Source organism: uncultured Paracoccus sp., assembly GCF_947496875.1.
GTDB lineage: Bacteria > Pseudomonadota > Alphaproteobacteria > Rhodobacterales > Rhodobacteraceae > Paracoccus.
Genome location: NZ_CANMEH010000008.1, coordinates 112,765 through 168,914, shown reverse-complemented (window position 1 = coordinate 168,914; position 56,150 = coordinate 112,765). Strand labels below are relative to the sequence as shown.

Sequence of the window (56,150 nt, the reverse complement as noted above, 5' to 3'; positions counted from 1 at the left end):
TGCACGGGAACGTCCCGCGTCTGCGGGGTGGCGTCGATGTCGAGCTGTTTCAGCAGGTCGGTGAAGTCCAGCCCGGTCAGCGGGCGGTTGACCACCAGCCCCATCGCGCCTTCGTCGCCATGCGCACAGACCAGCACGACAGAGCGCGAGAACCGGGGGTCATGCATGCCGGGCATCGCGATCAGGACCTTGCCGGTCAACCTGTCTGTGTTCTGCATCGCGCCACCTTTCGTCCCCAGCGGTGTGTCAGCAAAGATCGGCATTGAAGCCGCATCGTGCAAGCCCGTGGCAAAGATGTGACTTCACCCGCGGTCCCGACGTCCCTACATCTGGGGCATGACGATCAGGACATCCGCTGTCTCGCTTGCGGCCGCACTGGCCGCGATATTTGCCGCACCGCTGGTGCATGCGGCCGAACCGGGGGGCAAGCTGCCCTACGGCCTGCGCTCGGCCGAGTTGCTGCCGCTGCAGTCGGGGCCGGACCGCACGACGGTCACCGCGGTCCGGCTGGTGCTGGAACCGGGGTGGAAAACCTATTGGCGCAGCCCCGGCGACACAGGGGTGCCGGCCAGCTTCGACTGGTCGGCCTCGACCAATCTGGCCGAGGCGCAACCGCTGTGGCCCCGGCCCGAGGTGATCGACTCGGCGGGGGAACGGACGCTCGGCTATCACGACGAACTGGTGCTGCCGATCCGGATCGCGGCCGCTGACGCGGATCGCCCGGTCGGGCTGAAGCTGTCGATGGATTTCGGCCTGTGCGAGGAGATCTGCGTTCCGGCGCGGGTCGATCTTGCCGCATCCGCCACCCATCCGGACGATCTGCCGGCCGGACCTGACCCGCAGCTGGCCGCGGCCCTGGCGCGCGTCCCCGACCGTGGCGACGATTCGGTCACCTGCACCCTCACGCCCATCGACGACGGCGTGCAGGTCGCCGCCACTGTTACCGATGCGGGGCCCGACTCGACCGCGGCGCTGGAACTGATGCAGGACGGCGTCTGGGTGTCGCAGGCCGAGATCAGCCGCGCCGACGGGCGAATGACCGCGGTGGCGGATTTCGTGGCCCCCAGCGGCAAGCCCTTTCCGCTGGACACCAACAAGCTGCGCCTGACGCTGATCGCGCCGGATGACGCCGTTGAATATCAGGGCTGCGTCCGGTCCTGAGCGGTCCCGCCCTCGGGCGACGATGCCCCGCCCGCGGCTGACGATGCCAGCCGGGCGGTGACCTCCAGCAGGTCGGCCCAGGCCTCGCGCTTGGCGATCGGGGTCCGCAGCAGATAGGCGGGGTGGACCATCGGCATGGCAGGGCGGTAGAACGCCGTGGTCCAGGTGCCGCGCAGGCGCAGGATGCCCTCGCGTCCCAGCCCGGCCTGGCACGCGGCGTTTCCCATCAGGATCAGCACATCCGGCGCGACCAGTGCCACATGGCGGGCCACGAACGGCCGCATCGCGGCCACCTCCTCGGGCGTGGGACGGCGGTTTCCGGGGGGGCGCCAGGTCAGGACGTTGGTGATGTAGACCGCCCGATCCGGTGTCGCCGAATCCCGCGCCAGACCGATCGCGTCGAGCATCCGGTCCAGCAACTGTCCGGCCCGTCCGACGAACGGGCGGCCCAGCCGATCCTCGTCCTCTCCCGGCGCTTCGCCCAGGATCATGACCCGGGCGGCCGGATTGCCGTCGGAAAAGACGAAGCTGCGCGCGCCCTTGCGGATGTCCAGCCCGTCGAACCGTTCCATCACCTCGCGCAGTTCAGTCAGGCTGGTGGCCCGGGCAGCGAGCGCCGCGGCCTGGGCCGGCAGGTCGTCCATGCCGGGCAGGGTGGGTGAGGCGGTCGGTATGGCAGGCTGCGACGGCGGTATCGCCGGTGCGGGGGGCGCGGCGGCCCGGGCGATCTCGGCATAGCGGTCGACGGGGCTGTCGAGCATGGGCTCGTCCACGCCCATCTCGCGCTGCCACTCCAGCAGCGCCAGCGCGGTCTGCGCGTCGAGCGCGACCCCCTGCCATGTCGGGTCCGCGGTCATGGGCGCAGGCCGGACCAAGGCCGCGCGCGGGGAGCGGCGCGGTGCGGGATCGGGCGACGCGTGACCGGGCCCAGCATCATCGCGGGGCCGCCGCGCGGCGCAGCCGGTCATTGATGGCCAGGCCCAGGCCGGTGTCGGGAATCGGGGCCACGGCGATCGGACGATCCAGCCGGTCGGCCTGGCGCAGCACGTCGAAAAGCCGGGCCGCAGCCTCGGCAAGATCCGCGCCGGGCGACAGCGTCAGATCACCCGGGCCAAAGGCGATGAACGTCTCGCCCGGTCGCGGCGTCTCGGCGTTCAGCCGCAGGCTGGCGCGCGGGGCATAGTGGCTGGTCAGCTGCCCGGGCGCGTCCGGCGCGGCGAGATCCGTGCCCCGGTCCACCGGCCCGATCAGCGCCTCGATCCGGTCCACCGGCACTCCGCCCGGGCGCAGCAGCGTGGCCCGTCCGTTCCGCCAGCCGAGAATCGTGGATTCCAGACCGACCTCGCAGGGGCCGGCATCGACGACGGCGGCGATCCGTCCGTCCAGCCCGCCGTCGGGGTCGAGGACGTGTGCCGCCGTGGTGGGACTGATCCGGCCCGAGACATTGGCCGACGGCACCGCCAGCGGCCCACCGAACGCCCGCAGGATGGCCCGGGCGGCCGGATGGGCTGGCACGCGCACCGCCACGCTGTCCAGCCCTGCTGTGACCAGCGAGGCGATGCCGGCGCCTGGGCGCAGCGGCAGCACCAGCGTCAGCGGCCCGGGCCACAGCGCCTGGGCCACCTGGCGAGCGGCGTCGTCGAACACGGCGATCGCCTCGGCCGCGGAGGTGTCGCCCACATGGACGATCAGCGGGTTGAAGTCCGGGCGTCCCTTGGCCTCATAGATCCTTGCCACGGCCGCGGCATTGCGAGCATCCCCGGCCAGCCCGTAGACGGTCTCGGTCGGGATCGCCACGACCTCGCCTGCCGCGAGCAGCCGGGCCGCTTGTGCGACGCCGTCCGCGTCGGGGCGCAGGATCGCCGTGGTCATCCGGCCGTGACGTGATGTTGCGGCTTGCACGCCGGTGGGGTCCATCTAGGTTGGCGGGACACTCACTGATAGGCACGCCCGTGGCGGTTGCCAAGGCGCAAGGGGGGAACATGGCTTATCGCGCACCTGTCGAGGATATCGGCTTCATCCTGCGCAACATCGTACCGTTCGGAAAGGTGGCGGGCACCGACCGCTTCGCCGAGGCGACCGACGACACGGTCGAGGCGATCCTGACCGAGGCCGGGCGCATGGCCTCCGAGGTGCTGGCGCCGCTGAACCGCGGCAGCGACCTGCAGGGGGCGCGGCTGGAAAACGGCGCCGTCCGGTCCTCGCCGGGGTTCGAGGCGGGTTTCCGCGCAATTGCCGAGGGCGGCTGGATCGGACTGTCCGCCGACCCTGACTATGGCGGAGCGGGTCTGCCGCAGGCGCTCAACGTCGCGGTCAGCGAGATGATGGCGGGCGCCTGCCTGTCGCTGCAGCTGAACCCGCTGCTGACCCAGGGCCAGATCGAGGCGCTGGAACATCACGCCAGCGACGAGTTGAAGGCGGTGTACCTGCCCAAGCTGATCTCCGGCGAATGGTCCGGCACGATGAACCTGACCGAGCCGCAGGCCGGGTCGGATGTCGGCGCGCTGACCACCCGGGCCGAGCGTCAGGACGATGGCAGCTATCGGGTCACCGGGCAGAAGATCTACATCACCTGGGGCGACAGCGACGTGACCGAGAACGTCTGCCACGCGGTGCTGGCCCGGCTGCCGGATGGCGGGCCGGGAACCAGGGGGATCAGCCTGTTCATGGTTCCGAAATACCTGCCGGACGAGAACGGCAAGCCCGGCGTCGCCAACGATCTGCGCGTGGTCAGCCTTGAACACAAGCTGGGCATCCACGGCAGCCCCACTTGCGTGATGAGCTTTGAAGGCGCGAAGGGCTGGCTGATCGGGACCGAGCACAAGGGCATGGCGATGATGTTCACGATGATGAACAACGCCCGGCTGGGTGTCGGAACGCAGGGCGTCGCGGTGGCCGAGGCGGCGCTGCAGCATGCCGCGGCCTATGCCGCCGAGCGCGAGCAGATGGGTCCGATCATCCGCCATGCCGACGTGCGGCGGATGCTGGCCACGGCTCGCGCCGAGGTGTTCGCCGCCCGCGCCATCTGCCTGTCCTGCGCGGTCGCGCTGGACATGGCACGGGCCACCGGCGACGCCGACTGGGCCGCCCGCGCCGCGCTGCTGACGCCGATCGCCAAGACCCACGGCACCGACGTGGGGGTCCGGGTGGCGGATGTCGGCGTCCAGGTTCATGGCGGCATGGGCTTCATCGAGGAAACCGGCGCGGCGCAGTTCCTGCGCGATGTCCGCATCACCCCCATCTACGAAGGCACCAACGGGATCCAGGCCATGGATCTGGTCGGCCGCAAGATGATGGACGACGGCGAGGCGGCGTTCCGTCTGCTGGACGAGGTGGCGGACGCGGCGCAGGCGGCGCAGCCCACGCTGCCGGAACTGGCGACCCCGGTCTGGGAAGCGGCCGAGGCGCTGCGCGAGGCGACCACGCTGCTGGTCGGGCAGGGCATGCAGGACCGGTTCGCCGGCGCCATGCCCTATCTGAACGCATTCGCCCGGGTGCTGGGCGCCAGCTTCCATCTGGCCGCGGCGGTGGAAGGTGACGACGCGCGCAAGGCGCTGGCCCGGATCTACATCACCCGGGTGCTGCCGCGCCACGCCGCCGATCTGGCCGAGGCCAGGGCGGGGGTCGAGGCGCTGAACGACGTTCCCGATGCCGCGTTCGCCGGCGCGGCGTGACGATCCATCACCCCTGGGACGACGCGCCGGGCGAGGGCCGGGCCGTCGAGCTTGCCGCCGACGTGCTGTGGATGCGGCTGCCGCTGCCGATGCGGTTGAACCATGTCAACGTCTACGCCTTTCGCGATGAAGACGGCTGGACCATCGTCGACACCGGCTTCGACACCGGGCGCGGTCGGGCGATCTGGCAAATGCTGCTGGACGGACCGCTGGCCGGGGCGCCGGTGGCGCGGGTCATCGCCACCCACCAGCACCCGGATCACATCGGTCTGGCCGGCTGGTTCCAGGATCGCGGGGCGGCGCTGTGGACCAGCCGCACCAGCTGGCTGTTCGCCCGGATGCTGCAACTGGATGCGCAGGACCGGGTCAGCGACCGGCAGGTGGCGTTCTGGCGTGCGGCGGGCATGCCGGCCGACCGCCTGGCCGCGCGCCAGGCCGAACGGCCATGGAACAGCGCCGACGTGGTCCACCCGCTGCCGTTGGGCTTTACCCGTCTGGTCGAGGGCCAGGTGGTGCGGTTCGGCAGTCGCGCCTGGCGGGTCGCGATGGGCAACGGCCACGCCGCCGAGCATGTCACGCTGTGGTCGCAGGACGACGATCTGGTGATCGGCGGCGACCAGCTGCTGCCCGGCATCTCGCCCAATCTGGGCGTCTATCCGACCGAGCCGCTGGCGAACCCGGTCCAGGACTGGCTGGACAGCTGCGCCCGGCTGGCCGCGCTGGCCGAGGACCGGCATCTGGTGCTGCCCGGTCACAAGCTGCCGTTCCGGGGCCTGCCGGCGCGGCTGGACACGATGGCGGAAAACCACGAATCCGCGCTGACCCGGCTGGCCCAGTCGCTGGCCGAACGCCCGCGCACCGCCGTCGACTGTTTCGACGTGCTGTTCAAGCGGTCGATCGGAGATGCGGAATACGGGCTGGCGCTGGTCGAGGCCGTGGCCCATGTGAACTGCCTGCACCAGCGTGGCCTGATTGCGCAGGTGGGCGTGACACCGGATGGCGGGACGGTGTGGGGGCGTGACACCGCGCCGGACCTGCGCTAGCAGGATGGCGAGACCGACGGGAGAAATGACGAAGATGGCCAGCACCCACCCGACCACCCCCCAGCCCGACACGCATGTCGGCCACGGCGACGCGCGGACCCACACGGCTTCGGCAGGGACTGCCCGGCTGCATGACGCCCACCCGGCGTCGGCGCATGGCGACCATGTCGTGGGCACGATGGACGTCACCGCCCAGCAGCGGACATTCAACGGCTTTGTGCGCGCCATCGCCTGGAATGTCGTGGCGATGCTCGCCGTCCTGATCTTCCTGGCGCTGACCAACGCCTGACGGCGGATCCGCTATCCGGCGGCCGGTCCACAGAAGACCGGCACCGACACGAGGGGCAGACAGATGCACAGACGTTCCTTCCTGGCGCTGGCAGCGCCGGCGCTGCTGGCCGCGTGCGGCGCCGAGAACATCTGGGCCTCGGACGAGGCGGTGCGCGCCGCCCGGTTCACGTCGTCCGAGCCGCCCTCGATCACGCTGTTCACCATCATCGGCATCCCGCGGGGCGAGGGCGGGCATTCGGCGCTGATGATCAATGGCAGCCAGCGGGTCATCTTTGACCCGGCGGGCAGCTGGGAACACCCGCAGATCCCCGAGCGCGGGGACGTGCTGTACGGGATCACCGACAATTTCAAGCGGTTCTACATCGACTATCACGCGCGCAAGACCTACTGGGTGGCCGAGGACCGGGTGCCGGTCACGCGCGAGGTGGCCGACATCGCCATCCGTGCGGCCGAAGCGAACGGGCCGGTCAGCCAGACATTCTGCGCGGTCGGCACCGCTGGCGTCCTGAGCCGGGTGCCCGGCTTCGAGGGGGCGCCGCGCGGGCTGAGCCCGCTGCGCCTGCGCAACTGGTTCATGAAACGTCCGGGCGCCGTCTCGAACCGGTGGATGGACGGCGATCCCGCGAACAACCACGACGTGCTGCTGCGCCAGAAGAATGGCATGATTCAGGGCTATCGGGACGGACAGCTGCAGGCCGGGCCCGCCGTTCAGCCCCAGTAGCTGCCGGCCGCCAGCGCAGCCGCGCCCGCGACGATCGCGGCCAGCGTGTTGCGGGTCAGCAGCCCCGCCGCGAGCGTTGCCGCCGCGGCGGCCAGCCGGACCGGATCGGGGCGCCCGTCGGTCGCGGCGGGCCACAGGATCCCCGGCGCGACCAGCGCCGGCAGCACCGCGACCGCCGTGTAGCGCAGCAGCCGCTGCCCCCATTCCGGCAGCGGGCGGTTGCCGATGGCGCCCAGGAACGACCAGCGCAGCAGGAACGTCCCGACGCCGAGCGCCGCGATGATCAGCCAGATGGTAGGGGATGAGAACTGCATCGGCGATCAGCCGCGGCCCATGATCGCGCGGCGGATCATCCGGGTTTCCACCCAAGCCCCCGCCGCCATTCCCAGCGGCGCGGCGATCAGCAGCCCGCTGCCGTTGGGCAGCCCGGCAAGCGCCAGCGCCGCGACAACCCCCACCACCGCCGCGGCCACATGCGCGCGGGTGCGCAGCATCGGCGCGATCATCGAGAGAAAGGTGATCGGCACCACGAAATCCAGCGGCCAGTGGGCCGGGACGATGTTGCCGAGGGTGGCGCCGACATAGGTGAAGATGATCCAGGGGGGGCAGATGACCAGCGCGGCGCCGAGAAAATGCGCGAGGCGCTGGGGCACGGACAGGCCGGGATGCGCCTCGGCGTTGGCGATCGCCAGCGCATAGGACTGGTCCACCAGCAGATAGGCGACCAGCGCCCGGTGCCAGGACCGCGCCGATCCGAAGTACGGCACCAGCGACGCGGAATACATCGCCATGCGCAGGTTGACCGCCAGCGCCGAGGCGATGATTAGCAGCACCGGCGCGTTCTGGGCGATCAGCTCGACGGCGGTGAACTGCGACGCCCCGGCCAGCACCAGGACCGAGAAACCGATCGTTTGCAGCAGGTTGAGGCCGGCGGCCTGGGCCACGACGCCGAACAGCAGGCCGTAGGGGACCATCACCAGCAGGAACGGGACCGCCTGCGCCATGCCCCGGCGGAACGCCTGACGCGGGCGTTCGGCCGACGCGCGGGACGTGGACACGTGCAGTCCGGCGGACGTGCCGGCGGTGCTGCCGGAAGGGGCGGGTGAGGGCATGGGGATCGTCGCTCTGCGGATCGCGCGGACCATAGGGGATCGGGCGGCGGGTACAAGCCGGACCCGGCACGGCGGGGGTGCGGGACATGCGACGTTCACGCATGGTTCATGCAGCTTTCATGCATTGTTCCGGTCTCATCCGCAGCGCCCCGCCACGGCTGTGCGGCCGCCGGCGAGGAGGAGGCCCGGCCGCGGCGCGGCGGGTCAGGCGTCCGGCATGGCGCGGATCGGCAAGTCATGCGCCGGCCGATTCCACGATCAGGGCACAGAGCGGGGCGGCGAGGAAGCCGGTCCGATCATCGCCGGTCGCGGCGGCGAAATGCGATGCGAAATGCAGCTCCAGCGCGGCGGCGGCCGCCCGGCCCTCGAGGGCGCGATGAATGCGGTACTGCGGCAGCACCGCCGACCGAAACCCGTCGCCGCCGCAGCGTGCCATCGTGGCCGGCCGGCGAGGAGGAGGCCGGGCGGTGGCGTGGCCGGTCAGGCGTCCGGAATGGCCTGGATCGGCAAATCGTGCGCCGCGGCCAGTTCCATAATCCGGGCACAGGGCAGGGCGGCGAGGAAGCCGGTCGGATCGTCGCCGGTCACGGCGGCGAAACGCGATGCGAAATGCGGCTCGAGCGCGGCGACCGCCGCCCAGCCGTCGGCGGCGCGATAGATGCGGTATTGCGGCAGCGCCCCGGACAGGAACCCGTCGCCGACGGTGAGGCCGAAGCGCACCGGGGCGTCGAGGCTTTCGGCCGCCTGGCGCAGGCCCACGGCACGGTGGCGGTCGGGCCGGCCCAGCGCCCGGCCCAGCAGCAGCGCCAGCGCCGCGCGGGCGGCGTCGCCGGCGCCGGCAAGATCGGCCAGCAAGGTGCGCGGCATCGCCGGCGGCTCCAGCAGCCCGGCCTCGAACTGGTAGGTCAGGTCGTGGCCGGGGATGTCGGGGGCGTGGACGTCGCCGACGATCTCGACCCAGCACAGATCGGGGTTGATCACAGCAAGGCTGTCGGCGGTGAGCCCCAGCCGGGTCAGCGCGCCGCGGCGCTGGCTGGTGATCAGCAGGTCGGCGTCGGCCAGCAGGGCGCGCAGGGCGGCGAATCCCTCGGCGCCCCGCAGGTCCAGCGCGCGGACCTCGACGCCGTCGTTCAGCTCCGCGTACCAGCCCGGCGCGGCGCCGGTCAGCAGGTCGCCGGCCGGACCCTCGATCTTGACCACGGACATGCCGTCGGCGGCGAGCAGCGCCGCGGCGGCGGGCCCGGGCACGTTCGCGGCCAGCGAGACCGCGCGCATCCCGGCCAGCGGGCCCTGCGCGCGGGCGGGCGCGGCGGGGCCGCCGGGGCGCGGATCAGCCGCCATGCCGGACCATTCCGCGCAAGGCTGCGCCGGGGTCCATGTCAGCCGTCATCCCGCGCCTGTCCCTTGCCGCCAGTTCCGAATATCCCGGAAATCTGGGCCAGCAGGACAAAGGCACGGCCCGACCGTGTCTCGGCCAGCGCCGCCAGATAGTCGTCGTCCAGATCGGGGGCGAGCCGGGCCAGCATCCGGTCGAACTGGCGCAGAAAATGATGCGCGGCGTCGCGGAAGATCTCGTCCTGGCGGACCAGCGTCGAGGTCGCGTCCAGGGTCCCCTCATCCTCGACCCCGGCCAGCGCGGCCATCTGCGGACCCCGGGTGCCCTCGGCGAAGTCGCGCCACAACGGGGCGGGGACGGGGCGGGGATCGAGGTCGTCCATGTAGACCCCGGCCTGGGCCAGCAGCGTCACCACGTCCTGCGCGGCCCGGATCAGGCGCATCGTGTCGTGGTCGGCCAGCGCGGCCCGCAGCGCCTCGATCGCCTGAACGTCGTCCGGCCCGTCGGGAAAGTTCAGGGCGCGCAGCAGGTCGATCGGCGACACCGGCACCGATTCCGCCTCGCCCAGCGGCAGCGGCGGCTGGCGTGCGTCGGCGGCGCCGGCGGGGCGGGGCGGGGTCGCGCCCTGCGCGGCACGCGCCGGGGCTGCGGGACCGCGGCCGGTGGGCGGGCCCGCGGTGGCGCGGCCGGGGGTCCCGATCACGCCGGGGCGGGCGGCCGCGGCGCCGGCGCGGCCCGGCGGGGGGGATGACGCGGGTCGGACGCCGGGCCGCAGGGCCTGGTCGCCGCCCGGCATGGCCGCGGGCGAATCGGAGTGGGAGGCAGGCCGTGCCGCAGGGCCGCGATCCTGCGGATAGCGGCCGGCAAAGGCCGGGTCCGACCCCATGCCGGGATCGCCGGCCGCGCCCCGCATCCGCTCGAGATGGGCGCGCAGGTCGTCCGCCTCGGCCCGCAGGGCGGCGATCGCGCGGGCCAGCCCGACTGCCAGCCAGGTCAGGGCGACCGGCATCACGATCCCGGCGATCGTCACCAGCCGGGCGGTGCCGCTGGGAACGGTGCCGTCCGGGCCGAACAGCCAGAACATGGCGACCAGCGCCAGCCACAGCCCGGTCACCACCAGACCGATCACCACCAGCCGGTCGCGGTCGGCCTGTTCGCCCAGCAGCCGGCGCACCCGGTCGCGCATGTCATTCATAGCGGATGGACAGGATCTCGTAGGATTTCTGGCCCCCCGGTGTCACCACCTCGACGCTGTCGCCCTCGTCCTTGCCGATCAGCGCCCGGGCCAGCGGCGAGCGCACGTTCAGCAGGCCGCGTTCCAGATCGGCCTCGGGTTCGCCGACCAGCTGGAAGGTCTTTTCCTCGTCGGTGGTCTCGTCGACCAGGGTGACGGTCGCGCCGAACTTGATGCTGCCCGACAGCCGCGTCGGGTCGATCACCTCGGCCCGCGAGATGATCGATTCAAGTTCCTTGATGCGGCCCTCGATGAAGCTCTGCTTTTCGCGCGCCGCGTGGTATTCGGCGTTTTCCGACAGGTCGCCATGTTCGCGCGCCTCGGCGATGGCGCGGATCACCGCGGGACGGTCGCTGCCCTTGAGCCCACGCAGTTCCGCGTCCAGCTGGTCGAAGCCGGCGCGGGTCATCGGTATCTTTTCCATCGGTCCTCCGGGATCGGCCCGTTCAAGCAAATCGAACGCCCCCGTCATTCGGCGGGGGCGTTCGTCCGTGTCCCATCGTGGCGCGATCCCCGGGATCATGCAAGCTGCCGTCGCTGTCGGCAGGCGCCGTGCAACCATAAAGTGTGATGTGGGGCCGCAATGACACGGCATGGGCTGCCCTGTCGGCGGCTCAGGCTCCGCGGAGCCGGGGCGCGGCGGTGGCGGGTGCGATTGTGGCCCCGGAAAAGACTGACTAGGTTGGGGACAAGCAGCACTGGATGAAGGGACCGGCCATGGAGCACGTCGAACGCGAATCGATGGACTATGACGTCGTGATCGTCGGGGCGGGACCCGCCGGCCTGTCAGCCGCGATCCGCCTGAAGCAGCTGGACCCCGATCTGAGCGTCGTGGTGCTGGAAAAGGGCTCCGAGGTGGGGGCGCACATCCTGTCGGGCGCGGTGCTGGATCCCGGCGCGCTGACCCGGCTGATCCCCGACTGGAAGGAAAAGGGCGCGCCGATCCGCACCGAGGTGACCTCGGACAGCTTCGTGGTGCTGGGCGAGAAGGGATCGATGCGGGTGCCGAACTGGCCGATGCCGCGGCTGATGTCGAACCACGGCAACTACATCGTCAGCCTGGGCAATGTCTGCCGCTGGCTGGCCGAGCAGGCCGAGGAGCTGGGCGTCGAGGTCTTTCCGGGCATGGCGGCCAGCGCCCTGGTGATGGAGGGCGTGGCGCCCGACGGGTCGGACGGCGCGCAGGATGCAGACGGCGCGGACCCGGTCGACACCGCGGACCTGAAGGTGGGCGACAACAGCCGCCTGGCCGGGGGGCGGGTGGTGGGCGTCGTTGCCGGCGAGATGGGGCTGAACCCCGATGGCACCCCCGGCCCCAGCTACGAGCCGGGGATGGAGCTGCGCGGCAAGTACGTGTTCATCGCCGAGGGGGTGCGCGGCTCGCTGGCCAAGCAGCTGATCGAGGGGTTCGACCTGTCGGAGGGGCACGAGCCGCAGAAATTCGGGATCGGCCTGAAGGAGATCTGGGAGGTCGACCCGGACAAGCACCGCCCGGGCCAGGTGGTCCACACGATGGGCTGGCCGCTGGGCAAGAACGCCGGCGGCGGGTCGTTCATCTATCACGCCGAGGACAACCAGGTCTATGTCGGCTTCGTCGTGCACCTGAACTACGAGAACCCGTATCTGAACCCCTACATGGAGTTCCAGCGCTTTAAGCACCACCCGATGATCGCGCATCTGCTGGAGGGCGGCAAGCGCGTGGCCTATGGCGCCCGGGCGATTTCCGAGGGGGGCTGGCAGTCGATCCCCAAGCTGACGGTGCCGGGCGCGGTGCTGCTGGGCTGTTCGGCGGGGCTGGTCAACGTGCCGCGGATCAAGGGGACGCACAACGCCATCCAGTCGGGGATGCACGCCGCCGAGGCGGCGGTCGCGGCGATCGCGGCGGGCCGCAGCGGCGACGAGCTGGTGGAATACGAGGACGCGCTGCGCAGCGGCCCGGTGGCCGACGACCTGAAGCGGGTGCGCAACGTCAAGCCGGCCTGGTCGCGCACCGGGATGATCGGGTCGCTGGTGCTGGGCGGCACCGACATGTGGTTCGCCAGCCTGTTCAAGCGCAACATCCTGCGCACCTGGAAACACGGCAAGACCGACGCGGCGGCGACCGGCAAGGCCGAGAAGTTCAAGCCGATCGACTATCCCAGGCCGGACGGCAAGCTGAGCTTCGACCGGCTGACCAACGTGGCGTTCAGCTTTACCAACCACGAGGAAAGCCAGCCCAGCCACCTGAAGCTGAAGGACCCGACGGTGCCGATCCGGGTGAACCTGCCGGACTACGCCGAGCCGGCGCAGCGCTACTGCCCGGCCGCCGTCTACGAGGTGGTCGAGGATGCCAGCGCCCCCGAAGGCGCGCGCTTCGTCATCAACTTCCAGAACTGCGTCCACTGCAAGACCTGCGACATCAAGGACCCGTCGCAGAACATCGTCTGGACCACCCCGCAGGGCGGCGACGGCCCGAACTATCCCAACATGTAGGACCGCGACCGGGCGGGGCAGGACATATGCCCTGCTCGCCCGCTCCGCTCGCTTGGCCCGGCAGCGGCGGTTCGCCGCCGGCCGGGTGGCGCGGATCGGCTGATTTTCACCTATCGAGGGTGAAGAGCGGATTTGACTCGCGAGGAGCCTGTCAGCGTCCTTAACAAATCGTTACCTCCCTGTTTCCGGCATCCCGACCGAGACAGGAACCGATACCATGAGCCGCAGGGTCGATCTCTTCTACCACGGGTTCGAGGTTCAGGCGCTGGACCAGCCCCTTGGCCGGCTGCAGTCGCATGCGCGCCTGGCCCTGCGTACCGCGTACCGTACTCTGCGCGGGCGGCAGCCCTATACCGGCTTCTACACGGCGTTCCGCAGTCTCAAGGAAGGGCTGGAAAGCGTCGGGGTGGATGTTCACGTCAACGACTTTGCCTATGCCCGCCGCCATCCGGATCAGCCGATCGGGGTGATCGGCCATGACGGGGTGCTGGACCGCGTCGACCTGCGCAACCCGGCGGTGTTCGGCCCCGGGCATATCGGCCCGCCGCGCGAATTTGCGGCATCGCTGAAGGGCCGCAACGTGCGGGTGATCGTCGGCGCGTCGCAATGGCCCTGCGACATGCTGCGGCCCAGGCTGCAGCGCAATGTCCAGCCGCTCTTCGCGCCGATCTCTCTGGCGAAATGGCCCGACCTGTCCGGCCACGCCAAGACCTGCGACGTCGTCATCTATGACAAGATCCACTGGAACCGCGGCGAGATGGTGCCCCGGATCCGGGATCGGCTGCGCCGCCACCTGGACGACCGTGGTCTGAGCCATGTCGTGCTGCGCTATGGCGAGCACACCCTGTCGCAGTACCGCGCGGCCCTGGCCAGCGGGCGCACCCTGGCGTTCCTGTCCGCCCACGAGACGCAGGGCATCGCCTATCAGGAGGCGCTGGCGTCGGGCCTGCCGGTCTTTGCCTGGGACGAGGGCAAGCTGATCGACCCCGAGGATGTGCGGACCGCGCCGGCGAACCTGGTCGTGTCCTCGGTGCCGTATTTCGACGAGCGCTGCGGCGTGACCTTCACCGAGCCGCAACTCGAGGCGCGGTTCGATCGCTTCTGGGCAGCGCGGGACGGTTTCGCGCCGCGCGACTATGTTGCCGAGAATCTGAGCCCAGAGAAAAGCGCGCGCATGTACCTCGACCTGCTGGACCAGGCGGCGGCCAGCTGACGCCGGCGCGCCGGCCGGACCGCGCGGCTGGTGCGCGGGACCGGGCCGCGGGACGCATTGCCGCTGGACTCCCGGTCAACTAGGGTACGGGTCGATCTCGTTCATTTCTGCATCTGCCGGGACTGTGCCGCCTCATGACCCCCCTCAAGTTTCTGGCGACCGTCCAGGCCGTTCTCTTCCTGTCCACTGCTGCGGGTCTGGCGCATGACAGCTCGGCACGATCCACCGGGGACGCGGCCCGCCCCGCGGGGTCAGCAGCGTCCGGCTTGCGTCTGACCCAGGACGCGGCCGATCCGCCGCCGGCGCCGGGGACCGACGCCCCGTCAGAGGCCGGCGGGTCGCTCGATCCCGGGGTCGCGCTGTCGGGGCTGGCTGGACCCTATCTGGCGGCGCGGGCGGCGGCGATGCAGTCGGATTTCGTGGCCGCGGCGCAGTGGTACGGCCGCCTGCTGAAGCAGGACCCGAAGGACCCGGTCCTGCAGGACAGCACGCTGGTGGCGCTGATTTCCGCGGGGCAGGTGGACCAGGCGGTGGGGCTGGCGACCGCGATGGCGGGCGAGGGTCAGGCGACGCCGCTGTCGACCATTGTCGTGCGGGCCGAGCGGGCCCGGACCGGCAGCTGGGACGAGCTGCTCGCCGATCTCGAGACGCTGGACAGCCCCGCGGACCTGTCGGGCGGGGCGCTGCTGGACGAGATGATCCGCGCCTGGGCGCTGCTGGGGTCCGGCCGGGCCACCGACGCCATGGCCGCTTTCGCGGCGCTGGAGGAAAGCGAGGGTGCGGCCGCGATGGCGCGCTATCACCTGGGTCTGGCCCGGGCCACGGTCGGCGATTACGAGGGCGCGGATGCCGCGATGACGCAAACCGGCACCGGGGCGCATCTGCTGGGCGTGACCGCGCATGCGCAGGTGCTGTCGCAGCTGGACCGCAACGATGACGCCGTTGCGATGATCGACGAGTTGGGCGGCATCGAGGCCGAGCCGGCGCTGGTCGACCTGCGTGCGCGTCTGGCCGCGGGCGAAACCCTGCCGTTCACCGCGGTCCGGTCCCCGACCGACGGGATCGCGCAGGTGTTCCTGACCTTTGCCGGGGCGCTGTCGGGTGGCCCGGATCCCGATCCGCTGGCGCTGCTGCATGCGCGCCTGGCCGCGCATCTGGCGCCCGACCTGGGCGAGGCGCGGCTGATGGTGGCGCAGCTCCTGCAGGAGGTGGGGCAGTTCGACCTGGCCGAGCGCGAGTTCACCGCCATGCGGGAGCTGGGCGAGCTGCGGCCGGTCGCCGAGCTGGCCCAGATCGACGCGCTGGTCCGCGCCGAGCGGATGGAGGATGCCGAACGGGCCGCCCGGGCGCTGACCGAGGCGCAGCCGCGGCTGGCGCCCGCCTGGACCGCGCTGGGCGATCTGCTGCGCCAGCAGGAAAAATGGACCGAGGCGGTCGCCGCCTATGACCGGGCGATCGAGATTCTGGCCGACGATCCCGATCCGCAGGCCAGCTGGTTCGCGCTGTACGCGCGCGGCATCGCGCTGGAACGGTCGGGCGAGTTCGACCGGGCCGACGCGGACATGCGGGCGGCGCTGGAACTGCAGCCCGACCAGGCGCCGGTGCTAAACTATCTGGGCTATTCCTGGGTCGAACGGAACGTCAACCTGGACGAGGCGCTGAAGCTGATCGAACGCGCGGTCGAGTTGCGCCCCGATGACGGCTACATCCTGGATTCGCTCGCCTGGGCCTATTACCGGCAGGGCCGGTTCGAGGAAGCGGTCGCGCCGATGGAGCGGGCCGTCGCGGCGATGTCCGACGACAGCCTGGTCAACGACCACATGGGGGACATCTACTGGAAGGTCGGCCGCAGGCGCGAGGCCGAGATCCAGTGGCAGCGGGCGCTGAGCCTGTGGAAGGAAGCCGACACCGACACCGACCGCGACCGGATCCGCGCCAAGCTGGCGGTCGGGCTGGACGCGGTGCTGGAGGCCGAGGCGGCGAATGGCGGCAAGCTGCCCGAGGGCTTCGCGGAACCGCCGGCCGAGGCGGAGGAGGCGACGGCCGAGGCAGACGGCGCCGCGGGCACGGGCGCGGGCGAGGACGCCAGCGGCGCGCCGTCGGACACGCCGAGCGCCGCGGATGACGATGCGGACCCCGACCGCCCGTGATCGCAGCAGTTCGGGACGAGCCCGCGCCGGCCAAGATCAATCTGGCCCTGCATGTCACCGGCCGGCGGGCTGACGGCTATCACCTGCTGGATTCGCTGGTCGTCTTCACCGAGATGGGCGACCGCGTCCGCGTGGCGCCGGGACCGCTCTCGCTGGCGGTGACCGGCCCCTTTGCCGCCGACGTCCCGGCCGGCGACGACAATCTGTGCCTGCTTGCCGCCCGCGCGGTCGGCGCGTCTGTGGCGATCACGCTGGAGAAGGCGCTGCCGGTCGCATCCGGGATCGGCGGCGGGACGGCGGACGCCGCGGCGCTGCTGCGCGCGGTCGGCCGCCGTCCGACGAATCCCGAGGCGTTGGGTGCCGACCTGCCGGTCTGCGTCGGCTCGGTCCCGGCGCGGATGCGCGGGGTCGGTGACAGCGTCGAGCCGGTGGCGGGGCTGCCGGTGCTGCATCTGCTGCTGGTCAATCCCGGCGTCGCGCTGGCGACGCCTTTGGTCTTCGGGGCGCTGACCCGCCGCGACAACCCGCCCCTGCCCGATCTGCCGGGCGATCTGACCGACCGGTCGGGTGCGGCGGCGCTGATCGAGTGGCTGCGGGGCTGCCGCAACGACCTGCAGCCCGCCGCGCTGGGCCTGGCGCCGGTGATCGGGGACGTGCTGGCGGCGCTGGACGGGCAGGGGGCGGTGCTGTCGCGGATGTCGGGGTCGGGGGCGACGTGCTTCGGCATCTTTCCCGATGCGGGCGCCGCAGGGGCGGCGGCGGGCGCGATCGCCGCCGCGCATCCGGGCTGGTGGGTGGCGGCCACGCCGACCCTACCCTCGCCCGCCGGGGCACGCTAACCTGCCCGCGCAAGCTGGCGGGGAGGCGCGGGGATGCTGCGGCTGGGTGTGAACATCGACCATGTGGCCACCGTGCGCAACGCCCGGGGGACGCCGTGGCCGGACCCGCTGCGCGCCGCCCTGCTGGCCGAGGCGGCCGGCGCGGACGGCATCACCGCCCATCTGCGCGAGGACCGGCGCCATATCAGCGACACCGACATCGCGCGGCTGATGGACGGGCTGCGACTGCCGCTGAACCTGGAAATGGCGGCGACCGCCGAGATGCAGGCCATCGCCCTGCGCCACCGCCCCCATGCCGTCTGCATCGTTCCCGAAAAGCGCGAGGAGCGCACGACCGAGGGCGGGCTGGACGTGGCGGGGGAGGAGGCGCGGCTGGGCGACTTCATCGCGCCGCTGCGCGCGGCCGGCTGCCGGGTGTCGCTGTTCATCGGCCATGACCGCCGCCAGATAGAGGCCGCGGCCCGGATCGGCGCGGCGGTGGTGGAGCTGCACACCGGCGCCTATTGCGACCTGGACACCGAGGGTCGCACTGCCGACTGCGCGGCCGAGCTGGACGGGCTGTGCGCCGGCGCCGCACTGGCTGCGTCGCTGGGGCTGGAGGTGCATGCCGGGCACGGCCTGACCTTCGACACGGTCGGTCCGGTCGCGGCCATCCCCGAACTGGCCGAGCTGAACATCGGCCACTTCCTGATCGCCGAATCGATCTTTACCGGGCTGGGGCCGGCGATCGGCGAGATGCGCGCCCGCATGGACGCGGCGCGGCAGGGATGAGCTTTTTCCCCATCGACTATGGGGCGCTGAACGCCCGGCAGAAGGAAATCTACAACTTTCAGAAGATCGCCGCGCGGCTGGCCGACTATGGTTATCATTCCATGTGGCTCAGCGACGACTGGCAGGGAGCCGATTTCCTTGCCTGTCACATCGACGGCGCGACCGTGCTGCGGATACAGCTCAAAGCGCGGTTGACGCTCGACAAGAAATATCTAGGCAAGGGTCTGCACATCGCTTTCCGCGATGGTGGACGGGTTTTCGTCTATCCTCATGATGCGCTGCTTGCTTGGGTGTTGCAACGGGGCATTTTGAACGAGACGTCGGCAGCCTGGCAGGACGAGGGAATCCGGCACTGGGGGCGGCCGCCCACCTGGGCGGCTGAGTTCCTGGGGGGGTACGAAGTTAAGGCCATAGAACCATGATCCTCGGCATCGGCACCGATCTGGCCAATATCGACCGGATCGCCGGGGTGCTGGCGCGGTTCGGCGACCGGTTCCGGCACCGGGTCTTCACGCCGGTCGAACTGGCGCGGGCCCGGCGCCGGCCCGACGAGGCGGCGACCCTGGCCAAGCGATGGGCCGCCAAGGAGGCCTGCAGCAAGGCGCTGGGCACCGGGCTGGCGATGGGGATCGCGTGGAAGGACATGGCGGTGACGAACCTGCCCGGCGGCCAGCCGCAGATGACCCTGACCGGCTGGGCGGCCGACCGGATGCAGGCCCTGACCCCGGCGGGACACCGGCCGGTGGTGCATGTCACCCTGACCGATGACCACCCCTGGGCGCAGGCCTTCGTCGTGATCGAGGCGCTGCCGGACGACCGCGGCACCTGACGCCCGCGCGCCCGGACCGGCAGCTGCCCCGGTGACCGGCGGATCCGGCCTGCGGGCCGTGCTCGCATTGGACAGGCGGGACCGGACCTGTTAACCGGCGGGAACATCGCGCCACAGGAAAGCCGTGCCATGTCGCATCTTGATGCCGTCACCGATCACGCCACCCGCCGGGTCTGGACCGCGGAGGCGGCGCGGGCGGTGTTCGACATGCCGTTCATGGACCTGCTGTTCCAGGCGCAGACGGTGCACCGCGCCAATTTCGACCCGAACCGCATCCAGCTGAGCCGGCTGCTGTCGATCAAGACCGGCGGCTGCCCCGAGGATTGCGGCTATTGCAGCCAGTCGGCGCGCCACGGCAGCACCCTGTCCGCGTCCAAGCTGCTGGAGGTCGAGCGGGTGCTGACCGAGGCGCGCAAGGCCCGCGACGCCGGGGCCACCCGCTACTGCATGGGGGCGGCGTGGCGCAGCCCGAAGGCGCGCGACATGGACCAGGTCGTCGCGATGATCGAGGGGGTCAAGGCCCTGGGGATGGAAACCTGCATGACGCTGGGCATGCTGGACGGCGACCAGGCGCGGCGGCTGAAGCAGGCCGGGCTGGACTACTACAACCACAACATCGACACCTCGGAACGCCACTACGCGAACGTGATCACCACCCGGACCTTTGCCGACCGGCTGGACACGCTCGCCCATGTCCGCGACAGCGGCATCAAGGTCTGTTCCGGCGGCATCCTGGGCCTGGGCGAGGGGCAGCAGGACCGGGTCGACATGCTGGTGACGCTGGCCAACCTGCCCGAGCCGCCCGAAAGCGTGCCGATCAACATGCTGATCCCGATCCCCGGCACGCCGCTGGCCGATGCGCAGCCGGTCGATCCCATCGACTTCGTCCGCACCATTGCCACCGCCCGGATCATGATGCCCACCAGCCATGTGCGGCTGTCGGCAGGCCGGACCGACATGACGGACGAGATGCAGGCCCTGTGCTTCCTGGCCGGGGCGAACTCGATCTTTGTCGGCGACACGCTGCTGACCGCCGACAATCCGGCAGAGGATCGCGACATGGCGCTGCTCGCCAGGCTCGGGATGCAGCCGATGGTGGCGCATGAGCATCTGCCGGCGGACCGGGCAGACGATCGTGATCATGCGCCGGCGCCCCGAGCGGAGATGCCGGTCCCGATCCTGCGCTGAGCCGTGCCCCGGGGGTCCGATCCGGCCGATGCGCCAGCTGACCGTCTGGCCCCGTTCCGCCGCGACCTAGAGGCGCTGGCGGGCGAAGGACGCGCCCGGCGGCTGATCGGGCGGGCCGGCGTCGATTTCGCCTCGAACGACTATCTGGCACTGGCGGGCGCGCCGCGGCTGGCCGCGGCGATGCGCCGAGCGCTGGACGACGGCACCCCGGTCGGCGCGGCTGGGTCCCGGCTGCTGCGCGGCAATACCCGGTGGCACGAGGCGTTCGAGGCGCAGGCCGCGGCCTTTTTTGGCGCCGAACGGGCGCTGATGTTCGGCGGCGGCTATGTCGCCAATCTGGCGCTGTTCGGCACTTTGCCGCAGCGCGGCGACCTGGTGCTGATGGACGCGCTGTCGCATGCCAGCACCCAGGAAGGGGCGCGGCTGACCCGGGCCGAGACGGCGCTGTTTCGGCACAATGACGCGGACCACGCCGCGGATGTGATCACCGGCTGGCGGCGGGATGGCGGGCGCGGGTCGGTGTGGATCGCGGTCGAGAGCCTGTACAGCATGGACGGGGACCGGGCGCCGCTGGACGCGCTGGCGCAGCTGGCCGACGCGCACGGGTTCCTGGTGGTGGACGAGGCCCATGCCACCGGCGTCTGGGGGCCGCACGGCCGGGGCCTCTCGGCGCATCTGGAAGGGCGCGGCAACGTCATCACCCTGCACACGCTGGGCAAGGCGCTGGGCGGGTCCGGGGCGCTGCTGTGCCTGCCGGCGGTGCTGCGCGACTTCATCGTGAACCGGGGCCGGCCGTTCATCTTTGCCACGGCGCCGTCGCCGCTGATGGCGGTCGCGGGGGCCGAGGCGCTGGCAATCCTGCAGGACGAGCCCGACCGGCAGGCCGAGCTGCATCGCCGTATCGCATTGTTCGAAAAGGAACTGTCCGCACGGTTGCCGCAGCTGCCGGTCAGTGGCAGCCAGATCGTGCCGCTGATCCGTGGGCCGGCGGCCGAGACCATGGCGCTGGCCGGGCAGTTGCAGGCGCGCGGGTTCGACCTGCGCGGGATTCGCCCGCCCACCGTCCCCGAGGGCACCTCGCGGCTGCGGGTGGCGCTGACGCTGAATGCGGAGCCCGCCGACATCGTCCGGCTGGCCGAAACGCTGGAGGAATTGTGGGACGGTTCGTGATCACCGGCACCGGCACGGACATCGGCAAGACGGTGTTCGCGGCGGGGCTGACCGGGCTGATCGGGGCCGATTACTGGAAGCCGGTCCAGACCGGTATTTCGTGCGATGTTCATGCACGGTTCATGCAGCTTTCACGAAACGTTCCTGCGCCGGATGTGCCCTATCTGCCACAGCCCGGCAGCGACGCGGAGTTCGTCGCGCGGATGACCGGCGCCCGCATCCACCCCGAGGCGGTGATCCTGCCCGAACCGCTGTCGCCCCACCGCGCGGCCGAGCTGGCCGGGGTGACCATCGACCCCGACGAGCTGGTCCCGCCCGGTGCCGACCGGCTGGTGATCGAGGGCGCCGGCGGGGTGCTGGTGCCGGTCACCCGCGATCTGCTGTCGGCCGAGCTGTTCGCGCGCTGGGACCTGCCGGTGATCCTGTGTGCGACGACGGGGCTGGGCACGATCAGCCACACGCTGACCGCGCTGGAATCGCTGCGGGCGCGGGGTTGCCGGGTGCATGGGGTGGCGTTCATCGGCGACGACAATCCCGACAACATCGCCACGATCGCGGCGCTGGGCGCGATCCGGGTGCTGGGCCGGTTGCCGCGGCTGGCCCCGCTGGACGCGGACAGCCTGGCCGCGGCGATGCGCGCCCATTTCCGGGCGGGGGATTTCCAATGATCGACGGGCCGGTCTGGCACCCGTTCACCCAGCATGCGACCGAGCCCGCGCCGCCGGTGGTGCAGCAGACCGATGGCGCCTATCTTGACACCGACCGGGGCCGGCTGATCGACGCGATCTCCAGCTGGTGGGTGATCACCCACGGCCACCGACACCCGGCGATCATGCAGGCGATCACCGAAACCGCCGCGCGGCTGGACCAGGTGATCTTTGCCGGGCTGACCCATCAGCCGGCCGAGGATCTGGCCGCCGGGCTGGTGCGGCTGGCGCCTGCGGGGCTGACAAGGGTGTTCTATTCCGACAGCGGATCGACCGCGGTCGAGGTCGCGCTGAAGATGGCGCTGGGCTACTGGCAGGCGCGGCCGGGCGGGGCCGGGTCCCGGCACCGGATCGTGGTGATGGAGCATTCCTATCACGGCGACACGATCGGCACGATGAGCGTGGGCGAACGCGGGGTGTTCAACGCCGCCTACGAGCCGCTGATGTTCGGGGTGGACCGGATCCCGTTCCCGACCGGCGACGGGCGGAACACGGGCGAGGCGTTCCGGGCGCTGGCCGCGACCGGCGAGATCGCGGCGCTGATCGTCGAGCCGCTGGTGCTGGGCGCGGGCGGGATGCTGATGTACCCGCCCGACATCCTGCGCGACCTGCGGGCGATCTGCGACGCGCACGGGGTGCTGCTGATCGCCGACGAGGTGATGACCGGCTGGGGCCGGACCGGGCGGCTGTGGGCCTGCGATCATGCCGAGATCGCGCCGGACATCCTGTGCACGTCCAAGGGGCTGACCGGGGGCGCGGTGCCGCTGGCCGCGACGCTGGCCAGCGAGCCGGTCTATCAGGCGCATTTCTCGACCGACCGAGCGCGGACCTTCTTTCATTCGTCCAGCTATACCGCCAACCCGATCGCCTGCGCGGCCGGGCTGGCCAACCTGCGGCTGTGGGAAGCCGGCGGGATGCAGGCGACGCTGGACCGGGTGGCGGCGCTGCAGGCCGAGCGGCTGGCCGACTTGGCGGCGCGGCCCGGCTGGGTCAACCCGCGAAGGCAGGGGACCATCGCCGCCATCGACCTGAGCGTCGCGGCGGCGGGCTATCTGGCCGAGGACGGCCCGCGGATGCGGGCGCATTTCCTGGATCACGGGGTGCTGCTGCGGCCGCTGGGCAACAGCGTCTACGTGCTGCCGCCCTATTGCGTCACGGCGGCCGACCTGGACGCGGTGTGGGGCGCGATCGCCGCCTATCGGCGCGGCTGAGAACGGCCCCGGTCGGGGGCCGCCCGCGTTGTTCCGGCCGGCGGTGCGAGCGCGGCCGCGGCGGGCTACAGCCCCAGCGCGTAGTAGCTGTCGGCGATGCGGCGGATCGCCACCATGTAGCCGGCGGTCCGCAGGTCGGGCACCCGGCTGTCATTGTCCATCGCCGTGACCATGTTCTGGAACGCCGCGCGCATGGTATCGTCGAGGCCCGAGCGCACCAGCTCCAGCTCGTCGGCCCCGGTCAGGTAGCGCTGCTTGAACCCCGCCGACAGGGTCCAGCCCAGCCCGGTGTCGTCGGACAGCCGTTCCAGCTCCTCGACCAGCAGCCGGTGGCGGTCCTCCTCCTGCCGGCGTTCCAGCCGGCCGAAGCTGATATGGCCGATGTTCTTGACCCATTCGAAATAGCTGACCGTCACGCCGCCGGCATTGGCGTACATGTCGGGCACGATCACCACGCCGCGGTTGCGCAGGGCGGCGTCGGCGTCGGCGGTGATCGGGCCGTTCGCGGCCTCGACTATCATCCGGGCGCTGATCTCGGCGGCGTTGCCTTCGTGGATCACGCCCTCCATCGCGGCGGGGATCAGGATGTCGCAGTCGAGCGTCAGGGCGCGGGCCGATTCGGGGTCGAAGCTGCGCCCGCCCTCGAAATCGCGGACCCCGCCGGTGCGGCGCAGATGCGCGGCGAGTTCCTCGATGTCCAGCCCGTCGGGGTTGATGACGGCGCCGTCGCGTTCGGCCACCGCGATGATCCGGGCCCCGTCTTCCTGGGACAGGAACTTGGCGGCGTGATAGCCCACGTTGCCCAGCCCCTGGACCACGATGCGCTGGCCGTCGAGGGTGCCCGACAGCCCGGCCCGGGCCAGCAGCTCGGGGGTGCGGAACACCTCGCGCAGGGCGTACTGCACGCCGCGGCCGGTCGCCTCGGTGCGGCCGGCGATGCCGCCCATGCTGAGCGGCTTGCCGGTGACGCAGGCGCGGGCGTCGATATCCTCGGGGTGCAGGCGCTTGTAGGCGTCGGCCATCCACGCCATCTCGCGTTCGCCGGTGCCCATGTCGGGGGCCGGGACGTTCTGGCTGGGCGAGATCAGCCGGCGGCGGCTGAGCTCGTAGGTAAAGCGGCGGGTGATGCGCTCCAGCTCGTCCTCGTCCCAGTCGCGGGGGTTCAGGCACAGCCCGCCCTTGGAGCCGCCGAAAGGCAGTTCGACCAGCGCGCATTTGTAGGTCATCAGCGCGGCCAGCGCCTCGACCTCGTCCTGGTTGACGCTGGAGGCGTAGCGGATGCCGCCCTTGACCGGTTCGTTGTGTTCGGAATGGACCGAGCGATAGCCGGTGAAGGTGTGGATCTGGCCGCGCAGCCGGACCCCGAAGCGGACCGTGTAGGTCGAGTTGCAGACCCGGATCTTTTCGGCCAGTCCCGGCGGCAGGTCCAGCAGCCCCACCGCCTGGGTGAACATGCTGTCGACCGAGTCGCGGAACGATCCCTCGGGCGGCACCGGGTGCGCGGCGGGAAGGGTGGCGGGCGGGGTGATCGCGTCTGACATGGACGTCTCCTGCGCAATGAACCGGGTGAGGGCAGGCTGACACGGATCGGTGCGTGGCGAAAGCCGCAGGATGTCGGCGGGCGGCGGCGGCGGGCGGGGGCGACGGGGCAGGCCGGCGCAAGTGCCGGGCGGGACGCGGAAACTTGAACGCGGTACGGTGCGGGGCCGGTTCTCAAACCCCCGCGGCAAAGGCTATAACCCGGGAACCGACTTACAAGCGATGGATGAGATGATCGACAGACTGTTCGCCCCGGCCCTGCTGTCCGTGCTGCTGGCCGCCTGCGCCCCCGTCGCGGTTGCGCCGCCCCCGGTCGAGCCGGTGGCTGCGCTGCCGGTGGTTCCGGTGACCGGCATCGCCGGGCTGGAGGAACGTGAGCCCGACGCCTGCCATGCCGGGGACTATGTCGCCGCGCTGGGCCAGCCGGGCACCATCATCCCGTCGCTGGGCGTGTCCCGCGCCTATCGCGTGGTCGAGTATCGCGGCATCGAGCCGCAGGAATACGACCCGCTGCGGATCGTGTTCCGGCTGGACCAGGCCGGCAACATTTCCAACATCGACTGCGGTTGAGGAGCGTGATGATGACCCGACTGATGCTGACGGTTCCGCTGCTGGTGCTGGCCGGCTGCGTGGCGCCGATGCCGCCCGCCGACCCCCAGCCCGACCTGGATGCCTGCAAGGCGTCGGCCTATCAGGGGCTGGTCGGCCAGCCCCGGTCGGTGCTGCGCACCATGATGCTGCCGGCCGGCAGCCGGGTGATCGGACCCGGCGACGCCGTCACCATGGATTACAACGTCGAGCGGCTGAACGTCGAGATCGGCGTCGACGAGCGGATTTCCAAGGTCGCATGCTATTGATGCAGAAGGCCCGTCCGGTCCCGGTTGATTTGCGATTGATCGGGGCCGGGCGGGCTGTCACGCTGGCGTCATGCTGACCCCGCTTTCCCCGCCCGCCTCGCCGCCCGGTTCGTCCGGGTCGGGGCAGCCGCAGGGCGGGCCGTTCCCGGCCCCGGCACCGCCGCAGACGGCGTTCGACCGGGCCGAGCTGGCGCTGATCCTGTCGGTCTATGGCCGGATGGTGGCGGCCGGCGAATGGCGCGACTATGCGATGTCGTTCCTGCGCGAGGTGGCGGTGTTCAGCATCTTTCGCCGCGCCGCCGAGACCCCGATCTATCGCATCGAGAAACGGCCCAGGCTGCGTGGCGCGCAGGGGCAGTACGCGGTGATCGGGATGGACGGCCGCATCCTGAAGCGCGGCCACGATTTGCGTGCGGTGCTGCGGGTGTTCGACGGCAAGCTGATCCGCGCGGTCTGATCCTGTCGCTGCCGGTCGCGGGCTCCGGTGTGAACCCGCGGGCCGTTGCAGCGTCCGCAGCCGGGTCAGGCCCTCGGCGCCGACCCGCCGTCGCCGTCGCCGTCGCGGGCGGCCGGGTCCGCGTCCGGCCTGATCCGGGCGGCGGTGCCCCTGGCAAAGGCCTCCAGCCGGGCGCGCGCGGCCTCCTGCGTGTTGACGACGCCGGCGACCACCGACTCCGCATAGGCCGCGTCCAGCGCCGACATGTTCTGCATGTGGCTGATCGCCGAGCAGATCGCGAAGTTCGACAGCGGCGGGTTCTGGGCCGCGGCGCGGGCGATCTCGAACGCCTTGGCCTCGCTGTCGTCGACCCGGTACTGGGCCAGCCCGACATCCACCGCTTCCTGCCCGCGATAGAGCCGGCCGGACAGCATCATGTCGATCATCCGCGCCTTGCCGATCAGGTCGGCCACCCGGATCGTCGCGCCGCCGCCGGTGAACAACCCGCGCTGGCCCTCGGGCAGGCCGAAATAGGTGCCCTGGTCCATGACCCGGATATGCGCGGCCGAGGCGAGTTCCAGGCCGCCGCCCACCACCGCGCCCTTGAGCGCGGCGATGATCGGGACGCCGCCATACTCCATCTTGTTGAACGCCTCGTGCCAGCGCAGGCAGACATGCATGAAGTCGCCGGCCGAGCGGTCGGCCTGCCAGTGTTCGACCAGGTCCAGCCCGGCGCAGAAATGCGGGCCTTCGGCGCGCAGCACGCAGGCGCGGGCCCCGGCCCGGGGCAGGGTCGAGAACAGCTCGATCAGTTCGTCGATGGTGGCGGCGTCCAGGGCGTTGCGCTTGGCCGGGCGGTTCAGGGTCACCACGGCGATCCCGTCCTCGTCCATCGTGAACAGAAGGTTTTCGAGATGCAGTTCGGAAATCTTGCGCATGGATCAGCCCCTTGTGATGGCGTGGATGACGATCGGGACGGTCACGATGCTGACCGCCGTGGAAATCAGGATGGCGGCCGAGACGCGCTGTTCGGCCACCCGGAAGTGATGGGCGAGGATGTAGACATTGCCCGCCACCGGCAGCGCCGCGGCGGCGACCATCACGCCCGCCGGCCCCGCGGCCACCCCCATCAGCAGCGCGGTCGCCCCGACCGCGGCGGGGTGCAGCACCAGCTTGGCCCCGCTGAGCCAGATGGCCGGGCCGATCCGCCCCACCGGCCGGCGGGCCAGCGAGGCGCCGATGGCGAACAGCGCGCCGGGCGTCGCGGCGCTGCCGAGCAGGGTCAGGAAATCCATGAACGGGCGCGGCAGCGGCAGGGACAGCGCGGCCCAGGCCAGCCCCGCGACCATCGACACGATCATCGGGTTTGCGACCACCCCGCGCAGCGCCGCGGTCAGCGTGCCCAGCCCGATCCGCCCGTAGCGCGCGGCCGAGATGATCAGGGTGATCATCGTCGAGAACACGATCATGTCGAGGGTCAGCACCATCAGCACCGGGCCGATCGCCGCGTCGCCCAGCAGCACGACCAGCATCGGCACGCCCAGAAAACCGGTGTTGCCGATCATCCCGGTATGCGCCTCCATCGCGGCCTCGGCCAGGCGCGCGCCGCGCATCCGCGCCACGACGAAGCAGACCGCCCAGACCGCCAACGACCCGGACAGATAGGCCACCGCGAAGCGCAGGTCGAACAGCGCGGCGATGTCCAGCGTCGCGGCCAGGCGGAACAGCATCGCCGACAGCGCGAAATAGAACACGAAGCGGGTCAGCCAGGCCGTCGCATCGGGGGGAAAGACGCGCAACCAGCCGGCCGCAAAGCCCAACCCGATCAGCGCGAAGAAAGGCAGCGTTTCAAGGAAAATCGCCTGCACCGGCGCTCTCCTCATCCGTCATGCCGTCGCCGCGCGCACAGAACCATCTCTGCCCCGGGGGTGCAAGGCGGCGGGCAGTGCGGGGCGCGGCCGGGGGGGCCGGTCAGCCGCGGCGGACGGTGAAGACGCGGGCGCCGTCGGGGGCGCTGTCGGTGGCGATCAGGACATGCCCGGCCTGGTCGCAGAAATGCGGCACGTCGATGACCGCGGCCGGGTCGGTCGCGATCAGCCGGACGAGGCGGCCGGGCGGGGTTCCCGCCAGCACCTTGCGCAGCCGCAGCACCGGCAGCGGGCAGAGCATGTCGCGGGCGTCGATCTCGCGGGGGGCGAGGTCAGGCGGGGAGGTGCCGGACCCGTCTCGGCCGGGTCGGCCAGGCTTGTCGGCGTCAGGATGGTCGAGGCCGGGCACGGCGGGCGATCAGGCGGCCGCGCGCAGTGCCGCGGCTTGGCGGCACCAGTCCAGTGCCGCGTCGGGGGCGACCGGCCGGGCCAGATCGCCGGCGAAATTGGCAAAGGGTCCGGCAAACCGCGCCGCGACCGCGACCAGAACCGGGATCCCGTCGGCCAGCGCCCCGGCGATCAGGTCGCGAAAGCCGCCGCCCTCGGCCTCGATCTTGCCGAACTTGTTGACGATCACGAGGTCGGCGCCGCGATCCAGCACCACGGCCGCGCGCCCGGCGGCGACGGCCAGCGCCCCGCCATCGACGCGGCAGCCGGACGAGCCGTTGCCCAGCGACTGCGAGATCCGGATCGGCGGGCCGTCATCGCCCAGCACCGTCAGGTCCATGTCGCAGCTGCAGTCGGCGCCGCGGTCCAGGTTGGTCTGCACCGCCCCGGCGAGGCGCAGCCCGTCCGCGGCGAGGGTTTCGGCGATGTCGGCAAGCAGCCGGTCGGCGGCGCCGGGTGTATCGGGCAGGGTGACATACGCGAGCATGGCGCCAGCATAGGGCCGCGCACCGGCCCCGGCAACGGCCACGTGTGGTCGCAGCAGGCCGGGGGCGGTGGCGCTTGCATCGCCGCCGCGGCTGCGCAGGATGCGGGGCGATGGATCACGCCTGCATCATCCTGGCCGGGGGCGCGGCGCGGCGCATGGGTGGCGGCGACAAGCCGCTGCTGCCCCTGGCCGGGCGGCCGCTGATCGCGCATGTGATCGAGCGGCTGGGCGCGGCACACGCGATCAGCGCCAATGGCGATCCGGCCCGCTATGCAAGCTTCGGCCTGCCGGTGCTGCCGGACCGTCTGCTCCCCGGCACCCCCGACCGGCCCGGTCCGCTGGCCGGCGTGCTGGCGGGGATGGACTGGGCTGCCGGGCGCGGCATCGCCCGGATCGTGACGGCGCCGGGCGACACCCCGTTCCTGCCCCGCGACCTGGTCGCGCGGCTGCTGGCGGCGGGCGGGACGGTGGCGATGGCCACCCATGAGGGGCGCGACCATCCGGTCGCCGCCGCCTGGGACGTGGCGCTGCGCGACGAGCTGCGCGCGGCGCTGGCCGCGGGGTTGCGCCGCCCGGTGCTGTGGGCCGACGGGCTGGGGGCGCGGCGCGTGGCATTCGCGGGGGACGACCCGTTCTTCAACATCAACACGCCCGCCGATCTGGCGGAGGCCGGGCGCCGCACCGCCTGACCGCGGACGGGCGGGGGCGAGGCTGGACAATCCGCCGCGCCCCGCCTCTAGTGGCGCGACTTCTGGCGTGCAGCATGGCGGGAAAGCGGATGGACCTGCGGGCGATCCTGATGGGGCTGGCCTTTGCGCTGTTCTGGGCGTCGGCCTTTACCACCACCCGGGTGATCGTCACCGCCGCGCCGCCGCTGACCGCGCTGGTGATCCGCTTTGCGCTGTCGGCGGTGCTGGCGATCGGGCTGGCCCGGCTGCTGGGGCAGCGGATGCAGTTCTCGGCCCGCGAATGGCGGGCGCTGGTGATCTTTGGCCTGTGCCAGAACGCGCTGTATCTGGGGCTGAACTGGGTCGGCATGCAGACCGTCGAGGCGTCGGTTGCGGCGATCATCGCGTCGATGATGCCGCTGCTGGTGGCGCTGTTCGGACGGGTGTTCCTGGGCGAACGGCTGCGGCCCATCGCCGTGGCCGGGCTGGTCACCGGACTGCTGGGCGTGGCGCTGATCATGGGGGTGCGGCTGTCGCGGGGGCTGGACCCCTGGGGGACGGTGCTGTGCCTGATCGCGGTGGTCGCGCTGACCGTCGCAACGCTGACGGTGCGGGGCACCGGCGGCGGCCAGAACGTGCTGATGGCGGTCGGCGCGCAGATGGCGGTCGGCGCCGTCGCGCTGGCGCTGCCGGCGCTGGTCTGGGAATACGGTCAGCCGATCCGGTGGAGCTGGACGGTGGTGCTGGCGTTCCTCTACACCGTGGTCGCACCGGGGATCGGCGCGACCTTCATCTGGTTCCTGCTGGTCAAGCGGATCGGCGCGGTGCGCGCCGCGACATTCCATTTCCTGTCGCCGCCATTCGGGGTGGCGATCGCCGCGGCGCTGCTGGGCGAACGGTTTGGCGCGTCGGACGTGATCGGGTCGATCATCGTGGCGGCCGGCATCCTGATGGTGCAGCTGGCCCGGCTGCCAGCGGTGCCGCAGGCGGTCGGGCAGCTGCGCCGCTGACCCGGCGTCACGCAGGCGTCGCCCGGGAACGCGCGGGCGGGCAGGGGGTTGAACGGGATGCGTGCCGACGACGTGCTGTACCCCACCGAGGCCGGGCTTTACTGTGCGCCCGGCGATTTCCACATCGACCCGGTGCGGCCGGTTCCGCGGGCGCTGATCACCCACGGCCACGGCGACCACGCCCGTGCCGGGCATGGCAGCGTGCTGGCCACCCGCCAGACGCTGGAGATCATGGCGATCCGCTATGGCGAGGATTTCTGCGACCGGCGGCAGGTGGCTGACGGCCCGGTCGAGGTGAACGGGGTCCGGGTCAGCTTTCACCCGGCCGGGCATGTGCTCGGGTCGGCGCAGATCCGGGTGGCCGCGCCCGGTGCGCCGGTGATCGTGGTGTCGGGCGACTATTGCCGGACCCCGAACCCGGTCTGCGCGCCCTGGGAACCGGTCGCCTGCGACGTCTTCGTCACCGAAGCCACCTTTGGCCTGCCGGTGTTCAAGCACCCCGATCCGGCGGCGGAAACCCGGCGGCTGCTGGCCAGCATGGCCGAGTTCCCCGACCGCGCGCATCTGGTCGGCGCCTATGCGCTGGGCAAGGCGCAGCGGGTGATCGCGCTGCTGCGGCAGGCCGGCCATGACCGGCCCATCCATCTGCACGGCGCGGTGCAGCGGCTGACCGACTATCACGTCGCGCAGGGGGTGGAGCTGGGCGACCTGCGCCCCGCGACCACCGCCGGCGAGATCGAGGGGCAGGTGGTGATCGCGCCGCCCTCGGCCTTTGCCAGCCCCTGGGTGCAGCGGTTTCGCGACCCGGTGATCTGTTTCGCCAGCGGCTGGATGGCGGTGCGGGCGCGCGCCCGCCAGCGCGGGGTGGAACTGCCGCTGATCGTCAGCGATCACGTCGACTGGCCGCAACTGACCGGGACCCTGCAGGAGCTGCGCCCCGACGAGGTCTGGGTGACCCACGGCCGCGAGGAGGCGCTGGTCCGCTGGTGCGAACTGAACCAGCTGCGGGCCCGTCCGCTGCGGCTGGTCGGCTATGAGGACGAGGCCGAATGAAACGCTTTGCCGCGCTGCTGGAACGGCTGGCCTTCACCCCGTCGCGCAATGCCAAGCTGCAGATCCTGCGCCACTATCTGGAACGCACGCCCGATCCCGACCGGGGCTATGCGCTGGCGGCGCTGACCGGTGACCTGAAGCTGCGCGCCGTCACCCCCAGCCTGCTGCGCAGACTGGTCGCCGAACGCTTCGACGCCGAGCTGTTCGCGCTGTCCTATGATTTCGTCGGCGATCTGGCCGAAACCATCGCGCTGATCTGGGACGGCACCCCGCAGGGCGACCTGTCGCTGGCCGAGGCGGTGCAGATCCTGGAAACCACCGGCAAGGCCGGCCTGCCCGCCGCGATCGCCCGGGTGCTGGACCGGCTGGGCCCGTCCGAACGGCTGGCCTTCCTGAAGCTGGCGACCGGCAATCTGCGGATCGGGCTGTCGGCGCGGCTGGCCCGCACTGCACTGGCGGGGATGGGCGCGCCAGACATCGCCGATATCGAGGAGATCTGGCACGGGCTGACGCCGCCCTATGCCGAGGTGTTCGACTGGATCGCGGGCGGGCCGCGCCCGGCCCATGCGGCGCGGGCGCCGTTCCGGCCGGTGATGCTGTCCACGCCGGTCGACCTGGACGATCTGCGGGGGCTGGACCCCGCCGACCACGTCGCCGAGTGGAAATGGGACGGCATCCGGGTGCAGGCGGTCAGCGACGGCGGGGTGCGGCGCCTGTATTCCCGGACCGGAGAGGACGTGTCGGGCGCCTTTCCCGACGTCATCGCCGAGATGAATTTCGAGGGCGCGGTCGATGGCGAGCTGCTGGTGCGGCGCGCGGGCGAGGTCGCCAGCTTCAACGAGCTGCAGCAGCGGCTGAACCGCAAGACCGTCAGCCGGGCCATGCTGGGCAGCCATCCGGCCGGGCTGCGGGTCTATGATCTGCTGATCTGGGGGGGCGAGGACCTGCGCAGCCGCCCCCTGATGGACCGCCGCGCAGTGCTGGAAGCCGCGGATTTCGGCAGCGACCGGATCGACGTCTCGGCGCTGCTGGCGTTCGACGGCTGGGACGATCTGGCCGCGCTGCGCGCCGACCCGCCCGCCGCGGTGATCGAGGGGGTGATGATCAAGCGGCGCGATTCCCCGTATGTCGGCGGTCGCCCCCGCGGGCCCTGGTTCAAGTGGAAGCGCGATCCCCGGGTGGTGGACGCGGTGCTGATGTACGCCCAGCGCGGCCACGGCAAGCGGTCCGGGTTCTATTCGGATTTTACCTTCGGCCTGTGGGCGGACGATCAGCTGGTGCCGGTCGGCAAGGCCTATTTCGGGTTCACCGACGAGGAGCTGCGCCAGCTGGACCGGTTCGTGCGGTCGAACACGACCGAGCGGTTCGGCCCGGTCCGCGCCGTGGCACCCAAACTGGTGCTGGAGGTCGCGTTCGAGGGGGTGAACCGCTCGACCCGGCACAAGTCGGGGGTGGCGCTGCGCTTTCCCCGGATCAGCCTGATCCGCTGGGACAAGCCGGTGGAGGAGGCCGATCGGCTGGTGACGCTGGAGGCGATGATCGAGGGCGAGGACGCGGCGCGCCCCGGCACCCGGCACGGCCGGGCCAGGCGGCGCGGGACGGAGGCCCCGGTCGCGGACCCCGACGAGGGCGGCGCATGACCCTGCCGCCGGCGTTCCGGGACTGGTTCGCCCGGCAGGGCTGGACCCCGCATCCGCACCAGCTGGAGCTGCTGGCGACGCAGGACGACACGCTGCTGATCGCGCCGACCGGCGGGGGCAAGACGCTGGCCGGGTTCCTGCCGTCGCTGATCGACCTGAAGGACGGCTGGACCGGGCTGCACACGCTGTATGTGTCGCCGCTGAAGGCGCTGACCGCCGATATCGGCCGCAACCTTGCCCGGCCGGTGGCCGATCTGGACCTGCCGATCCGGGTCGAGGACCGCACCGGCGACACCAAGTCCGCGGCCCGCCAGCGCCAGCGCACCGATCCGCCCCAGATCCTGCTGACCACGCCCGAAAGCCTGGCCCTGATGCTGTCCTATCCGGAGGCGCCGCGGATCTTCGGCAGCCTGCGCCGGGTGGTGCTGGACGAACTGCACGCGCTGGCCGAATCCAAGCGCGGCGACCAGCTGATGCTGGGTCTGGCCCGGCTGCGCGGGCTGGCCCCCGGGCTGCGCGTCACCGGCCTGTCGGCGACCGTCGAGGACCCGGACGCGCTGGCCCGGTTCATGGGCGGCGCGCAGGTGCTGCTGGCCGATCCGGGCCCGGACCCGGACATCGCCATGCTGCCCACCGCCGCTGCCGCCCCCTGGGCCGGCGGCAACGGCCATTACGCGGTCCCCGAGGTTCTGGCGGCGATCCGCGGCGCCACCACGACGATCGTGTTCATCAACACCCGCGCCCAGGCCGAGCTGTTCTTTCAGGCGCTGTGGGCCGCCAATGACGACAACCTGCCGATCGGCCTGCACCACGGCAGCCTGTCGCGCGAGGCAAGGCAGAAGGTCGAGGCGGCAATGGCCGCCGGCGCGCTGCGGGCCGTCGTGGCGACCGGCTCGCTGGACCTGGGGATCGACTGGGGCGGGGTCGATCTGGTGATCCAGGTCGGCGCGCCCAAGAACGTCAAGCGGCTGGTCCAGCGGATCGGCCGCGCCAACCACCGCTACAACGCGCCGTCCCGGGCCCGGATCGTGCCCGCCAACCGGTTCGAGGTGATCGAGTGCGTGGCCGCGCTGGAGGCGGTGCGCGAGCGCGACCTGGACGGAGAGCCGCGCGGTCCCGGCCCGCTGGACGTGCTGTGCCAGCATATCCTGCTGACCGCCTGCGCGGGGCCGTTTGACGCGGATGCCCTGTTTGCCGAGGTGGCGGCCGCCGGCCCCTATCTGGACCTGGCGCGGGACGATTTCGACGCCTGTCTCGATTTCTGCGCGACCGGCGGCTACGCGCTGAAGGCCTATGACCGCTGGCGGCGGCTGATGCAGGTTGACGGGCTGTGGCGGCTGCGCGACCCGCGCGCCGCCCGCGACCTGCGGATGAACATCGGCACGATCATCGACCCCGAGGTGATGAAGGTCCGGTTCCGGCGCGGCGGCCAGCCGCTGGGCGAGGTCGAGGAGGGGTTCGCGGCGACCCTGGTGCCGGGCGACACGTTCCTGATCGGCGGCATGACGGTCCGTTACGAAGGGCTGCGCGAACTGACGCTGGAGGTGACGCCGAACCCGCACAAGGAGCCGCGCATCGCCACGTTCAACGGACTGAAGCTGGCCACCTCGACCGAGCTGTCGCACCGGGTGCTGGCGCTGATCGGCGACCCAGACCGCTGGGACGCGCTGCCGGCCAACACCCGCGACTGGCTGGCCCACCAGGCCGCGGCCTCGGCCCTGCCGCAGCCCGGGACGCTGCTGTCCGAAAGCTTCCGGTTCGACGGGCGCTGGCATTTCGCGCTGTACGGGTTTGCCGGGCGCAACGCGCTGCAGACTCTGGGGCTGCTGATGACCCGCACGATGGAGGTGGCGGGGCTGGGGCCGCTGGGGTTCCTGGCCACCGATTATGCGCTGCTGGTCTGGTCGGTCGATCCGGTGACCGACACCGCGCCGCTGCTGGACCGGGCCGCGCTGCGGGCCGGGCTGGGCGACTGGCTGGCCGGCAATGCGGTGATGAAGCGGACCTTTCGCAACGTCGCGATCATCGCCGGGCTGATCCAGCGCAACATGCCGGGCGGGCGGCGCAGCGGCAAGCAGGCGACGTTTTCCAGCGACATCCTCTACGACACGCTGCGCCGCTATGACCCCGACCACCTGCTGTTGCGGATCACAGCGATCGAGGCCGGTCGCGGGCTGGTGGATTTCGGCCGGATCGAGGAGATGCTGGAGCGGTCGCCCCGGCTTGACCACCGGATGCTCGACCGCGTATCTCCGCTGGCCGCGCCGCTGATGCTGGAAATGGGGCGGGTGCGGATCGACGGGCAGGGCCGGATGCGGCTGGCCGAGGCAGAGGCAGAGGCGATGATGCGGGACGCAGGGCTGACCCTGACCCATGATCCTGCGCAGGCGGCGGTGCAGGCCGGGATCGGCGACGGGGTGAACCGGCCGGCGACCGGGGTCGGGCGGCGGGCGCGCGGCACCACCACGCCGCGGCCCCGCCGCGCGCCCCGTCCGGCCACGGTGCCGCTGCCGCGATGACGGGTTTGCGATGACGGGGTTCCGGTTCGTCTGGCAGGGGCTGACGCTGGAGGCGCGCTGTTCGGGCGCGTTGTGGATGCCGGACGACCGCTGCCTGGTCGTGGCGGACTTGCATCTGGGCAAGTCCGAACGCATCGCCCGGCGCGGCGGCGCGCTGCTGCCGCCCTATGACGCGGCCGAGACGCTGCGCCGGCTGGACGAGGAGATCGCGGCGCTGGCGCCGGCGCGGGTCATCAGCCTGGGCGACGGGTTCGACGATGACGCCGCAGCCGAGGCGCTGGACACCGACGTGACGGCCGGACTGGCCCGGCTGGCCGCGGGGCGCGACTGGGCGTGGGTGGCCGGAAATCACGACCCTGCGATGCGGGGGACCCGTCTGCCGGGCCGCGCGGCGGCCGAAATCCGGCTGGCCGGTGTGACGCTGCGTCACGTGGCGGTGCCGGGGGACGGGCCGGACATCAGCGGGCATTATCATCCCGTGGTGCGGCTGGCCGGCGCACGGCGTCGGGCGCTGCTGGTGGGGCAGGACCACCTGATCCTGCCGGCATTCGGAAGCTATACCGGGGGGTTGGATGCCGGAGAACCCGCGCTGGCGGGGCTGGTTCATGGCGGCTTTGCCGTGGCCTGCCTGCACCGGGCCTTGCCGGTGCCGCTGGCGGCGCCGACCGGACCGATGATGCGACGGGCCCGACAGAACGTCACATCATAGCTGCGTGCCGCTGCGTCCGCGGAACGGAATGGCTGCGATGCACGTTTCTGCACTGCAGCATAGCGAAAGGACTTTCTTGTGGAACTTCCCCTGTTCACGTTTGGAGACTGGGTCAAGGCCGCCTTCGACCTCGGGTCGGGAGGGGGCATCGATCATCCGGCGGCGGCGGGCGGCATGTCCGGCAGGGCGTCCGTGGATCCGGGCACCGGCAGCCTGATCGAGGCGCTCGGCGTCACCCCGCATGGGCAGCGCGACTATCTGCTGTTCATTCCGGCCCGTCCTGCCCCTCGCCCGATGGTCATCCTGATGCTGCACGGCTGCGGGCAGAGCGCCGCCGACTTCATGGCGGCATCACGGATGAACGACCTGGCCGCCGCGCACGGTGCGCATGTGATCTGGCCGCAGCAGGATCGCCGCGACAACGGCATGCGCTGCTGGAACTGGCATGACCCGCAGCATCAGGGCAGCGATGGCGGCGAACCGGCACTGCTGGTCGAATTGCTGGACCAGGTGCTGCAGGATCATGGCCTCGCAGATGCCGACGTGTATGCCGCGGGCCTGTCCGCGGGGGGATCGATGGCGGCGGTGCTGGCCGGCGCCTTCCCGTCCCGGTTCAGGGCGATCGGGGTCCATTCCGGGCTGCCGCCGGGTGCCGCCGCGAGCCTGTCCGAAGCGATGCGTGCCATGCGCGACGGCGCCGCACCGGGGGCCGACAGTGGCGTCCCGATGATCCTGTTCCATGGCGACCTGGACGATGTGGTCAGCCCGGTCAACGGCGACGCGCTGGCCCATCACATCGACGGGTCGCCCGAATCCGGTGCGCATGAGGGCCGGCACGAATGGACACGGCGGCAGGGCCAGGGGGGCGAGTACTGGCTGATCCACGGCTTGGGCCACGCCTGGTCCGGTGGCGCGGCGGGGCTGGACCATTCCGACCCGGCCGGGCCCGACGCCAGCAGCGAGATGATGCGGTTCTTCCTGCAGCATCGCAGCTGAACCGTGTCGACGGCCACGCCTGCTGCCGCTGACGACTGACCGACACCAGCGATGGCCACTGACACGGAAAAGCCGCAGCCAAGGGGCTGCGGCCTTGTTCAGATCCGGTCGCAGGCGATCAGAACTGGAAGTTCACGCCGACCTTGACGTTGTGGAACGACGGGGTTGCCACGGTCGTCCCGCCCACCACGTCGATGTCGGTCGTGCCGAAATCCCGGTACTCCCATTCGCCGGTGATCGAGGTGCGGTCGTTGATCTTGCGTTCCGCACCCAGTCCCACGACGTAGCCGGTGGCGTCGTAATCGTACTCGTTGCCGGCAACGGTGTAGGTGAAGTCGCCGTGGCTCGCGCCGATGGTCCCGAAGATCAGCGTGTTCGGCTGCACCTCGTAGCCGGTCTTCAGCTTCAGGTCGGCCACGTAGTTCACTTCCGAGGTGACCTCGCCCACGCCGGGGATGTCGATGTCGTCCTCGATGTTGCCGCCCAGGATCGACAGTTCCGGGCCGATCACCCACTGCGACCGCTGCCAGCGATAGCCGGCGCGCAGTTCGGCATTGGCGCCGTTGAGTTCCAGCGTGTCGAAGCTGACCGGTTCCGACGCACCCGGCGCCTGCAGGCCGACCTCGTCATCGCCTTGGAAGGCATAGCCGAGGCTGCCGCCGACATAGCCGCCTTCCCAGCTGCCCACGCTCGGGGCCACGATGACCGGCTCGGGCGGGGCGGCGATCACCGGCGCAGTGAACCCGCCGGCGGTGGCGGAACCTGCGATCCCCAGCGCGGCAGCGCCAGAAAGCATGAGGGTAAGCGTACGCATCGACAATCTCCTGAACACCCGTGGGTTCACGGCACGTGACCGTCTTCACATGGAAATAGGACGGCTAATGGCCTCTGACAAGCTCGGGCGCGACAGTTTCGGGCGCAGTGTCGCATTTGCGGGCTAGGCCGGCGGCCGGGCCGCAACAGACGCCCGATCCGCAGCGCCGGTTCAGGTGTCCAGGTTTTCCACACTCAACGCATTCTGCTGGATGAAGTCGCGGCGCGGCTCGACCACGTCGCCCATCAGTTTGGTGAAGATGTCCTCGGCCTCGGTCACGTCCTCGATGCGGACCTGCAGCAGGGTGCGGGCCACCGGGTCCAGCGTGGTTTCCCACAGCTGTTCGGGGTTCATCTCGCCCAGACCCTTGTAGCGCTGCAGGCTGAGCCCCTTTTCGCCTTCAAGGAAGATCGCCTGCAGCAGCGACAGCGGGCCGGTGATGGTCGTGTCCCGGTCCTTGCGGACCAGCCGGGCGGGGCGGGCATAGACTTCCTGCAGGGCACCGGTCATGGCGCCAAGCCGGCGGCTTTCACCGGAGCGCAGCATCGGTCCTTCCAAAGTGCGTCCCTCTTCCACGCCGCGCACCAGGCGGGACAGGCGGATGCCGCCGTCCTGGGTGGGGCGCCCGGACCAGCCGCGCTCGTATTCCAGGGCGATCATGTCCAGCCGTTCGGCCACCGCCGTTGCGGCGGCCTGCGGATCCTCGTCCACCCGGCCGGGCAGCAGCGCCCCGGCGATGGCGGCCTGTTCGGTGATGTGGGGCGGGTAATGGGTGGGATAGGTGCGCAGCACCCGGCGCGCGGCCCGCGCCTCCTCGACCACGCGGGCCAGGTCGGCGCCGACGATCTCCTCGCCGCCGCCCAGCTTCAGCGTCGCGCCCTCGATGCCCTGCTGGATCAGGTAGTCCTCGAGCGCGGCCTCGTCCTTCAGATACACCTCGGACCGGCCGCGGCTGACCTTGTAGAGCGGGGGCTGAGCGATATACAGGTGCCCCGCCTCGATCAGCTGCGGCATCTGCCGGAAGAAGAAGGTCAGCAGCAGCGTGCGGATATGGGCGCCGTCCACGTCGGCATCGGTCATGATGACGATCTTGTGGTAGCGCAGCTTGCCCAGGTTGAACTCGTCCCGCCCGATGCCGGTGCCGAGCGCGGTGATCAGCGTCCCGATCATGTCGGACGACAGCATCCGGTCGAAGCGCGCGCGCTCGACGTTCAGGATCTTGCCGCGCAACGGCAGCACCGCCTGGTTCTGGCGCGACCGGCCCTGTTTGGCGGATCCACCGGCGCTGTCACCCTCGACGATGAACAGCTCGCTCAGCGCGGGGTCCTTTTCCTGACAGTCGGCCAGCTTGCCGGGCAGGCTGGCCACGTCCATCGCGGTCTTGCGGCGGGTCAGTTCGCGGGCCTTGCGCGCGGCCTCGCGCGCCAGCGCGGCCTCGACGATCTTGCCCAGGATCGACTTGGCCTCGGCCGGATGCTCCTCGAACCACTCGGAGAGTTTTTCGGTCAGCAGGTTCTCGACCGCCGGGCGGACCTCGGACGAGACCAGCTTGTCCTTGGTCTGGCTTGAAAACTTGGGGTCGGGAACCTTGACCGACAGCACGCAGGTCAGCCCCTCGCGGGCGTCGTCGCCGGTAAAGTCGACCTTTTCCCGCCGCGCGATCCCGCTGGACTGCGCATAGCTGTTGATCACGCGTGTCAGCCCGCCCCGGAACCCGGCCATGTGGGTGCCGCCATCGCGCTGCGGGATGTTGTTGGTGAAGGGCAGCACCGTCTCGTGATAGCTGTCGTTCCACCACATCGCGACCTCGACCCCGATGCCGCCGCGTTCGCCGGTGATGAAGATCGGCTCGGGCATCACCGTGGTCTTGCTGCGATCGAGGTACTTGACGAATTCCCGGACGCCGCCCTCGTAGAACAGCTCGGTGCGCAGCGGTTCGGCCGGGCGGTCGTCCTCGAGGATGATGCGCACGCCGCTGTTGAGGAAGGCCAGCTCGCGCAGGCGGTTTTCCAGGGTCTTGAACTGGTAGTCGAGGTTCAGGAAGGTGCCGGTGCCGCCATCGACTCGCGACGAGGCCAGAAACCGGACCTCGGTCCCGCTTTCGCCTGGGGCATCGCCCACGACGCGCAGATGCTCGACCGTATGGCCGCCCTCGAAACGGGCGAAATGTTCCTTGCCGTTGCGCCAGACGCGCAGTTCCAGCCAGTCGCTGAGCGCGTTCACCACGGACACGCCGACGCCGTGCAACCCGCCCGACACCTTGTAGCTGTTCTGGTCGAACTTTCCGCCGGCATGAAGCTGGGTCATGATGACCTCGGCGGCGCTGACGCCCTCGCCTTGGTGCACGTCCACGGGAATGCCGCGGCCGTTGTCGCGAACGCTGACGCTGCTGTCGGCATGGATCTTGACATGCACATAGTCCGCGTGCCCGGCCAGCGCCTCGTCGATGCCGTTGTCCACGACCTCGTAGACCATGTGGTGCAGGCCCGAGCCGTCATCGGTGTCGCCGATATACATGCCCGGCCGCTTGCGCACGGCCTCGAGTCCCTTGAGTACCTTGATGGAATCGGCGCCGTAATGGTTCGGCTGCACCGTGGCTGCGCTCATGCGTCTGTTATCCTGCGGTTGACCCGCATCATATAGCGGTGCGGCCGCCGCTTGTCACGGCAGAGCCACAATATTTTGCGGGATTTCCGCCGCGTAGTGGCACGTATCAGGCTGCTGCCCGGTCCGTCGGCGGTCAGTCGCGCATCAGGCGGCGCAGCACCCTTTCCAGCAGCGCCGCGCCGACCGGGGCCATTGCCTTGGTATGCGCATGGCCGATCGGCTCGGACGACAGCCCCGCGCCCATGTTGGTGATCACCGACACGGCCGCGCAGCGCAGCCCCAGGAACCGGCCCAGGATGATCTCGGGTACCGTGGACATGCCCACGGCGTCGGCGCCCAGCACCCGGGCGGCGCGGATCTCGGCCGGGGTTTCGAAGCTGGGCCCGGAAAACCAGCAATAGACGCCGCCGGGCAGGTCGATGCCCTCGGCTGCGGCGGCTGATCGGAGAGCGGCGCGGATCTGCGGATCGTGGGCATCGGTCATCGGCACGAACCGATCCTCGGACGGCTCGCCGATCAGGGGGTTGGTGCCGGCAAAGGCGATGTGGTCGTCCAGCAACATCAGGCCGCCCGGCGGCATGTCGTCGCGGAGCGATCCGGCCGCGTTGGTCACGATCAGCCGGTCGCAGCCCAGATCGCGCAGCACCTCGAGCGGCAGGCGCATCGCGTCGGCGCGGCCATGTTCATAGTAATGGGCGCGTCCGCCGAACACCGCGACGCGGCGGTCCTCGAACCATCCCACAGACAGCCGTGGCACATGGCCCGACACGCCGGCCGCCGGAAAGCCGTCCAGATCGGCATAGGGGATGGTGGCGCCGTCGACCATGTCGGCGAGGTGGCCGAGTCCGGAGCCGAGGATCAGCCCGTAATCCGGCGGCCGGTCGCCGGCGCGCTCGCGGATGATGCGGGCAAGCTCACCGCTCCTTGACATGGGGTCCTCCTCTGGCGCGGGCGGGGTGGCCTGCCGACGAACCCCGCCAGCATGATCACCGTCAGGACATAGACAGGGCGTTCATCACCGTCGAGGGGATGACGACCGGAGCCAGCTCGATCGCGGGAAAGCGGTTGGCCACGGCCCCCATCAGCCGGAACGGGAACGTCGCGCCCAGGCCCGCCACCGCGCCAGTTGGCAAAGATCAGCGCGCCAGCTAGACATGACCACGCAGGGCGGGCCCCAACGGCAGTCGACGGCGCTACCGGTCCGGGCCGGATCGCCGCCTTGTCACAGGGACGTGGTCAGAATCAGTGCGTCGATGCCCGGGCCGTAATAGCTGCGCCGCAACCCGGATTGCCGCCAGCCCGCCGCAGCATAGAGCGCCTGGGCGGCCCTGTTGTCCGACGCGACCTCCAGATAGCCGCTGCGCGCCCCGCTGCTGCGGGCCTGCCCGGCAAAGTGGTCGAGCAGCGCACGACCGATGCCCTGGCGTCGGTGGTCCGGATCGACAGCCAGGGTCAGCAGCTCGGCCTCGTCCAGCACGGTCCGTCCGATCAGGAAGCCGTGCGGGCGCAGCATCAGAAAGCTGCCGGGCAGGCCGGAAATTTCGGCGATCTCGGCGGCAGACCAGGGGCGTGGGAGGGTGAAGCAGCGGGCGTGCAGCGCCGCCATGTCATCCGTCGTCACGGCAGGATGACCGGCCCGGGATCGCGCGGCGGAGCCGCGTCGGGAGGGCGCAGGTAAACAGGCGCGGGGCGGGGCCAGATCGTCGGGCTATGCCCCACGGTGACGACGTGGCGCCGGGCTGCAAGGCGGGCAATCGCGACGGCGAGCGGCTGGGTGGGTTCGGCACGCGGCGGCCCCGGGGGCAAGGCGTGTTCCGTGCCTTCGGCGGGGTCGGTCAGCGGGCCGTCGGGTCCGAAATCCTGCCAGAACACCTGCCCGGCCCGTCCGGGTACCAGGGCGCGGCAGGGGCGGGCCGCATCCAGCGTGGCAGCCTCGGTCACCGTCACGCCGATCGCGGGGATGGAAAGCGACAGCGCCAGTCCGCGCGCGGCCGCCACGCTGATCCGGATGCCGGTGAAGTTGCCCGGACCGATGCCGACTCCGATGCAGGTCAGATCGGCCCATCCCGCCCCGGCCTCGGCCAGCAGCTCGTCGAGCAGCGGAAACAGCCGCTCCGCCTGGCCCCGGGGCATCGGCTCGATCCGATGCGCCAGCACCCGGTCACCCGAAACGACAGCGGCCGCGCAATGCGCGGCCGACGTGTCGAAGCCGAGCGTCAGCGCGTCAGGCAACCGGCCGCACTTCGGTGACCTCGGGGATGTAATGGCGCAGCAGGTTCTCGATCCCCATCTTCAGCGTCAGGGTGGACGACGGGCAGCCGGCGCAGGCGCCCTTCATGTGCAGATAGACGACGCCGCGGTCGAACCCGTGGAAGGTGATGTCGCCGCCGTCCTGCGCCACGGCCGGGCGGACCCGCGTGTCCAGCAGTTCCTTGATCTGGTCCACGATTTCGGAGTCCGGGCCCGAATGGGGCGTGTGCCCGTCGTCGGCGGCGGTCGTCTCGACGATGGCGGGCTGGCCGGACTGGTAATGTTCCATGATCGCGCCCAGCACCGACGGCTTGATCTGATCCCAGACCGCCGCGTCGGTCTTGGTCACCGTCACGAAGTCATGGCCCAGAAACACGCCCGTGACCCCGGGAACCGCGAACAGCCGCTGGGCCAGCGGGCTGTTGCCCGCCCCTTCGGCGGCGGGGAAATCGGCGGTGCCGGCCGACATGACGGTCTCGCCCGGCAGGAACTTCAGCGTGGCGGGGTTCGGCGTCGTTTCGGTCTGGATGAACATGGCAGGCTCCTTTGACCTTGGGATATGGTCCCCCATGCCCCCGCGGTCAAGCGCGGCCGCGGCTGGGACCAGTGGCCAAAGTCCGAAGCGTGTCCATCGCTCAGGTGATTTCCTTCAGCCGGTCCAGCGAGATGTCGCCGGGCACGATGGTCAGCGGGCAGGGCAGCTGCGCGACGTCGCGCAACAGACGGGTGACCAGCGGCCCGGGCCCCGACCCGTCGCTGGCGGCACCCAGCACGCAGATCCCGATTTCCGGGTCGGCGCTGATCTGGGCGAGCAACTCGGTCGAGGGCTCACCTTCGCGGATGACCAGTTCGGGTTCGACCCCCGGGCGTTCGCGCATCCATTTGGCAAACACCTGAAAATGCGCCTCGATCCGCTCGGTCGCCTCCTGCCGCATGACGTCGGCCACGCCGAACCCGTGCTGGATCTCGTCTGCGGGAATCACCGCCAGCACCTGCACCGTGCCGCCGGTCGCCGCGGCGCGCAGGGCCGCGAACCTGATCGCGTTCAACGATTCGCGCGTGTCGTCCAGGACGACCAGGAACTTGCGCAAAGACTTTCCTTCCGGGCAGGATTCAGGGTCGGGGCACCGTGGCAAAAACGCTGCCCTTCTGCAAGATTCGGTGAGTTCTCCGGCCGATGCATTCCCTTTAAGGAGACGTGATGCTAGGGCTGCCGTGAAGGTCGAGACCAGGATGGAAGGGGCGTGGTGACTGCGCGGCGACATGAGCTTCGTGGGACCGCGGCCGCCGCTGCGCGAATATGTCGAGCGCTTTCCCGTCGAATACAGCCAGGTTCTGCGTACGAGGCCGGGGGTGACCGGGCTTGCCACGCTGATCTATCACGCGCATGAGGACAAGATCATGGCAGCCTGCCCGTCCGCCGAGGCGACGGAGCGGGCCTATTATCGCCGCTGCCTGCCGACCAAGCTGCAGCTGGACATGATCTACCAGCGCCGCCGGACCTTGGCGCTGGACCTGTGGATCGTCTGGAATACCGTGATGACGGTGATCATCCCGAACTGGAAGCGGGTCCGCTGAACGGGTCCTGGGGGTAGCCCACCCCGGCAAGGTACAGCCCCTGCGGCGGGCAGACCGGGCCGCACTGGCTGCGGTCGCGGGCCATCAGCGCCTGTGCCACGCGCTCGGGCGGCCAGGCCCCGGCACCGACACGCTCCAGCGTGCCGACGATGGACCGCACCTGGTTGTGCAGGAACGACCGCGCCCGCAGGTGAAACCGGTATTCGGTTCCGTGGCCGGCCGGGTGCAGGGCGATGGTGATCTCGTCCAGCGTCTTCACCGGACTGGCTGACTGGCACATGGTGGACCGGAACGTGGTGAAATCATGGCGGCCGATCAGATGGGAGGCCGCCTGCCGCATGGCGCCGACATCGAGCGGCTGGCGCACCTGCCACACCTGCCCGCGGCCGTGCACGGCCGGCGCGCGCCGCGCCAGCAGGCGAAAGCAGTAGCGCCGTTCCGTTGCCGTGAACCGGGCGTGGAAGTCGTCGGGCACCCGGGCTGCGGCGAGCACCGCGACCGGATCGGGCTTCAGATGCCAGTTCAGCGCCTCGGCCAGCCGGAACGGGTCCCAAGCCCGTACCAGATCGGCATGTGCCACCTGGCCGGTCGCATGAACACCCGCATCGGTCCGGCCCGCGGCCACGATCCGGGCGCCCGCGGCAAAGCCGGGGTCGAGCGCCGCCAGCGCCCGTTCCACGGCGGCTTGGACGGAGGGCTGGCCGGCCTGCGCCTGCCACCCCGCGAAGGGCCGGCCGTCATATTCCAGCTTCAGCGCATAGCGCGGCATCGACAGGTCAGCGCCCGGCCTTCTGGTCGGCCGGCATGCGGAACAGATCCTCGGCCTTTGCGGCCGACGGCTGGCTGCCGATCAGAGGCGTTTCCGACGGCATCCGCACCCCTTCGCGCGCCAGCCGGTCCCGCAGGACGCTGATCTCGATCTCCATGTCGGTCCGGCCGCCTTCGTGCAGGCGCTGGGAGAGGGCCGAGAAGTTGCGTTCCAGATCGGTCAGCAGCGCCTCGTAGTCGGCGCGGGCCCGCGGATCATGGGTCTGGGCGTAGAGGTCGGCGAACTTCACCGTCGCGTCGCGGGCCCCCATCAGGTAGACGCTCAGATACCGCCGGGCGGCGGACAGATCGTCCGGGTCCTGTTCGACCCGGTCGAACAGGTTGCGCGCGGTCGCCGCAAAGATGTTGACCCGCGCCTCGAGCTGGCGGTCCCGGGTGCGCAGGATCGCGTCCGACATGCCCTTCAGGTAGTTCTCGGCTTCTTCCAGCATCCGGGCGACCCGGTCCTGCTGGAACTGGTCGACGCCCTCCATCCCCTTGTCCTTGGTCGGATCGGGGCCGAAGGCAAACCAGTGCAGGATAGCCGCGGTGAAGCCCAGCACGCCGGCGCCCGCCACCGCGTCGGGTTCGACGGCGCCCACGGCAATGCCGAGCCCCGTGACGATGCCGCCGAACAGCTTGCGCGGAATTGCGGGGCGCCGGGCCAGGCGACGCGCGTCATAGGCCGCTTCGGCCTGCAGCCCTTCGCGGGTCAGCCACATGCCGCCGGCGATCAGCCCGAACCCTGCAAGACTGGTCGCCAACTCGAAGGGGGTGCCCTGAACGAATGCGCCCAGCAGGAACGGCGTGGCCATCACCGTGACCCAGGTGGTCCGGGTTTCGAACTTGTGCCGCGCCTCGCCAGGTCGCGGCGCCGAGGGCAGCGGTGCTGCAGCGTTGCCGGACTGCCGACCGGGACCAGGTGAATACTTGCCGCCGAAACGCCGTGCCATGGCCCGCCTCAGCCCGCGCCGACGAGCGAGGCGTAGAGCGTCACACCCATCAGAAGGTAGAACGACAGGCGATGCATCGCAGCGCGGGACATGGCGATCCTTTCCGGGCTTTACTCATGTCCCATATCGGGCGGACGGCCCGCGTGATCAACCCGCGAGCGGCGGGCTTGTTCCGCACCGGCGACGTGTCGGATTCTACAGGCTTCGCGGCAGCCTCGAAGCTGCGGTATCGCCCGTCCCGGAATGGGCCTTGTCCCCGACGAGAGGCAATTTATGCTGGCGGCCGAAGCGCGCGGCGGCTGTCGGCGCATCGCCCCCGCCGGTCCGCCGGCCGTCATGCAGAGCACGCCGATGACCCGCTGGACCCCCACCGACTACGACCCGGACGACTTTGCCAACCGTCGTCATATCGGCCCCAGCCCGGCCGAGATGGCCGAGATGCTCAAGGCCGTCGGGGTCGCCAGCCTGGACGAGCTGATCGACCAGACGGTGCCGGAATCGATCCGGCAGGCCGACCGGCTGGACTGGCCGGCCCTGTCGGAACGCGAGTTGCTGGCGCTGATGCGCGAGGTGGCGGGGCAGAACCGGGTGATGACCAGCCTGATCGGGCAGGGGTATTACGGCACGGTCACGCCGCCGGCGATCCAGCGCAACATCCTTGAAAATCCCGCCTGGTACACGGCCTACACGCCCTATCAGCCGGAAATCGCGCAGGGGCGGCTGGAAGCCTTGCTGAACTACCAGACGATGGTCGCCGATCTGACCGGCCTGCCCATCGCCAATGCCAGCCTGCTGGACGAGGCGACGGCGGCGGCCGAGGCGATGGCGATGGCGCATCGGGTGGCGAAATCCAAGGCCAAGGCGTTCTTCGTCAGCGACAACCTGCACCCGCAGACGATCAGCGTGATCGCGACCCGCGCCGAACCGCTGGGGATCGAGATCATCCGCGGCGCCCCCGCCGACTGCGACCCGGCGGCGGTGTTCGGCGCGATCTTCCAGTATCCGGGCACGTTCGGCCATATCCGTGACATCACGGCCGAATGCCAGGCGCTGCACGAGGCCGGCGCCGTGGCCATCGTCGCGACCGACCTGCTGGCGCTCTGCCTGCTGCGGGAGCCCGGCGCGATGGGCGCCGACATCTGCGTGGGGTCATCCCAGCGGTTCGGCGTGCCGATGGGCTATGGCGGCCCGCACGCGGCATTCATGTCCTGCCGGGACGACTTCAAGCGGGCGATGCCGGGGCGGATCGTGGGGGTGTCGATCGATGCCGCCGGGCGGCAGGCCTATCGCCTGGCGCTGCAGACCCGCGAACAGCATATCCGGCGGGAAAAGGCGACCTCAAACGTTTGCACGGCGCAGGCGCTGCTGGCGGTGATGGCCTCGTTCTATGGCGTGTTCCACGGCCCCGTGGGCCTGCGCGCGATCGCGCAGCGCGTGCATCTGCACGCGGCCACGCTGGCCAACGCGCTGCGTGCCGCCGGGGCAGAGGTCGACCCCGATGCGTTCTTCGACACGATCACGGTGCGCGTCGGTGTCGGGCAGGCCGGGATCCTGGCGGCAGCACGACACCGCGGCATCAACCTGCGCGCGGTCGGGCGCGACCGGGTCGGGATCTCGGTGGACGAGACGACCGACGCCGGCGTGATCGCGCGGGTGCTGGACGCGTTCGGCATCGTTGATCCGGCGGAACCGGCCACGGCACCGGCGATCCCCGACGATCTAATGCGGACCAGCGACTTCATGACCCATCCGGTGTTCCACATGAACCGGGCGGAATCCGAGATGATGCGGTACATGCGGCGGCTGTCGGACCGGGATCTGGCGCTGGACCGGGCGATGATCCCGCTGGGGTCCTGCACGATGAAGCTGAACGCCGCGGCCGAGATGATGCCGATCACCTGGCCCGAGTTTTCCGCGCTGCACCCCTTTGCCCCGGCCGATCAGGCGGCGGGCTATCACCGCGTCTTTGCCGACCTGACCGACAAGCTGTGCGCAATCACCGGCTATGACGGGTTTTCACTGCAGCCGAACAGCGGCGCCCAGGGCGAATACGCGGGGTTGCTGACGATCGCCGCCTATCACCAGGCGCAGGGCGAGCATCGCGACATCTGCCTGATCCCGGTCAGCGCGCATGGCACCAACCCCGCCAGCGCCCAGATGGCCGGGATGCGGGTCGTCGTGGTGAAATCCGCGCCGAACGGCGACATCGATCTGGAAGACTTCGCCGACAAGGCGGCGGCCGCGGGCGACCGGCTGGCGGCGGTGATGATCACCTATCCGTCGACCCATGGCGTGTTCGAGGACACGGTGCGCGAGGTCTGCCGGATCACCCATGACCATGGCGGGCAGGTCTATATCGACGGCGCGAACATGAATGCGCTGGTCGGGCTGGTGAAGCCCGGCGAGATCGGCGGCGATGTCAGCCACCTGAACCTGCACAAGACCTTTGCCATCCCGCATGGCGGCGGCGGCCCGGGCATGGGCCCGATCGGGGTCAAGGCGCATCTGGCCCCCCATCTGCCCGCCGATCCGCGCGACGGCATCGGTGCGGTCAGCGCGGCGCCCTGGGGGTCAGCCTCGATCCTGCTGATCTCGTGGGCCTACATCCTGATGATGGGCGGCGCGGGGCTGACCCAGGCGACCCGGGTGGCGATCCTGAACGCGAACTACATCGCCGCGCGGCTGGCGGGGCGCTATCCGATCCTGTTCATGGGCAACCGGGGCCGGGTCGCGCATGAATGCATCGTCGACACGCGGCCCTTCGCGGCCGAGGGCGTGACGGTCGACGACATCGCCAAGCGGCTGATCGACACCGGGTTCCATGCGCCCACGATGAGCTGGCCGGTGCCGGGCACCCTGATGGTCGAGCCGACCGAGTCCGAGACCAAGGCCGAGCTGGACCGCTTCATCACGGCCATGCTGGCGATCCGCGACGAGATCGCCGATGTCGCGGAAGGTCGCGTCGACGCCGACGCCTCGCCCCTGCGTCACGCCCCGCACACGGTCGAGGATCTGCTGGGCGCGTGGGAGCGGCCCTATACCCGCGAACAGGGCTGCTTCCCCCCGGGCGCGTTCCGGGTGGACAAGTACTGGCCGCCCGTGGGCCGGGTCGACAACGTGCATGGGGACCGCCACCTGATCTGTACCTGCCCGCCCGTCGAAGCCTATGCCGAGGCGGCCGAGTGACTTGATCGGCGGCTTGCCGGTGATCATATCCGGGTTGTCGCATATGAGAGAGGCGCCATGCCGAGCACCCACACGCTGACCTGCCTGGAATGCGGTCAGGGCAATCGTCTGCCCGCGGACCGGCTGAAGGCAGCCCCCCGATGCGGCACCTGCGGCGCAGCCTTGGTGCCGGGCAAGCCGGTGGCCGTCGATCTGGCCACCCTTGAAAAGGCCGCGCGGCGCGACACGCTGCCGCTGCTGGTCGATTTCTGGGCGCCCTGGTGTGGTCCCTGCCGGGCGATGGCACCGGAATTCGAAAAGGCGGCAGGGCTTCTGTCCGGACGTGCGCGGCTTGCCAAGATCGACACCCAGAGCCATCCGGACGCGTCCATCCGCTTTGACATCCGCGGCATCCCGGCCTTCATCCTGTTCCGCGACGGGCGCGAAGCGGCGCGGCTGGCCGGGGCCCGCCCGGCGCCGCAACTGGTCGAGTGGGTGACCCAGCAGGGCTGACCACCTTCGGCACCCGGCCGGTGGTTCCGCATCTGCAAGGCCCGGCTTGACATCACGCCGCACCGGCGTCAGATACCGCCACCGTGGGGCCGTAGCTCAGTTGGTAGAGCGCATCGTTCGCAATGATGAGGTCAGGGGTTCGATTCCCCTCGGCTCCACCAGGTATCCATAAGCTTGTTTGCGGGTGAAACGGCGCAGCTGGATACCAAGCCTGCACGCTGTCAAAGGGGGAGGGTAGGCGGCGAAGCCGATAGCCGATCCGCCAAGTCCCTTGACCTCCAGCTGCCGCAACCTGCCTCAGTAATCCCGTTCGTAGAACAGGCCCAGCGTGCTTTCGCCGTCGCTGGCCACCGACCCGCGTGCGGTCAGCTCGTCCGAGACATCCAGGTTGAGGTTGATCTGCGACGTGCCCTCGGCGTCGACCTCGACATCGGTGTAAAGGTTGCGGGACAGGTACTTGCCGGCGCGCACCGACACCTCGCCGTTGTCGTCGGTCGTCAGGTCGAGATCGTCCAGCCCGACCGAGCCGCGCAGCTGCGACACGATCCCCTCGCTGCCGGTACCGGCCAGCACGGCGATCGCATTCGCGAGCTGCGCGGCCTGCAGGGCGCTGATGTTGTCCAGGCCGCGGCCGAACAGCAGTTGCGACAGCACCTCTTCCTCGGGCAGGTCGGGGTCCGATTCGAACCGGATGTCGGGGCTGCGCAGGTCGCCGTCGATGATGATCCGCGTGGTGATGCCGTCCTGCTGCGTCTCGGCCACCAGGCGCAGCACCGGCACCAGGTCGCCTTGCAGCTCGATCAGGCCCTCGGTCATCGTGAACCGCTTGCCCAGCAGGTCCACCCGACCGCGGATCAGCTCCAGCTGTCCGACCGGCACGACGGTGCGGGCGGTGCCGGTCAGCCGGATCTGGCCGCCCAGTTCGGCGTCGACCCCGCGGCCGCGGACGAACACCTGGTTGGGGGCGTCGATCGTCAGATCCAGCCGGGCCGCCACCTGGGGCGGCGAGGCGGGCGGACCGGCCAGCCCGGCGATGCGGCTGTCGGCGCTGGGAAATGGCAGCAGCCCGGCCTTGGCGCGGGTCCCGCGCACCGGCGGCCGGTCGCCCAAATGGGTGATGTCGGGGATCGCCCTGGCACCACCCAGCCCCGTCGACGGGATCCGGAACTCGGTTTCCCGCAGGACGATGCGTCCGGCGATCAGCGGCCCGTCGGCGGTGGCGCCGGTGATGGTGACCGCGCCGTCGGCGACGGTCTCGTAGAGGTTCGGGTCGCGCAGGACCACGCCGTCCAGCGTCGTCCGCAGGTCCAGCAGCGGGGTGCCTCCGCGCAGATCGACCGTCCCCGCCAGCGTCAGCCGCCCGCCGGCCTGGAAATTGCCGGCGGCGGCCACGTCGATGACGCCGTTGCGCAGGTCGGCGGTCGCGGCCAGGTCATCGATGCGCAGGCCAAGCCGCGGGTCGGACAGGCGCGCGCCCGGCAGGCGGATCGTCCCGCTGAGCGCGTCTGTCGAGGGCGGCCCCTGCATTTGCAGGTCGAAGTTGACCGGCCCCTCGATCGAGCGCACCCGCAGGAACGGGTTCGCGATGGCCGCGTCGGTCACCCCCGCGATGCGCAGGTCGGTGCTGGACCCGTCGCGCGCGGCGGTGCCGCTGATCTGCGCGCGGGTGCCGCCCGGGGCAGTCGCCGCGATGTCCACGACAAGGCTGTCGCCCTGCTGACGGATCGTTCCGGTCGCCGTCGCCGGGCCGGGCAGGCCGGGCACGACCTGGCCGAGGTCCGACAGGGCGGCGTCGACGGTCAGCCCGGCACCGGGATCGCCCTGCGCGCTCAGCCGCAGCTGCCCGTTGCGGACGTCCAGCCGCTCTACCGCGACGCCGCCGGCGTCCTGGGTGGCGGCCAGGTCGAAGGTCGTCTGCCCGGACAGCAGCGGGTCGATCCTGTCCTGTCCGATCGACAGCCCGGTTGCCGTGCCCTCGGCGGTGATGCGCCGCACCCCGTCGCCGGCATCGACCAGCCGGCCGCTGGCGGCCAGCGCGCCGTCGATGCCCCGCCCCAGGAACTCCAGAGTCTCGGCCTGAACGGTGGCGGTCAGGTCGGTGCCCCCCCGGCCGACCGTACCCTGCGCATCGGCGGTCAGCCGCGCGTTGCGGACCGTCGCATCCTCGATCGTCAGGATGCCGTCGCGGTCGACGCCGCGCAGGGTGACCTGGGTGGGTCCGGCCAGCGCCGCGTCCAGGTTGGCCTGGCCCAGCGACAGGTCATTCGCGGTGCCGTCCAGGATCAGCCTTCGTGCCCCGTCCCCGTCATCGGCTAAGCTGGCATCGGCCACGAAGGATCCCTGCCAGCCAAGCCCCAGCGCGGCCAGGTCGCGCAGATCGACCCGGCCCTGCAGGTCGGTCCGGGCGCCAACGGTGCCGGTCGCGGTCACCTGCGCCTTGGGGTTGTCGATCACCGCCTGGTCGATGCTGAACACGCCGTCGCGCTCGGTCGCACGGACCGCCAGACGGGTTTCGCCGTCCAGCACGCCGTCGACATTCGCCTGTCCCAGCCGCAGATCGCGGCCCACGCCGTCGACGGTCAGCTGACGCGCCCCGGACCCGTCATCGGCGAAACTGCCGCTGGCCTGCAGCGAGCCGCCCCAGCCCAGCCCCAGATCGCCCAGATCGGCGATTTCCAGGCGGCCGGTCAGATCGGTATCGCCCTTGCCCAGCCGGCCCTCGGCCCGGATCTCGGCCCGCTCGTTCGCGATCTCGCCCTGTTCGAGGACAAATCCGTCGGCCTGCTGAACCCCGCGGATCGCGATGCGGGTGGTGCCGGCCAAAACCCCGTCGGCCTGTTCCTGTCCCAGCGACAGGTCCTCGCCTGTCCCGGTCACGTCCAGCCGGCGGCCCCCCTCACCGTCATCGGCCAGCGAACCGGTCAGGGCCAGCGATCCGCGCCATCCGCGGCCGAACGCGGCCAGCGACCGGATGTCGACGCTTCCCTGCAGGTCGGTGACGTTCTCGCCGATCTGTCCCTGGGCACGCGCGCTCATCTGCTGATTGTCCAGTTCCAGCGTCTCGACCGTGATGATCCCGTCCCGCTGGGCGGCCTGCAGGCGCAGCTGCGTCACGCCGGTCAGGGCGCCGTCCACGTCGGCCTGCCCCAGACGCAGATCGTTGCCTGTGCCGGTCAGGTCCAGATGCCGGGTGCCGTCGCGTTCGGTGACGGTCGCCTGCGCCCGCAGGCCGCCGGACCAGCCCCGACCCAGCACCGAGATGTCTGGCATGGCAAGGTCGAACCGCGCGTCTACCGCGCCCCGGGCCAGGCTGCCTTCGCCGTCGACCGTGATCTGCGGATTGGCCAGCCGCAGTTCCTGCAGCTGAAAGGCGCCGTCCTGCTGCTGGGCGAGGACGGTCAGGTTGGTGACGCCCTGTAAGGCGCCGTCCAGCTCGCTGATCCCGAGGACGAGGTCGGTGGCTTCGCCGTTGATGGCGACCCGCCGGGCGCCGCTCGCGCCGGACAGCACCGCCTCGGCGGTCAGGCTGCCGGCCATCTCGGGATCCGCGTCAGTCAGGCTGGCCAACTGCAGCGTCGCCCTGATATCCGCCATCTCGCTGGTCAGCAGCCCCTGCGCCTGAGCGATCAGCCGCTGGGCGTTGATGGTGAGGTCCCGCAGGTCGATGCCGTCCTCGTCCCGGCGCACGCTCAGCGTGATGGTGGAATCCTCGGCCAGCAGCCGGTCGAGCTGTTCCTGGTCAACGGTGATGTCGGTGCCGTGCACCTCGGCCTCGATGTCGAAGCCGCGGGACAGCACGGTGTAGAGGCCGGTCAGCCGGGCTGCCGCCTGCCCGGTCAGCGGCCGCCCCGCCAACGTGGACAGGCGCGACAGGTCCTCGTAGCCGGCGTCCATCTCGCCCGAGATGGTGATGCCGCTGCGCAGCCCGTCGGCAAGAAGGGTGCCGAACAGGCCGAAACCCTCGCCGGTCACGGACAGGTCGGTCAGCTCCATCGCGTTGCCGGGGGTCAGGTCGAAGCGGGTCTCCCCGTTTATCGTGCGGCCCAAGGCCTGCTGCAGCCCCGCATCCGCCAGCGCCAGATCATCGGCGCCGAACACGATCTGGCCCACGACCTGTTCCAGATCGCCGTCCGCCAGCACCACGCTGCCGCTGCCGTCCAGGGTCAGGGCCCCGATCCGGTCGCCGTTGCGGATCAGGTCGCCGATCCGGCCGCGCGCGGTCCAGCTGTCGCCCTGCGCCGCGTCATAGGAAATCTGCAGGCTGCCTGACTGCACCGTCGTGACCTCGCGCCCCAGCGGCAGGCGGACGGGCAGGGTGGTCGCGCCCGCATCCTCGCCCAGCGACAGCAGGATCACGACCGACTGGGGCGCCCCCGTTTCGTTCAGGGCCAGCGAACCGGACAGGTTCAGCCCCTCGGTGTCGACCAGCAGCACCGGCAGCGACAGCTGCCCGTCCTGACCGCGCCATCCCTCGGCGAGCAGCGTCGATTCGGGGCCGAAGAAGGTGCGGTTGTCCGGCGGCAGCAGGCTGGCGACGTCGCCGGTCAGCTCCAGCCGGAACCCGGTTCCGGGGGTCCCGTCAGGACCGGTCTGCGCGTGCGCCGAGGCGCGACCGGTTACGCGGTCCTGCCCGTCGGTGGCCAGCCTGATGTCGGCCATGAAGTCCGACAGCGGCCCTTCGCCGCTGATCTCGGCGCGCAGCGCGGGTTTGTCGTAGAGATCGACCAGATTGGCGAACAGCCCGTCGCGCGCCTCGTCCAGAGTCAGGGCAAGTCGCAAGTTGCGGGTTTCGTTCGAGAACGCGGCATCCAGGGCGAAGACGCCGGTCTTGCCGTCCACCCGCTCGATGCGCAGCTGTGCCTCGCCCTCGCCGCCACCCAATTGCATCGAGCCGGCGACGCTGACGGCGGCCTCCTCGCCGATCACCGGCTCGCCCAGTTCGACCCGCTCGGCCGCGATCCGGGCGATGTTGACCGACACGGGCAGGGTGGGCAGCTGGAATTCCCTGATCTCGGGGGTACGGGCCTGGCGCTCGCCGGCGGGCAGGCGGGGCAGACGGATCTCGCGGGCCGACAGTTCCTCGATCTCGATGCGTCGCCCGAACAGGGCCGAGCGGTCCCACTGGATCGCCCCATCAAGCAGTTCGATCCACACCCCCTCGGCATCGGCGATGGTAATCGAGTCGAAGGTGGCGCGGGACGACAGCGCGCCGTCGAACCCGGTGATCACGACCCGGCGGCCCGCGTCGGACAGGTTGCGTTCCAGAAAGCGGGTCAGAAACCCTCGGTCGTCCTCGACCTCCGCCGACAGTTCGGCCGCATCCGTGGCCACGTCCCCGGGGGTCGCCGTTCCCGTCGCCTCGGTCTGCGCAAACCCGAGCGTTGGTGCCAAGATCAGCCACAGGGCAAGAAGAAGCCGGATCATCAGAATGCCTGTCCCAGGCCCAGATAGACCTGAACCCCCTCGCCGGTATCGCCGCCCACCGGCCCGGCCACGTCGAAGCGCAGCGGGCCGATGGGGGTGTTGTACCGCACGCCGACCCCGGCGCCTGCGTGCCAGTCGCTGTCGCCGTCCCAGCCCGAATCGGTCCAGACCCGCCCGGCATCGGCAAAGGCGGCCAGCCCGAACCGTTCGCGCACCTGATAGCGCAACTCGGCCGTGGCATTCGCGACGCTCATGCCGCCGGTCTTGATCGGGCCCTCGCTCGAGGAAATCGCCCGCACCCCGAGCGACTGGTAGGGCTGGCCGCGAACCGATCCGCCGCCACCCGAATAGAACAGGTATTCGCGCGGTGTCTCGACGATCTCGGGACCCAGGATCGACCCGGCGCGGGCCCGGCCCGCCAGGGTCAGGCGGTCGTCCTGGCCAAAGCTGCGATAGGTGCGCCCCTCGCCCAGGACGCGCAGCCCCGATCCGGTTTCGTCGTCAGCGCCCGCGAACGGGGTGACTTCTCCGCTCAGCCAGAAGCCCCGCTTGGCGTCGGTTTCCAGCGGCTCGCGTCGATCCCACGTGATTTCGGTGGGCAGCGCGACCACCGCGAAATCCGATGCATCGTCGGGGTCGGTCACGCGCGACCGGCGATATTCCAGCGCGACATCGCCGGTCAGCCGCT

Annotated in this window: 55 protein-coding genes and 1 tRNA gene (2 of these 56 only partly in view); 30 read left to right on the top strand and 26 right to left on the bottom strand. The window is 70.8% G+C overall.

All coding sequences use genetic code 11. The features are described from left to right. Positions 1-218: the 5' end (the start) of a YqgE/AlgH family protein gene (locus tag Q0938_RS11790; protein WP_299362465.1), read on the bottom strand. Its footprint begins 361 nt before the window's first position; the window shows 218 of its 579 coding nt (coding positions 1-218); it begins with the start codon at positions 216-218; its stop codon lies off the left edge, out of view. Between the two features lie 118 nt (positions 219-336). On the opposite strand from Q0938_RS11790, the gene Q0938_RS11785 reads away from it, so the two are divergent. After that, positions 337-1,161, top strand: coding sequence for a protein-disulfide reductase DsbD domain-containing protein (locus Q0938_RS11785; protein WP_299362463.1), 825 nt, complete (start codon positions 337-339; stop codon positions 1,159-1,161). On the opposite strand, the gene Q0938_RS11780 is transcribed toward Q0938_RS11785, so the two are convergent. After that, the gene (locus Q0938_RS11780; protein ID WP_299362460.1) at positions 1,140-2,018 is read right to left on the bottom strand and encodes a uracil-DNA glycosylase; all 879 of its coding nucleotides are present in this window, start codon (positions 2,016-2,018) and stop codon (positions 1,140-1,142) included. The two genes, Q0938_RS11785 and Q0938_RS11780, sit on opposite strands and share 22 nt — an antisense overlap. 76 nt (positions 2,019-2,094) lie before the next feature. Then, positions 2,095-3,033: an L-threonylcarbamoyladenylate synthase gene (locus Q0938_RS11775; RefSeq protein ID WP_299362458.1), complete on the bottom strand. Its 939-nt coding sequence runs from the start codon at positions 3,031-3,033 to the stop codon at positions 2,095-2,097. Between the two features lie 110 nt (positions 3,034-3,143). Here Q0938_RS11775 and Q0938_RS11770 point away from each other — a divergent pair, with 110 nt between their 5' ends. The 4 genes from Q0938_RS11770 to Q0938_RS11755 all read left to right on the top strand — a co-directional run bounded on the left by Q0938_RS11770 (position 3,144) and on the right by Q0938_RS11755 (position 6,890). Further along, positions 3,144-4,835 (top strand): acyl-CoA dehydrogenase, encoded by a 1,692-nt coding sequence (locus Q0938_RS11770; RefSeq protein ID WP_299362456.1) that lies wholly within the window; start codon positions 3,144-3,146, stop codon positions 4,833-4,835. Beyond that, on the top strand, positions 4,832-5,878 hold the full coding sequence (locus Q0938_RS11765; RefSeq protein ID WP_299362452.1) for an MBL fold metallo-hydrolase: 1,047 nt from the start codon (positions 4,832-4,834) through the stop codon (positions 5,876-5,878). The genes Q0938_RS11770 and Q0938_RS11765 overlap by 4 nt, the downstream gene beginning before the upstream one ends. Before the next feature lie 34 nt (positions 5,879-5,912). Beyond that, complete coding sequence (locus Q0938_RS11760) at positions 5,913-6,167, top strand: aa3-type cytochrome c oxidase subunit IV (RefSeq protein ID WP_299362450.1); 255 nt, start codon at positions 5,913-5,915, stop codon at positions 6,165-6,167. 63 nt (positions 6,168-6,230) lie between these two features. Beyond that, on the top strand, positions 6,231-6,890 hold the full coding sequence (locus Q0938_RS11755; protein ID WP_299362447.1) for a hypothetical protein: 660 nt from the start codon (positions 6,231-6,233) through the stop codon (positions 6,888-6,890). Here the strand turns inward: Q0938_RS11755 and Q0938_RS11750 are convergent. From Q0938_RS11750 to greA, 6 genes are all read right to left on the bottom strand, one after another. Continuing rightward, positions 6,878-7,204, bottom strand: a complete 327-nt coding sequence (locus tag Q0938_RS11750) for an AzlD domain-containing protein (RefSeq protein ID WP_299362445.1) — start codon at positions 7,202-7,204, stop codon at positions 6,878-6,880. The two genes, Q0938_RS11755 and Q0938_RS11750, sit on opposite strands and share 13 nt — an antisense overlap. A gap of 6 nt (positions 7,205-7,210) precedes the next feature. Further along, positions 7,211-7,948: an AzlC family ABC transporter permease gene (locus tag Q0938_RS11745; RefSeq protein WP_299362443.1), complete on the bottom strand. Its 738-nt coding sequence runs from the start codon at positions 7,946-7,948 to the stop codon at positions 7,211-7,213. Positions 7,949-8,237: 289 nt separating this feature from the next. After that, on the bottom strand, positions 8,238-8,438 hold the full coding sequence (locus Q0938_RS11740) for a hypothetical protein (protein WP_299362441.1): 201 nt from the start codon (positions 8,436-8,438) through the stop codon (positions 8,238-8,240). A gap of 44 nt (positions 8,439-8,482) precedes the next feature. Continuing rightward, complete coding sequence (locus Q0938_RS11735) at positions 8,483-9,343, bottom strand: CoA transferase (protein ID WP_299362439.1); 861 nt, start codon at positions 9,341-9,343, stop codon at positions 8,483-8,485. Positions 9,344-9,381: 38 nt separating this feature from the next. Further along, positions 9,382-10,524, bottom strand: coding sequence for a hypothetical protein (locus Q0938_RS11730; RefSeq protein WP_299362437.1), 1,143 nt, complete (start codon positions 10,522-10,524; stop codon positions 9,382-9,384). 1 nt (position 10,525) lies between these two features. Next, positions 10,526-10,996, bottom strand: coding sequence for a transcription elongation factor GreA (gene greA / locus Q0938_RS11725; RefSeq protein WP_299362430.1), 471 nt, complete (start codon positions 10,994-10,996; stop codon positions 10,526-10,528). A gap of 293 nt (positions 10,997-11,289) precedes the next feature. On the opposite strand from greA, the gene Q0938_RS11720 reads away from it, so the two are divergent. From Q0938_RS11720 to Q0938_RS11670, 11 genes are all read left to right on the top strand, one after another. Continuing rightward, positions 11,290-13,044 (top strand): electron transfer flavoprotein-ubiquinone oxidoreductase, encoded by a 1,755-nt coding sequence (locus Q0938_RS11720; protein ID WP_299362428.1) that lies wholly within the window; start codon positions 11,290-11,292, stop codon positions 13,042-13,044. A 217-nt stretch (positions 13,045-13,261) separates the two neighbouring features. Next, positions 13,262-14,257 (top strand): glycosyltransferase, encoded by a 996-nt coding sequence (locus Q0938_RS11715; protein ID WP_299362426.1) that lies wholly within the window; start codon positions 13,262-13,264, stop codon positions 14,255-14,257. A gap of 134 nt (positions 14,258-14,391) precedes the next feature. Beyond that, positions 14,392-16,407 (top strand): tetratricopeptide repeat protein, encoded by a 2,016-nt coding sequence (locus Q0938_RS11710; RefSeq protein WP_299362424.1) that lies wholly within the window; start codon positions 14,392-14,394, stop codon positions 16,405-16,407. Further along, entirely contained in the window at positions 16,407-17,246 is an 840-nt protein-coding gene (locus tag Q0938_RS11705) for a 4-(cytidine 5'-diphospho)-2-C-methyl-D-erythritol kinase (RefSeq protein ID WP_299362506.1), read from the top strand. The genes Q0938_RS11710 and Q0938_RS11705 overlap by 1 nt, the downstream gene beginning before the upstream one ends. 33 nt (positions 17,247-17,279) lie before the next feature. Continuing rightward, the gene (locus Q0938_RS11700; protein WP_299362422.1) at positions 17,280-18,017 is read left to right on the top strand and encodes a pyridoxine 5'-phosphate synthase; all 738 of its coding nucleotides are present in this window, start codon (positions 17,280-17,282) and stop codon (positions 18,015-18,017) included. Beyond that, on the top strand, positions 18,014-18,439 hold the full coding sequence (locus tag Q0938_RS11695) for a hypothetical protein (RefSeq protein WP_299362420.1): 426 nt from the start codon (positions 18,014-18,016) through the stop codon (positions 18,437-18,439). Before Q0938_RS11700 ends, Q0938_RS11695 begins: the two co-directional genes overlap by 4 nt. Continuing rightward, complete coding sequence (gene acpS / locus Q0938_RS11690) at positions 18,436-18,846, top strand: holo-ACP synthase (RefSeq protein ID WP_299362418.1); 411 nt, start codon at positions 18,436-18,438, stop codon at positions 18,844-18,846. Before Q0938_RS11695 ends, acpS begins: the two co-directional genes overlap by 4 nt. Before the next feature lie 129 nt (positions 18,847-18,975). Next, positions 18,976-20,034, top strand: a complete 1,059-nt coding sequence (bioB, locus tag Q0938_RS11685) for a biotin synthase BioB (RefSeq protein WP_299362416.1) — start codon at positions 18,976-18,978, stop codon at positions 20,032-20,034. A 3-nt stretch (positions 20,035-20,037) separates the two neighbouring features. Beyond that, entirely contained in the window at positions 20,038-21,204 is a 1,167-nt protein-coding gene (locus tag Q0938_RS11680) for an 8-amino-7-oxononanoate synthase (protein WP_299362413.1), read from the top strand. Continuing rightward, positions 21,189-21,872 carry an ATP-dependent dethiobiotin synthetase BioD gene (locus Q0938_RS11675; protein WP_299362409.1) on the top strand — a complete coding sequence of 228 codons (684 nt, stop codon included), beginning with the start codon at positions 21,189-21,191 and terminating at the stop codon, positions 21,870-21,872. The genes Q0938_RS11680 and Q0938_RS11675 overlap by 16 nt, the downstream gene beginning before the upstream one ends. Next, the gene (locus tag Q0938_RS11670; protein WP_299362407.1) at positions 21,869-23,122 is read left to right on the top strand and encodes an adenosylmethionine--8-amino-7-oxononanoate transaminase; all 1,254 of its coding nucleotides are present in this window, start codon (positions 21,869-21,871) and stop codon (positions 23,120-23,122) included. Before Q0938_RS11675 ends, Q0938_RS11670 begins: the two co-directional genes overlap by 4 nt. 65 nt (positions 23,123-23,187) lie before the next feature. Here Q0938_RS11670 and Q0938_RS11665 read toward each other — a convergent pair whose 3' ends face one another. Continuing rightward, positions 23,188-24,576 carry a Glu/Leu/Phe/Val dehydrogenase gene (locus Q0938_RS11665; RefSeq protein WP_299362504.1) on the bottom strand — a complete coding sequence of 463 codons (1,389 nt, stop codon included), beginning with the start codon at positions 24,574-24,576 and terminating at the stop codon, positions 23,188-23,190. 316 nt (positions 24,577-24,892) lie between these two features. Between Q0938_RS11665 and Q0938_RS11660 the strand changes: the two genes are divergently transcribed. The 3 genes from Q0938_RS11660 to Q0938_RS11650 all read left to right on the top strand — a co-directional run bounded on the left by Q0938_RS11660 (position 24,893) and on the right by Q0938_RS11650 (position 25,975). After that, entirely contained in the window at positions 24,893-25,231 is a 339-nt protein-coding gene (locus Q0938_RS11660; protein ID WP_299362404.1) for a hypothetical protein, read from the top strand. An 11-nt stretch (positions 25,232-25,242) separates the two neighbouring features. Beyond that, the gene (locus Q0938_RS11655) at positions 25,243-25,518 is read left to right on the top strand and encodes an I78 family peptidase inhibitor (RefSeq protein ID WP_299362401.1); all 276 of its coding nucleotides are present in this window, start codon (positions 25,243-25,245) and stop codon (positions 25,516-25,518) included. Positions 25,519-25,588: 70 nt separating this feature from the next. Beyond that, complete coding sequence (locus Q0938_RS11650; protein ID WP_299362399.1) at positions 25,589-25,975, top strand: DUF2794 domain-containing protein; 387 nt, start codon at positions 25,589-25,591, stop codon at positions 25,973-25,975. Between the two features lie 65 nt (positions 25,976-26,040). Here Q0938_RS11650 and Q0938_RS11645 read toward each other — a convergent pair whose 3' ends face one another. From Q0938_RS11645 to Q0938_RS11630, 4 genes are all read right to left on the bottom strand, one after another. Beyond that, positions 26,041-26,892 (bottom strand): crotonase/enoyl-CoA hydratase family protein, encoded by an 852-nt coding sequence (locus tag Q0938_RS11645; protein ID WP_299362396.1) that lies wholly within the window; start codon positions 26,890-26,892, stop codon positions 26,041-26,043. 3 nt (positions 26,893-26,895) lie between these two features. Continuing rightward, a complete protein-coding gene (locus Q0938_RS11640) occupies positions 26,896-27,822 on the bottom strand; it encodes an AEC family transporter (RefSeq protein WP_299362393.1) in 927 nt (308 codons plus the stop codon). A gap of 103 nt (positions 27,823-27,925) precedes the next feature. Further along, positions 27,926-28,231 carry a sulfurtransferase TusA family protein gene (locus Q0938_RS11635; RefSeq protein WP_366942750.1) on the bottom strand — a complete coding sequence of 102 codons (306 nt, stop codon included), beginning with the start codon at positions 28,229-28,231 and terminating at the stop codon, positions 27,926-27,928. A gap of 9 nt (positions 28,232-28,240) precedes the next feature. Further along, the gene (locus tag Q0938_RS11630; protein WP_299362391.1) at positions 28,241-28,756 is read right to left on the bottom strand and encodes a DUF2478 domain-containing protein; all 516 of its coding nucleotides are present in this window, start codon (positions 28,754-28,756) and stop codon (positions 28,241-28,243) included. Between the two features lie 110 nt (positions 28,757-28,866). On the opposite strand from Q0938_RS11630, the gene mobA reads away from it, so the two are divergent. From mobA to Q0938_RS11595, 7 genes are all read left to right on the top strand, one after another. After that, entirely contained in the window at positions 28,867-29,445 is a 579-nt protein-coding gene (mobA, locus tag Q0938_RS11625; protein WP_299362389.1) for a molybdenum cofactor guanylyltransferase MobA, read from the top strand. 89 nt (positions 29,446-29,534) lie between these two features. Next, positions 29,535-30,434, top strand: coding sequence for a DMT family transporter (locus Q0938_RS11620; RefSeq protein WP_299362386.1), 900 nt, complete (start codon positions 29,535-29,537; stop codon positions 30,432-30,434). Positions 30,435-30,491: 57 nt separating this feature from the next. Beyond that, positions 30,492-31,487 carry a ligase-associated DNA damage response exonuclease gene (locus Q0938_RS11615; RefSeq protein WP_299362384.1) on the top strand — a complete coding sequence of 332 codons (996 nt, stop codon included), beginning with the start codon at positions 30,492-30,494 and terminating at the stop codon, positions 31,485-31,487. Continuing rightward, entirely contained in the window at positions 31,484-33,127 is a 1,644-nt protein-coding gene (locus tag Q0938_RS11610) for a cisplatin damage response ATP-dependent DNA ligase (protein ID WP_299362382.1), read from the top strand. The genes Q0938_RS11615 and Q0938_RS11610 overlap by 4 nt, the downstream gene beginning before the upstream one ends. Continuing rightward, positions 33,124-35,646 carry a ligase-associated DNA damage response DEXH box helicase gene (locus Q0938_RS11605; RefSeq protein ID WP_299362379.1) on the top strand — a complete coding sequence of 841 codons (2,523 nt, stop codon included), beginning with the start codon at positions 33,124-33,126 and terminating at the stop codon, positions 35,644-35,646. Before Q0938_RS11610 ends, Q0938_RS11605 begins: the two co-directional genes overlap by 4 nt. Before the next feature lie 10 nt (positions 35,647-35,656). Next, positions 35,657-36,355, top strand: coding sequence for a ligase-associated DNA damage response endonuclease PdeM (gene pdeM / locus Q0938_RS11600; protein ID WP_299362377.1), 699 nt, complete (start codon positions 35,657-35,659; stop codon positions 36,353-36,355). Between the two features lie 78 nt (positions 36,356-36,433). Next, entirely contained in the window at positions 36,434-37,351 is a 918-nt protein-coding gene (locus tag Q0938_RS11595) for a PHB depolymerase family esterase (RefSeq protein WP_299362375.1), read from the top strand. Positions 37,352-37,469: 118 nt separating this feature from the next. Here the strand turns inward: Q0938_RS11595 and Q0938_RS11590 are convergent, their stop codons facing one another. The 8 genes from Q0938_RS11590 to Q0938_RS11555 all read right to left on the bottom strand — a co-directional run bounded on the left by Q0938_RS11590 (position 37,470) and on the right by Q0938_RS11555 (position 44,113). Continuing rightward, complete coding sequence (locus tag Q0938_RS11590) at positions 37,470-38,165, bottom strand: porin family protein (RefSeq protein ID WP_299362373.1); 696 nt, start codon at positions 38,163-38,165, stop codon at positions 37,470-37,472. A 171-nt stretch (positions 38,166-38,336) separates the two neighbouring features. After that, positions 38,337-40,772, bottom strand: a complete 2,436-nt coding sequence (gyrB, locus tag Q0938_RS11585) for a DNA topoisomerase (ATP-hydrolyzing) subunit B (RefSeq protein WP_299362371.1) — start codon at positions 40,770-40,772, stop codon at positions 38,337-38,339. A gap of 133 nt (positions 40,773-40,905) precedes the next feature. Further along, the gene (locus Q0938_RS11580) at positions 40,906-41,703 is read right to left on the bottom strand and encodes a purine-nucleoside phosphorylase (protein WP_299362369.1); all 798 of its coding nucleotides are present in this window, start codon (positions 41,701-41,703) and stop codon (positions 40,906-40,908) included. Between the two features lie 61 nt (positions 41,704-41,764). Continuing rightward, positions 41,765-41,890 carry a hypothetical protein gene (locus Q0938_RS11575; protein ID WP_299362367.1) on the bottom strand — a complete coding sequence of 42 codons (126 nt, stop codon included), beginning with the start codon at positions 41,888-41,890 and terminating at the stop codon, positions 41,765-41,767. A gap of 104 nt (positions 41,891-41,994) precedes the next feature. After that, positions 41,995-42,393 (bottom strand): GNAT family N-acetyltransferase, encoded by a 399-nt coding sequence (locus tag Q0938_RS11570; RefSeq protein ID WP_299362365.1) that lies wholly within the window; start codon positions 42,391-42,393, stop codon positions 41,995-41,997. Further along, a complete protein-coding gene (gene tsaB, locus Q0938_RS11565; protein ID WP_299362363.1) occupies positions 42,390-43,004 on the bottom strand; it encodes a tRNA (adenosine(37)-N6)-threonylcarbamoyltransferase complex dimerization subunit type 1 TsaB in 615 nt (204 codons plus the stop codon). Before tsaB ends, Q0938_RS11570 begins: the two co-directional genes overlap by 4 nt. Beyond that, positions 42,997-43,557, bottom strand: coding sequence for a NifU family protein (locus Q0938_RS11560; protein ID WP_299362361.1), 561 nt, complete (start codon positions 43,555-43,557; stop codon positions 42,997-42,999). Before Q0938_RS11560 ends, tsaB begins: the two co-directional genes overlap by 8 nt. A gap of 100 nt (positions 43,558-43,657) precedes the next feature. After that, the gene (locus Q0938_RS11555; protein WP_299362359.1) at positions 43,658-44,113 is read right to left on the bottom strand and encodes a universal stress protein; all 456 of its coding nucleotides are present in this window, start codon (positions 44,111-44,113) and stop codon (positions 43,658-43,660) included. 172 nt (positions 44,114-44,285) lie between these two features. On the opposite strand from Q0938_RS11555, the gene Q0938_RS11550 reads away from it, so the two are divergent. Next, entirely contained in the window at positions 44,286-44,600 is a 315-nt protein-coding gene (locus Q0938_RS11550; protein WP_299362357.1) for a sugar transferase, read from the top strand. Here Q0938_RS11550 and truA read toward each other — a convergent pair. Both truA and Q0938_RS11540 read right to left on the bottom strand, forming a co-directional pair. Then, the gene (gene truA, locus Q0938_RS11545; RefSeq protein ID WP_299362354.1) at positions 44,572-45,369 is read right to left on the bottom strand and encodes a tRNA pseudouridine(38-40) synthase TruA; all 798 of its coding nucleotides are present in this window, start codon (positions 45,367-45,369) and stop codon (positions 44,572-44,574) included. The two genes, Q0938_RS11550 and truA, sit on opposite strands and share 29 nt — an antisense overlap. A 7-nt stretch (positions 45,370-45,376) precedes the next feature. Next, positions 45,377-46,360 (bottom strand): 5-bromo-4-chloroindolyl phosphate hydrolysis family protein, encoded by a 984-nt coding sequence (locus tag Q0938_RS11540; protein WP_299362352.1) that lies wholly within the window; start codon positions 46,358-46,360, stop codon positions 45,377-45,379. A 351-nt stretch (positions 46,361-46,711) separates the two neighbouring features. Between Q0938_RS11540 and gcvP the strand changes: the two genes are divergently transcribed. The 3 genes from gcvP (at position 46,712) to Q0938_RS11525 (ending at position 50,199) form a co-directional block, all read left to right on the top strand. Next, positions 46,712-49,546 carry an aminomethyl-transferring glycine dehydrogenase gene (gcvP, locus tag Q0938_RS11535; RefSeq protein WP_299362349.1) on the top strand — a complete coding sequence of 945 codons (2,835 nt, stop codon included), beginning with the start codon at positions 46,712-46,714 and terminating at the stop codon, positions 49,544-49,546. A gap of 57 nt (positions 49,547-49,603) precedes the next feature. Beyond that, entirely contained in the window at positions 49,604-50,038 is a 435-nt protein-coding gene (trxC, locus tag Q0938_RS11530) for a thioredoxin TrxC (RefSeq protein ID WP_299362346.1), read from the top strand. Positions 50,039-50,123: 85 nt separating this feature from the next. Beyond that, positions 50,124-50,199 (top strand) — tRNA-Ala (locus Q0938_RS11525). 136 nt (positions 50,200-50,335) lie between these two features. Here the strand turns inward: Q0938_RS11525 and Q0938_RS11520 are convergent. Then, a complete protein-coding gene (locus Q0938_RS11520) occupies positions 50,336-55,462 on the bottom strand; it encodes a translocation/assembly module TamB domain-containing protein (RefSeq protein ID WP_299362343.1) in 5,127 nt (1,708 codons plus the stop codon). Further along, a protein-coding gene (locus Q0938_RS11515; RefSeq protein ID WP_299362341.1) for an autotransporter assembly complex family protein crosses the window boundary here: on the bottom strand, positions 55,462-56,150 show its 3' end. It continues 1,258 nt past the right edge of the window; the window shows 689 of its 1,947 coding nt (coding positions 1,259-1,947); its start codon lies off the right edge, out of view; its stop codon occupies positions 55,462-55,464. The genes Q0938_RS11520 and Q0938_RS11515 overlap by 1 nt, the downstream gene beginning before the upstream one ends.

Coding starts and splice junctions, on each gene's coding strand:
- Q0938_RS11540 (WP_299362352.1), bottom strand. CDS start 46,360: ATGGCACGGCGTTTCGGCGGCAAGTATTCACCTGGTCCCGGTCGGCAG.
- Q0938_RS11735 (WP_299362439.1), bottom strand. CDS start 9,343: ATGGCGGCTGATCCGCGCCCCGGCGGCCCCGCCGCGCCCGCCCGCGCG.
- gyrB (WP_299362371.1), bottom strand. CDS start 40,772: ATGAGCGCAGCCACGGTGCAGCCGAACCATTACGGCGCCGATTCCATC.
- Q0938_RS11645 (WP_299362396.1), bottom strand. CDS start 26,892: ATGCGCAAGATTTCCGAACTGCATCTCGAAAACCTTCTGTTCACGATG.
- Q0938_RS11550 (WP_299362357.1), top strand. CDS start 44,286: ATGAGCTTCGTGGGACCGCGGCCGCCGCTGCGCGAATATGTCGAGCGC.
- Q0938_RS11650 (WP_299362399.1), top strand. CDS start 25,589: ATGCTGACCCCGCTTTCCCCGCCCGCCTCGCCGCCCGGTTCGTCCGGG.
- mobA (WP_299362389.1), top strand. CDS start 28,867: ATGGATCACGCCTGCATCATCCTGGCCGGGGGCGCGGCGCGGCGCATG.
- Q0938_RS11780 (WP_299362460.1), bottom strand. CDS start 2,018: ATGACCGCGGACCCGACATGGCAGGGGGTCGCGCTCGACGCGCAGACC.
- Q0938_RS11715 (WP_299362426.1), top strand. CDS start 13,262: ATGAGCCGCAGGGTCGATCTCTTCTACCACGGGTTCGAGGTTCAGGCG.
- gcvP (WP_299362349.1), top strand. CDS start 46,712: ATGACCCGCTGGACCCCCACCGACTACGACCCGGACGACTTTGCCAAC.
- Q0938_RS11655 (WP_299362401.1), top strand. CDS start 25,243: ATGACCCGACTGATGCTGACGGTTCCGCTGCTGGTGCTGGCCGGCTGC.
- Q0938_RS11670 (WP_299362407.1), top strand. CDS start 21,869: ATGATCGACGGGCCGGTCTGGCACCCGTTCACCCAGCATGCGACCGAG.
- Q0938_RS11520 (WP_299362343.1), bottom strand. CDS start 55,462: ATGATCCGGCTTCTTCTTGCCCTGTGGCTGATCTTGGCACCAACGCTC.
- Q0938_RS11760 (WP_299362450.1), top strand. CDS start 5,913: ATGGCCAGCACCCACCCGACCACCCCCCAGCCCGACACGCATGTCGGC.
- Q0938_RS11605 (WP_299362379.1), top strand. CDS start 33,124: ATGACCCTGCCGCCGGCGTTCCGGGACTGGTTCGCCCGGCAGGGCTGG.
- Q0938_RS11710 (WP_299362424.1), top strand. CDS start 14,392: ATGACCCCCCTCAAGTTTCTGGCGACCGTCCAGGCCGTTCTCTTCCTG.
- Q0938_RS11730 (WP_299362437.1), bottom strand. CDS start 10,524: ATGCGCGACCGGGTGCGCCGGCTGCTGGGCGAACAGGCCGACCGCGAC.
- Q0938_RS11770 (WP_299362456.1), top strand. CDS start 3,144: ATGGCTTATCGCGCACCTGTCGAGGATATCGGCTTCATCCTGCGCAAC.
- Q0938_RS11665 (WP_299362504.1), bottom strand. CDS start 24,576: ATGTTCACCCAGGCGGTGGGGCTGCTGGACCTGCCGCCGGGACTGGCC.
- Q0938_RS11775 (WP_299362458.1), bottom strand. CDS start 3,033: ATGACCACGGCGATCCTGCGCCCCGACGCGGACGGCGTCGCACAAGCG.
- bioB (WP_299362416.1), top strand. CDS start 18,976: ATGTCGCATCTTGATGCCGTCACCGATCACGCCACCCGCCGGGTCTGG.
- acpS (WP_299362418.1), top strand. CDS start 18,436: ATGATCCTCGGCATCGGCACCGATCTGGCCAATATCGACCGGATCGCC.
- Q0938_RS11610 (WP_299362382.1), top strand. CDS start 31,484: ATGAAACGCTTTGCCGCGCTGCTGGAACGGCTGGCCTTCACCCCGTCG.
- trxC (WP_299362346.1), top strand. CDS start 49,604: ATGCCGAGCACCCACACGCTGACCTGCCTGGAATGCGGTCAGGGCAAT.
- Q0938_RS11750 (WP_299362445.1), bottom strand. CDS start 7,204: ATGCAGTTCTCATCCCCTACCATCTGGCTGATCATCGCGGCGCTCGGC.
- Q0938_RS11615 (WP_299362384.1), top strand. CDS start 30,492: ATGCGTGCCGACGACGTGCTGTACCCCACCGAGGCCGGGCTTTACTGT.
- truA (WP_299362354.1), bottom strand. CDS start 45,369: ATGCCGCGCTATGCGCTGAAGCTGGAATATGACGGCCGGCCCTTCGCG.
- Q0938_RS11700 (WP_299362422.1), top strand. CDS start 17,280: ATGCTGCGGCTGGGTGTGAACATCGACCATGTGGCCACCGTGCGCAAC.
- Q0938_RS11695 (WP_299362420.1), top strand. CDS start 18,014: ATGAGCTTTTTCCCCATCGACTATGGGGCGCTGAACGCCCGGCAGAAG.
- Q0938_RS11630 (WP_299362391.1), bottom strand. CDS start 28,756: ATGCTCGCGTATGTCACCCTGCCCGATACACCCGGCGCCGCCGACCGG.
- Q0938_RS11620 (WP_299362386.1), top strand. CDS start 29,535: ATGGACCTGCGGGCGATCCTGATGGGGCTGGCCTTTGCGCTGTTCTGG.
- greA (WP_299362430.1), bottom strand. CDS start 10,996: ATGGAAAAGATACCGATGACCCGCGCCGGCTTCGACCAGCTGGACGCG.
- Q0938_RS11580 (WP_299362369.1), bottom strand. CDS start 41,703: ATGTCAAGGAGCGGTGAGCTTGCCCGCATCATCCGCGAGCGCGCCGGC.
- pdeM (WP_299362377.1), top strand. CDS start 35,657: ATGACGGGGTTCCGGTTCGTCTGGCAGGGGCTGACGCTGGAGGCGCGC.
- Q0938_RS11590 (WP_299362373.1), bottom strand. CDS start 38,165: ATGCGTACGCTTACCCTCATGCTTTCTGGCGCTGCCGCGCTGGGGATC.
- Q0938_RS11755 (WP_299362447.1), top strand. CDS start 6,231: ATGCACAGACGTTCCTTCCTGGCGCTGGCAGCGCCGGCGCTGCTGGCC.
- Q0938_RS11720 (WP_299362428.1), top strand. CDS start 11,290: ATGGAGCACGTCGAACGCGAATCGATGGACTATGACGTCGTGATCGTC.
- Q0938_RS11740 (WP_299362441.1), bottom strand. CDS start 8,438: ATGGCACGCTGCGGCGGCGACGGGTTTCGGTCGGCGGTGCTGCCGCAG.
- Q0938_RS11660 (WP_299362404.1), top strand. CDS start 24,893: ATGATCGACAGACTGTTCGCCCCGGCCCTGCTGTCCGTGCTGCTGGCC.
- Q0938_RS11560 (WP_299362361.1), bottom strand. CDS start 43,557: ATGTTCATCCAGACCGAAACGACGCCGAACCCCGCCACGCTGAAGTTC.
- Q0938_RS11785 (WP_299362463.1), top strand. CDS start 337: ATGACGATCAGGACATCCGCTGTCTCGCTTGCGGCCGCACTGGCCGCG.